The 56,397-nt window shown below is 64.8% G+C and carries 51 protein-coding genes (2 of these 51 running past the window's edge); 17 read left to right on the top strand and 34 right to left on the bottom strand.

All coding sequences use genetic code 11. The features are described from left to right. Both ACWKV7_RS06890 and ACWKV7_RS06885 read left to right on the top strand, forming a co-directional pair. Positions 1–27: the 3' portion of a phasin family protein gene (locus ACWKV7_RS06890; protein ID WP_483856912.1), read on the top strand. The gene continues 408 nt to the left of window position 1, outside the view; 27 of the gene's 435 nt are visible here — the last part of the coding sequence; its start codon lies off the left edge, out of view; it ends in the stop codon at positions 25–27. Between the two features lie 11 nt (positions 28–38). Continuing rightward, positions 39–806, top strand: a complete 768-nt coding sequence (locus tag ACWKV7_RS06885; protein ID WP_483856911.1) for a phasin family protein — start codon at positions 39–41, stop codon at positions 804–806. A 61-nt stretch (positions 807–867) separates the two neighbouring features. On the opposite strand, the gene ACWKV7_RS06880 is transcribed toward ACWKV7_RS06885, so the two are convergent. From ACWKV7_RS06880 to ACWKV7_RS06835, 10 genes are all read right to left on the bottom strand, one after another. Next, positions 868–1,482, bottom strand: coding sequence for a TetR/AcrR family transcriptional regulator (locus tag ACWKV7_RS06880; protein ID WP_483856910.1), 615 nt, complete (start codon positions 1,480–1,482; stop codon positions 868–870). A 74-nt stretch (positions 1,483–1,556) separates the two neighbouring features. Next, a complete protein-coding gene (gene phaC / locus ACWKV7_RS06875; protein WP_483856909.1) occupies positions 1,557–3,239 on the bottom strand; it encodes a class II poly(R)-hydroxyalkanoic acid synthase in 1,683 nt (560 codons plus the stop codon). A gap of 156 nt (positions 3,240–3,395) precedes the next feature. Continuing rightward, positions 3,396–4,256, bottom strand: a complete 861-nt coding sequence (gene phaZ, locus ACWKV7_RS06870; protein ID WP_483856908.1) for a poly(3-hydroxyalkanoate) depolymerase — start codon at positions 4,254–4,256, stop codon at positions 3,396–3,398. A 144-nt stretch (positions 4,257–4,400) separates the two neighbouring features. Next, the gene (gene phaC / locus ACWKV7_RS06865; protein ID WP_483856907.1) at positions 4,401–6,080 is read right to left on the bottom strand and encodes a class II poly(R)-hydroxyalkanoic acid synthase; all 1,680 of its coding nucleotides are present in this window, start codon (positions 6,078–6,080) and stop codon (positions 4,401–4,403) included. A gap of 336 nt (positions 6,081–6,416) precedes the next feature. Next, positions 6,417–6,791 (bottom strand): gamma-butyrobetaine hydroxylase family protein, encoded by a 375-nt coding sequence (locus ACWKV7_RS06860; RefSeq protein ID WP_483856906.1) that lies wholly within the window; start codon positions 6,789–6,791, stop codon positions 6,417–6,419. An 81-nt stretch (positions 6,792–6,872) separates the two neighbouring features. Beyond that, the gene (gene hslU / locus ACWKV7_RS06855; protein WP_483856905.1) at positions 6,873–8,216 is read right to left on the bottom strand and encodes an ATP-dependent protease ATPase subunit HslU; all 1,344 of its coding nucleotides are present in this window, start codon (positions 8,214–8,216) and stop codon (positions 6,873–6,875) included. A 29-nt stretch (positions 8,217–8,245) separates the two neighbouring features. Next, entirely contained in the window at positions 8,246–8,782 is a 537-nt protein-coding gene (hslV, locus tag ACWKV7_RS06850; RefSeq protein WP_483856904.1) for an ATP-dependent protease subunit HslV, read from the bottom strand. 129 nt (positions 8,783–8,911) lie between these two features. Next, complete coding sequence (locus tag ACWKV7_RS06845) at positions 8,912–9,589, bottom strand: SPOR domain-containing protein (protein ID WP_483856903.1); 678 nt, start codon at positions 9,587–9,589, stop codon at positions 8,912–8,914. Next, positions 9,590–11,329, bottom strand: a complete 1,740-nt coding sequence (argS, locus tag ACWKV7_RS06840) for an arginine--tRNA ligase (protein WP_483856902.1) — start codon at positions 11,327–11,329, stop codon at positions 9,590–9,592. 123 nt (positions 11,330–11,452) lie between these two features. After that, entirely contained in the window at positions 11,453–13,672 is a 2,220-nt protein-coding gene (locus tag ACWKV7_RS06835; protein WP_483856901.1) for a primosomal protein N', read from the bottom strand. 177 nt (positions 13,673–13,849) lie between these two features. Here ACWKV7_RS06835 and rpmE point away from each other — a divergent pair, with 177 nt between their 5' ends. The 4 genes from rpmE (at position 13,850) to ACWKV7_RS06815 (ending at position 17,687) form a co-directional block, all read left to right on the top strand. Next, positions 13,850–14,062 carry a 50S ribosomal protein L31 gene (gene rpmE, locus ACWKV7_RS06830; RefSeq protein WP_483856900.1) on the top strand — a complete coding sequence of 71 codons (213 nt, stop codon included), beginning with the start codon at positions 13,850–13,852 and terminating at the stop codon, positions 14,060–14,062. A gap of 26 nt (positions 14,063–14,088) precedes the next feature. Further along, entirely contained in the window at positions 14,089–14,889 is an 801-nt protein-coding gene (locus ACWKV7_RS06825; protein ID WP_483856899.1) for a thermonuclease family protein, read from the top strand. Next, positions 14,886–16,316, top strand: a complete 1,431-nt coding sequence (locus ACWKV7_RS06820; RefSeq protein WP_483856898.1) for a M48 family metalloprotease — start codon at positions 14,886–14,888, stop codon at positions 16,314–16,316. The genes ACWKV7_RS06825 and ACWKV7_RS06820 overlap by 4 nt, the downstream gene beginning before the upstream one ends. Positions 16,317–16,418: 102 nt before the next feature. After that, positions 16,419–17,687: a malic enzyme-like NAD(P)-binding protein gene (locus ACWKV7_RS06815; protein WP_483856897.1), complete on the top strand. Its 1,269-nt coding sequence runs from the start codon at positions 16,419–16,421 to the stop codon at positions 17,685–17,687. A gap of 65 nt (positions 17,688–17,752) precedes the next feature. Here the strand turns inward: ACWKV7_RS06815 and ACWKV7_RS06810 are convergent, their stop codons facing one another. Next, on the bottom strand, positions 17,753–19,984 hold the full coding sequence (locus ACWKV7_RS06810) for a penicillin-binding protein 1A (RefSeq protein ID WP_487249196.1): 2,232 nt from the start codon (positions 19,982–19,984) through the stop codon (positions 17,753–17,755). Between the two features lie 373 nt (positions 19,985–20,357). On the opposite strand from ACWKV7_RS06810, the gene ACWKV7_RS06805 reads away from it, so the two are divergent. The 11 genes from ACWKV7_RS06805 to hemE all read left to right on the top strand — a co-directional run bounded on the left by ACWKV7_RS06805 (position 20,358) and on the right by hemE (position 35,914). After that, on the top strand, positions 20,358–21,422 hold the full coding sequence (locus ACWKV7_RS06805; protein ID WP_483856895.1) for a pilus assembly protein PilM: 1,065 nt from the start codon (positions 20,358–20,360) through the stop codon (positions 21,420–21,422). After that, positions 21,422–22,000, top strand: a complete 579-nt coding sequence (locus ACWKV7_RS06800) for a PilN domain-containing protein (protein ID WP_483856894.1) — start codon at positions 21,422–21,424, stop codon at positions 21,998–22,000. Before ACWKV7_RS06805 ends, ACWKV7_RS06800 begins: the two co-directional genes overlap by 1 nt. Then, entirely contained in the window at positions 21,997–22,614 is a 618-nt protein-coding gene (gene pilO, locus ACWKV7_RS06795; protein WP_483856893.1) for a type 4a pilus biogenesis protein PilO, read from the top strand. The genes ACWKV7_RS06800 and pilO overlap by 4 nt, the downstream gene beginning before the upstream one ends. Then, complete coding sequence (gene pilP / locus ACWKV7_RS06790; protein ID WP_483856892.1) at positions 22,611–23,138, top strand: type 4a pilus biogenesis lipoprotein PilP; 528 nt, start codon at positions 22,611–22,613, stop codon at positions 23,136–23,138. The genes pilO and pilP overlap by 4 nt, the downstream gene beginning before the upstream one ends. 53 nt (positions 23,139–23,191) lie before the next feature. Beyond that, a complete protein-coding gene (locus ACWKV7_RS06785; RefSeq protein WP_483856891.1) occupies positions 23,192–25,312 on the top strand; it encodes a type IV pilus secretin PilQ in 2,121 nt (706 codons plus the stop codon). Positions 25,313–25,316: 4 nt separating this feature from the next. Further along, the gene (gene aroK, locus ACWKV7_RS06780) at positions 25,317–25,835 is read left to right on the top strand and encodes a shikimate kinase AroK (protein ID WP_483856890.1); all 519 of its coding nucleotides are present in this window, start codon (positions 25,317–25,319) and stop codon (positions 25,833–25,835) included. Between the two features lie 50 nt (positions 25,836–25,885). Then, entirely contained in the window at positions 25,886–26,986 is a 1,101-nt protein-coding gene (gene aroB / locus ACWKV7_RS06775; protein ID WP_483856889.1) for a 3-dehydroquinate synthase, read from the top strand. Positions 26,987–26,998: 12 nt separating this feature from the next. After that, a complete protein-coding gene (locus tag ACWKV7_RS06770) occupies positions 26,999–28,567 on the top strand; it encodes an SPOR domain-containing protein (protein ID WP_483856888.1) in 1,569 nt (522 codons plus the stop codon). Positions 28,568–28,786: 219 nt separating this feature from the next. Further along, complete coding sequence (gene gltB / locus ACWKV7_RS06765; RefSeq protein WP_483856887.1) at positions 28,787–33,232, top strand: glutamate synthase large subunit; 4,446 nt, start codon at positions 28,787–28,789, stop codon at positions 33,230–33,232. Positions 33,233–33,258: 26 nt separating this feature from the next. Further along, positions 33,259–34,677, top strand: coding sequence for an FAD-dependent oxidoreductase (locus ACWKV7_RS06760; RefSeq protein WP_483856886.1), 1,419 nt, complete (start codon positions 33,259–33,261; stop codon positions 34,675–34,677). Between the two features lie 169 nt (positions 34,678–34,846). Further along, positions 34,847–35,914, top strand: coding sequence for a uroporphyrinogen decarboxylase (gene hemE, locus ACWKV7_RS06755; RefSeq protein WP_483856885.1), 1,068 nt, complete (start codon positions 34,847–34,849; stop codon positions 35,912–35,914). 1,132 nt (positions 35,915–37,046) lie between these two features. Here hemE and ACWKV7_RS06750 read toward each other — a convergent pair. The 23 genes from ACWKV7_RS06750 to ACWKV7_RS06640 form a co-directional block, all read right to left on the bottom strand. Continuing rightward, positions 37,047–37,337: a hypothetical protein gene (locus ACWKV7_RS06750; protein WP_483856884.1), complete on the bottom strand. Its 291-nt coding sequence runs from the start codon at positions 37,335–37,337 to the stop codon at positions 37,047–37,049. A gap of 102 nt (positions 37,338–37,439) precedes the next feature. Beyond that, positions 37,440–37,766, bottom strand: coding sequence for a c-type cytochrome (locus tag ACWKV7_RS06745; RefSeq protein ID WP_483856883.1), 327 nt, complete (start codon positions 37,764–37,766; stop codon positions 37,440–37,442). Continuing rightward, the gene (locus tag ACWKV7_RS06740) at positions 37,756–38,199 is read right to left on the bottom strand and encodes an excinuclease (protein WP_483856882.1); all 444 of its coding nucleotides are present in this window, start codon (positions 38,197–38,199) and stop codon (positions 37,756–37,758) included. Before ACWKV7_RS06740 ends, ACWKV7_RS06745 begins: the two co-directional genes overlap by 11 nt. Positions 38,200–38,280: 81 nt before the next feature. Further along, positions 38,281–39,507 carry a beta-ketoacyl-ACP synthase gene (locus ACWKV7_RS06735; protein WP_483856881.1) on the bottom strand — a complete coding sequence of 409 codons (1,227 nt, stop codon included), beginning with the start codon at positions 39,505–39,507 and terminating at the stop codon, positions 38,281–38,283. Further along, positions 39,507–40,235 carry a 3-oxoacyl-ACP reductase FabG gene (fabG, locus tag ACWKV7_RS06730; protein WP_483856880.1) on the bottom strand — a complete coding sequence of 243 codons (729 nt, stop codon included), beginning with the start codon at positions 40,233–40,235 and terminating at the stop codon, positions 39,507–39,509. The genes ACWKV7_RS06735 and fabG overlap by 1 nt, the downstream gene beginning before the upstream one ends. Continuing rightward, the gene (locus ACWKV7_RS06725) at positions 40,232–40,684 is read right to left on the bottom strand and encodes a hotdog family protein (protein WP_483856879.1); all 453 of its coding nucleotides are present in this window, start codon (positions 40,682–40,684) and stop codon (positions 40,232–40,234) included. The genes fabG and ACWKV7_RS06725 overlap by 4 nt, the downstream gene beginning before the upstream one ends. Next, positions 40,681–41,883, bottom strand: a complete 1,203-nt coding sequence (locus ACWKV7_RS06720) for a beta-ketoacyl-[acyl-carrier-protein] synthase family protein (protein WP_483856878.1) — start codon at positions 41,881–41,883, stop codon at positions 40,681–40,683. Before ACWKV7_RS06720 ends, ACWKV7_RS06725 begins: the two co-directional genes overlap by 4 nt. Next, positions 41,880–42,392 (bottom strand): DUF3261 domain-containing protein, encoded by a 513-nt coding sequence (locus tag ACWKV7_RS06715; RefSeq protein WP_483856877.1) that lies wholly within the window; start codon positions 42,390–42,392, stop codon positions 41,880–41,882. The genes ACWKV7_RS06720 and ACWKV7_RS06715 overlap by 4 nt, the downstream gene beginning before the upstream one ends. Beyond that, positions 42,389–43,108: a class I SAM-dependent methyltransferase gene (locus tag ACWKV7_RS06710; RefSeq protein WP_483856876.1), complete on the bottom strand. Its 720-nt coding sequence runs from the start codon at positions 43,106–43,108 to the stop codon at positions 42,389–42,391. Before ACWKV7_RS06710 ends, ACWKV7_RS06715 begins: the two co-directional genes overlap by 4 nt. Positions 43,109–43,116: 8 nt before the next feature. After that, positions 43,117–44,376, bottom strand: a complete 1,260-nt coding sequence (locus tag ACWKV7_RS06705; protein ID WP_483856875.1) for an NAD(P)/FAD-dependent oxidoreductase — start codon at positions 44,374–44,376, stop codon at positions 43,117–43,119. Further along, positions 44,363–45,514, bottom strand: a complete 1,152-nt coding sequence (locus ACWKV7_RS06700; protein ID WP_483856874.1) for a sodium:proton antiporter — start codon at positions 45,512–45,514, stop codon at positions 44,363–44,365. The genes ACWKV7_RS06705 and ACWKV7_RS06700 overlap by 14 nt, the downstream gene beginning before the upstream one ends. Beyond that, a complete protein-coding gene (locus tag ACWKV7_RS06695) occupies positions 45,511–47,838 on the bottom strand; it encodes an MMPL family transporter (protein ID WP_483856953.1) in 2,328 nt (775 codons plus the stop codon). Before ACWKV7_RS06695 ends, ACWKV7_RS06700 begins: the two co-directional genes overlap by 4 nt. 4 nt (positions 47,839–47,842) lie before the next feature. Beyond that, positions 47,843–48,409 (bottom strand): outer membrane lipoprotein carrier protein LolA, encoded by a 567-nt coding sequence (locus ACWKV7_RS06690; protein ID WP_483856952.1) that lies wholly within the window; start codon positions 48,407–48,409, stop codon positions 47,843–47,845. Positions 48,410–48,678: 269 nt separating this feature from the next. Beyond that, positions 48,679–49,104 (bottom strand): acyl-CoA thioesterase, encoded by a 426-nt coding sequence (locus ACWKV7_RS06685; RefSeq protein ID WP_483856873.1) that lies wholly within the window; start codon positions 49,102–49,104, stop codon positions 48,679–48,681. 131 nt (positions 49,105–49,235) lie between these two features. Continuing rightward, positions 49,236–50,771, bottom strand: a complete 1,536-nt coding sequence (locus tag ACWKV7_RS06680) for an HAL/PAL/TAL family ammonia-lyase (RefSeq protein ID WP_483856872.1) — start codon at positions 50,769–50,771, stop codon at positions 49,236–49,238. Then, the gene (locus ACWKV7_RS06675; RefSeq protein WP_483856871.1) at positions 50,761–51,687 is read right to left on the bottom strand and encodes an LpxL/LpxP family acyltransferase; all 927 of its coding nucleotides are present in this window, start codon (positions 51,685–51,687) and stop codon (positions 50,761–50,763) included. Before ACWKV7_RS06675 ends, ACWKV7_RS06680 begins: the two co-directional genes overlap by 11 nt. Further along, a complete protein-coding gene (locus ACWKV7_RS06670) occupies positions 51,684–52,412 on the bottom strand; it encodes a glycosyltransferase family 2 protein (protein ID WP_483856951.1) in 729 nt (242 codons plus the stop codon). Before ACWKV7_RS06670 ends, ACWKV7_RS06675 begins: the two co-directional genes overlap by 4 nt. Before the next feature lie 127 nt (positions 52,413–52,539). After that, the gene (locus ACWKV7_RS06665; RefSeq protein WP_483856870.1) at positions 52,540–54,222 is read right to left on the bottom strand and encodes an ApeI family dehydratase; all 1,683 of its coding nucleotides are present in this window, start codon (positions 54,220–54,222) and stop codon (positions 52,540–52,542) included. Further along, positions 54,219–54,764 carry a COG4648 family protein gene (locus ACWKV7_RS06660; RefSeq protein WP_483856869.1) on the bottom strand — a complete coding sequence of 182 codons (546 nt, stop codon included), beginning with the start codon at positions 54,762–54,764 and terminating at the stop codon, positions 54,219–54,221. Before ACWKV7_RS06660 ends, ACWKV7_RS06665 begins: the two co-directional genes overlap by 4 nt. Next, positions 54,761–55,012 carry an acyl carrier protein gene (locus tag ACWKV7_RS06655; RefSeq protein WP_483856868.1) on the bottom strand — a complete coding sequence of 84 codons (252 nt, stop codon included), beginning with the start codon at positions 55,010–55,012 and terminating at the stop codon, positions 54,761–54,763. Before ACWKV7_RS06655 ends, ACWKV7_RS06660 begins: the two co-directional genes overlap by 4 nt. 12 nt (positions 55,013–55,024) lie before the next feature. Beyond that, positions 55,025–55,285, bottom strand: coding sequence for a phosphopantetheine-binding protein (locus ACWKV7_RS06650; RefSeq protein WP_483856867.1), 261 nt, complete (start codon positions 55,283–55,285; stop codon positions 55,025–55,027). After that, on the bottom strand, positions 55,266–56,075 hold the full coding sequence (locus ACWKV7_RS06645; RefSeq protein ID WP_483856866.1) for a lysophospholipid acyltransferase family protein: 810 nt from the start codon (positions 56,073–56,075) through the stop codon (positions 55,266–55,268). Before ACWKV7_RS06645 ends, ACWKV7_RS06650 begins: the two co-directional genes overlap by 20 nt. Continuing rightward, a protein-coding gene (locus ACWKV7_RS06640) for a beta-ketoacyl synthase chain length factor (RefSeq protein WP_483856865.1) crosses the window boundary here: on the bottom strand, positions 56,051–56,397 show its 3' portion. Its footprint extends 373 nt past the window's final position; only the last 347 of its 720 coding nucleotides appear in the window; its start codon lies off the right edge, out of view — the gene reads right to left on this strand; its stop codon occupies positions 56,051–56,053. The genes ACWKV7_RS06645 and ACWKV7_RS06640 overlap by 25 nt, the downstream gene beginning before the upstream one ends.

Here is a 56,397-nt window from a genome sequence, read left to right as displayed (position 1 = left end):
GAAGAGCGTGTCGCACGAACTCAATAAAGGAGATCAGGATGGCAGGCAAAAAGAAGGTCGAGAAAGAAGGTAGTTCTTGGATGAGCGAGATGGAAAAGTACTCTCGCCAAATCTGGCTGGCCGGTCTCGGCGCCTATTCCAAGGTCAGCAAGGACGGCAGCAAGCTGTTCGATACCCTGGTCAAGGATGGCGAAAAGGCTGAAAAGCTGGCCAAGGATGAAGTCGGCAAACAAGTCGATGCGGTCAAGACCTCAGCCCTGTCGGCCAGGTCCCGGGTTGAAGAAGTCAAAGGCAAAGCCTTGGGTAAATGGGGTGAGCTGGAGGAGGCTTTCGACAAGCGTCTGAACAGTGCCATTTCGCGTCTCGGTGTACCGAGCCGCAACGAAGTGAAGATGCTGAACGAGAAGGTCGACAGCTTGACGCGGCAGATCGAAAAGCTCACCGGTCGCACGGTGAAGTCTGCCTCGTCAGCGCCGAAGCCCGCAGCGAAGGCAGCTGCGAAGCCGGCCGCCAGCAAGGCCGCAGCCAAGCCGGCGGCCAAGGCAGCGGCGAAACCCGCAGCCAAGGCGGCGGCTAAGCCTGCCGCCAAGGCGCCGGCAAAGGCGGCGTCCAAGCCCGCCGCAACGGCGAAGCCGGCTGCCGCAGCAGCCAAACCGGCAGCGAAGAAGCCGGCAGCGAAAAAGGCTGCCGCGCCCAAGCCCGCCGCGGCGAAACCGGCGAGCCCCGCTCCGGCGCCTTCGGCACCGGCTGCGACGCCGGCTCCTACGCCAGCCGCTGCACCGACTGCTCCCAGCGCTCAGTCCTGAGTTCTGCTTCGGTCCACAAACGCCCGGCCTCGTGCCGGGCGTTTGCGTTTGGGGTCTCCAGTCAGGCCTCCAGGTAGCGCTGGGCGAGCTGCTCCGCGGCGTAGCGGGAGCCCGGCTGCAGGTGCGGCGCGACCAGCATCATCACCTGATAGACCACCAGGCGGACTTCGCCGGTGCTGCCGATGATGCGCTGATAGTCCAGGGAGAACAGCAGCGTCAGGGTGATCTGTTCCACCAACTGGCCGAGGGACTGGGTATCGCTGAGCAATTGCCCATCGCTCTTCAGGCGTGCGAGCAGGGTGGCGAGGGTGCGCTTCAGGGCATTCAGCCATTGGCGAATGCCGCGCGCCAGTTTTGGCAGGCGTCCGGCGAGGTTGGAGAGATCCTGGAACAGGAAGCGGTAATGGGCCAGGCGCTCGACGATGAGGTGCAGGAACAGCCAATAGTCCTCCACGTCCAGTTGGGCGTCCTCGGGTGGGTCGAGCAATGGCGCCAGTTCGCTCTGGAAACGCTCGAACAGCGCCAGGATCAGTGGTTCCTTGCCATGAAAGTGGTAATAGAGATTGCCTGGGCTGATGCCCATCTCGTTGGCGATCTCCAGGGTCGAGACATTCGGTTCGCCTTCCTGATTGAACAGCATCAGGGCGCATTCGAGGATACGGTCGCGGGTTTTCATCCAGTCTTCTTATGGTTGGTCGGGAATGCGGCGTGCGGCCGGGTAGTCCCCCTCCCGGCCGCCGTCGCGCCAGTTCAGCGGATGTGCACGTAAGTGCCGGGCGCGGCCTCCATCGGCGGATGGTTCTGGTCGCCGAGCGCGGTCAGCGTCTCGCGCTGCTCGCCGGAGCGTTCCTGCAGCCAGCGCAGCCATTCTGGCCACCAGCTGCCCTGGGTTTGCTTGGCGTCGTGCTGCCAGGCTCTCGGGTCGGCGCTGAAACGGTCGCTTTCGAAATACTTGGCCTTCGGGTTGCTGGGCGGGTTGAGAATGGCCTGGATGTGCCCGCTGTTGGACAGCACGAAGCGGCGGTTGCCGCCGACCAGCAGGCTGGAGCGATAGACCGCCGCCCAGGGCGTGATGTGGTCGTTGATCCCGGCGACATTGAAGCTGTCCACGTTGACCTTCTGCAGATCGATGGGCGTGCCGCAGACTTCCAGGCCACCGGGGCGGGTCAGCGGGTTGTGCTTGAAGAAGTCGATGAAGTCGCCGTGCAGGGCCGCCGGCAGCCGCGTGCTGTCGTTGTTCCAGTAGAGGATGTCGAAGGCGGGGGGCTGGCGGCCGAGCAGGTAGTTGTTGACCCAGTAGTTCCAGATCAGATCGTTCGGCCGCATCCAGGCGAACACCCGCGCCATGTCGCGGCCGTCGAGCACGCCGGACTGGTAGGAACGGCGCTTGGCGGCCTCGAGGGTCTTCTCGTCGGCGAACAAGGCGGCGGGACTGTCCACCTGGCTGTCCAGCAGGCTGACCATGTAGGTCGAGCTGTGCACCTTGCGCAACTGGCGCTTGGCCTGCAGGTGTCCCTGCAGCGCGGCGATGGTGAGCCCGCCCGAGCAGGCTCCGGCGAGATTGACGTCGCGGCTGCCGGTGATCGCCCGGCAGGCCTCCAGGGCATCCTCCACTGCCTTCACGTAGGTCGACAGGCCCCATTCTCGGTGCCGGGCATCAGGGTTGCGCCAACTGACGATAAAGGTCTGGATGCCGTTCTTCAGGCAATACTGGACGAAGCTCTTCTCCGGGCTGAGGTCGTAGATGTAGAACTTGTTGATCTGCGGCGGCACGATCAGCAGCGGCCGCAGGTACTGCTTCTCGCTCATCGGCTTGTACTGGATCAGCTCCAGCAGGTCGTTGCGATACACCACGGCACCGGGCGTGGTTGCCAGGTTGCGACCTACCTCGAACGCCTGCTTGTTGACCTGGCTGGGCAGGCCATGATTCTGCAGCAGGTCCTCGCACAGATGGCTGATACCCCTGAACAGGCTGGCGCCGCCGGTGTTGAACAGCTCCTTGACCGCCAGCGGGTTGAGCGGGCTGTTGGAGGGCGACAGGGCATCGTTGAGCAGGGCGAGCACGAAGCGGGCGCGGGCGCGGTCATCGGCTGGCAGGTTGCTCTGGTCGACCCACTGGACCAGCTGATGCTGCCAGGCCAGGTAGATCTGCAGGGCGCGGCGATACAACGGGTTGAAGCGCCAGGTCGGATCGACGAAGCGGGCATCCTGCGGGTTGGGCTGGTAGGGGGAGTCGCCGATCAGTACGCGACCCAACTGGCTGCCGAAGGCGAGCAAGTGGCGCGTGCTGTGGATCGGCTGGCGCAGCCCGTGGAGAGCCAGGTTGCGCAGCGTGGAGAGCAGGTCGCGACCGCGGAGACCGACCATGGCGCTTTGCGCATTCATGTAGGCGGCAGGGGCGGGCAACAAGCCCGGTGCTGGTTTTTCTCGCATTGGGGCAACACTCCGTCGTCAATCCGTCAATAGCAGAACAGCAAGGCGTGTACCAAGGCGGCTGGATCCTCTCCAGGCAGCCGCGTTTCGCTCGATCAGATACCCCAAGCCCCCCGATGGTTCACGCAGACGTCATGGTGCTTTCGGATGGCGCAGTCAATGGCTGCGTACTGCTGGTGTCGGCTGTGGATGCATCACTGCACGTTGCCGCTCTTCCTGGAGGAACTTCATGATGATGGGTGCGACCGCCTCGGCTCGCGTCACTAGGAACAAGTGACCATCATCTATGACGTGCAGTTCCGCATTCGGAATGCGCCAAGCCAGCAGGCGCATATTGACCAGCGGGATCAGCGGGTCGTCGTCGCCAGCCAGTACCAGCGTAGGCTGCTTGATCCGGTGCAGCCAGTGGATGCTGGTCCAGCCGAGGCCGGCGAACAGCTGCCAGTAGTAGCCGAGCTTTCCGGACGAACGGACCTTGCTGGAGTGCGCCAGCGCCAGGCCGGGATCGCGGCGGAAGGCGCCGCCGTAGATCAGCGGGGCGATGTGCACACCGTAGGAGGGCTGGATGTAGCGACGCGGGCTGGCCATGCACCACAGCACTTCGAGCTTGCCGGGCACCATCACGGCGCCGGCAGAGGTGGCGGCGAGCACCAGCTTCTTGCAGCGCTCCGGGAAATCATGGGCGAACTGCTGCGCCAGCGCGCCGCCCCAGGACACGCCAATGGCGTTGACCTGGCCGTAGTCCAGGTAGTCGAGCATGCGTGCCGCCAGCTTGGCCAGGCCGGGAAAGCGATAGGGCGTGCTCGGCGTGGACGAGCCGCCGACGCCGGGAATATCGAAGGCAATGACCTCCAGATCCGGATCCAGTGCGTGGACGAACGGAAATACCAGTTCCAGGTTGGCGCCGATGCCGTTGAAGATCAGCAGCGGCGTCATGTGGGACTTGCCGGGGCGAACGGCGGTGCGAATGGTCTGGCCATTCAGGTCGATAGTGCGAAAGATGAACGATGACGGCATTGCGAAGCCCTATGCGTTAAAACCGCTGGGAGAAATCATCCAGCGCTTCCCCCAGTATGACGAAGCGGGGCCTCGTTGACACCCGCGTGCCGACAGCACGCGTCAAACGCGCGGCGCCATGTGGACGCCGCGCCCCTCTGTCGATCAGCGCTCATGCACGTAGGTGCCGGGCGCCGCCTCCGCCGCAGGGAAGGCCTTGTTGCCGAGTTTGCTCGGGGCCTTCTTCAGTTCGCCGGAGCGCTCGGCCTGCCAGGCCTGCCAGTGCAGCCACCAGGAGTCGGCATGCTTGGTGGCGTTGGCTTGCCAGGTCTTCGGTTCGGGCGGCAGCTCCTCGTTGGTCATGAAGCGCGCCTTGGGGTTGCCCGGCGGGTTGAGAATGCTCTGGATGTGTCCGCTGTTGGACAGCACGAACTGGCAGTTGCCGCCGAACAACAGCAGCGACTTGTAGCAGGCTTCCCACGGGGTGATGTGGTCGGTGGTGCCGGCGACGCAAAAAATGTCGGTGGTGACCTTCTTCAGGTCGATCGGGGTGCCGCAAACCTCCAGCGCGCCAGGCCGCCGCAGCGGGTTGGTCTTGAACATCTCGATCAGGTCGCCGTGCAGCGCGGCCGGCAGGCGGGTGGTGTCGTTGTTCCAGTAGAGGATGTCGAACACCGGCGGCTCGTTGCCGAGCAGGTAGTTGTTGACCCAGTAGTTCCAGATCAGGTCGTTGGGACGCATCCAGGCGAACACTTTGGCCATGTCCCGGCCTTCCAGCACGCCGGACTGGTAGGAGCGGCGCTTGGCAAGCTCCAGGGTCTGCTCGTCGACGAACAGCGAGACCTGGGTGTCCAGCTTGGTATCCAGCACGCTGACCAGCAGGGTCAGGGCGTTGACCTTGGTTTCCCCGGTGGCCGCGTAGTGGCCCAGCAGCGACGCGGTGGTGATGCCGCCCGAGCAGGCGCCGAGCATGTTCAGGTCCTTGCAGCCGGTGATCGCCAGGGTCGCGTCGATGGCCTCCTTGAGCGCCTCGATATAGGTCGACAGGCCCCACTCGCGCTGGGCCTTGGTCGGGTTGCGCCAGCTGACGATGAAGGTCTGCAGGCCATTGCGCAGGCAGAAGCGCGCCAGGCTCTTTTCCTGCGACAGGTCGAATACATAGAACTTGTTGATCTGCGGCGGTACCACCAGCAACGGGCGCTCGTGCACCTGCTCGGTGGTCGGTTTGTACTGGATCAGCTCCAGCAGGTCGTTGCGAAAGACCACCGCGCCTTCGGTGGTGGCGAGGTTCTTGCCGACCTCGAAGGCGCTCATGTTCACCTGGCTCGGCATGCCGCCGTTGTTGACGATGTCCTTGGCCAGGTGGGAGAGGCCGTCGAGCAGGCTCTTGCCGCCGGTCTCGAAGAAGCGCTTGACCGCGGCCGGGTTGGCCAGGCCGTTGGTGGGCGCCATCGCCTCGGTCAGCAGGTTGACCACGAAGTGGCCGCGGCTGGTGTCCTGCTCGGACAGGCTGCTGTCCTCGACCCAGTCGTGCAATTCCTTGCGCCAGGCGAGGTAGGCCTGCATGTAGCGCCGGTAGAGCGGATTCTGGCTCCAGGCTGGATCGTTGAAGCGACGATCGTCAGGCTCCGGCCGCAGCTCGGACTGGCCGAACAGTACATGGCGAAGTTCCAGAACGAGATGAGCTGCATGCTTGGTGGTATGAATGGGTTGCTTGATCGCCTGGGTGAGCACCATGCGAGCAGACGTCAGAAGATCCTTGCCACGCAAGCCAATCACCGGATTCAGATTCAGGGTGTTCTCCGAGGCTTGGTGCTGCAGGTCTTCATTATTCTTTTGAGTCATCTACGACGCTCCATTGTCCTGGCGAATATCAGCGTGCTGCCGTGCGCGGCCACAGGGCGAAGGGCTGATATCGCTCGGGTTACCGGGTGCGGAGTGGGCTCCGCGTCTTCATTGCAGCTGGCGTTGCCGAATGCATGGAACCTGCCAGTTCCTTGGTTACCCGACTTTGTGAATTTGCGCAAGTTTGGCCATGGCCCGCTCGCGAGCGCGGGAGAGTATGTCGAGGCGGATTAGAAAAATCGCCCTAACCTCGGGTGGGCTCTGCCCGCGGTCGGTTCATGCGGTCGGCGCGCAAGCAGCCAGCAGCTCTGCTCAGGCAATCGTAGAAGGAAAAAGTTACAGCAACAGTTTGACGATCGACTCGTCGGGGTCGCGGGATTTGCCGCCCATGGCCAACGCTTCCAGGTAGTCGGCCCAGAGTCGGTCCCGGTCCTGGGCCAGGCGATACAGGTAGTCCCAGGTGTACAGGCCGCTGTCATGGCCGTCGTCGAAGCACAGTTTCAGTGCATAGCGCCCAGCCGGCTCGATGCGTTCGAGCGCGACGTTCTGCTTGCCGTACTGCAATATCGGCCGACCGTGGCCCTGCACTTCGGCCGAAGGCGAGTGTACGCGGAGGAACTCCGCAGGCAGCTCGTAGCACTCGTCCGGCCCGTATCTCAGGGTCAGGGTCCTCGAAGCCTTGTGCAGTTCGATGGCACTGGGAATTCGCATCGGAGGTTCCAAGTCGCAAGCGTCAAGCGGCAAGTCGAAGCAGGATGCTTGCGGCTTGCAGCCTGTCGCTCGGCGCTGCTCTTAGAGGATATAGCGCGACAGGTCTTCGTCCTGCGCCAGTTCGCCGAGGTGGCTGTTGACGTAGCCGGCGTCGATGCGGATCGGCTTCTCGCTATGCTCGCTGGCCAGGTCGGCGGCGCTGAAGGAAACCTCTTCCAGCAGACGCTCGAGCAGCGTGTGCAGGCGCCGGGCGCCGATGTTCTCGGTCTTTTCGTTGACCTGCCAGGCGATCTGGGCGAGGCGCTTGATGCCGTCTTCGGCGAATTCGATGGCCAGCCCCTCGGTCTTCAGCAGCTCGCGATACTGCTCGGTGAGCGATGCATGCGGCTCGGTGAGGATGCGCTCGAAGTCTTCCGGGGTCAGCGCCTTGAGTTCGACGCGGATCGGCAGGCGGCCTTGCAGCTCGGGCACCAGGTCGCTCGGCTTGCTCAGGTGGAAAGCACCGGAGGCGATGAACAGGATGTGGTCGGTCTTGACCATGCCCAGCTTGGTGTTCACCGTGCAGCCTTCGATCAGCGGCAGCAGGTCGCGCTGCACGCCCTCGCGGGAGACGTCGGCGCCGCCGACATTGCCGCGCTTGGCGACCTTGTCGATCTCGTCGATGAAGACGATGCCGTTCTGTTCCACCGCTTCCAGGGCGCGGGTCTTGAGTTCCTCCTCGTTGACCAGGCGCGCGGCTTCCTCGTCGCGGACCAGCTTGAGCGCGTCCTTGACCTTGAGCTTGCGGCTCTTCTTCTTGCCCTTGCCCATGTTGGAGAACAGGCTCTGCAACTGGTTGGTCATCTCTTCCATGCCGGGCGGGGCCATGATCTCGACCCCGGCCGGAGTGTCGGCGACCTCGATGTCGATTTCCTTGTCGTCCAGTTGGCCTTCGCGCAGACGCTTGCGGAACAGCTGGCGGGTGTTGGAGTCCTCGCTGCGCACCGGTTCGTCGCTGAAGCCGACCGGCCGCGCCGGCGGCAGCAAGGCATCGAGGATGCGTTCCTCGGCGGCGTCCTCGGCGCGGTGGCGGACTTTGATCATCTCCTGTTCACGCAGCATCTTCACCGCCGCGTCGGCGAGATCGCGGATGATCGATTCGACGTCGCGACCGACGTAGCCGACCTCGGTGAACTTGGTGGCTTCCACCTTGAGGAAGGGGGCGTTGGCCAGCTTCGCCAGGCGCCGGGCGATCTCGGTCTTGCCGACGCCGGTGGGGCCGATCATCAGGATGTTCTTCGGCGTGACTTCCTGGCGCAGCTCGGTCGGCAGCTGCATGCGCCGCCAGCGGTTGCGCAGGGCGATGGCGACCGCGCGCTTGGCGTCTTCCTGGCCGATGATGTGGCGGTTGAGTTCGTGCACGATCTCACGGGGCGTCATGGACATTGTTCGCTACTCCGGGGCTGGACGGCGGCTCAGACCGCGCTGTCCAGCTCCTCGATGGTCAGGTTCTGGTTGGTGAAGACGCAAATGCTGCCGGCGATGGTCAGCGCGGTCTCGGCGATTTCCTGGGCAGACATGTCGTCGCCGCCCTTCTGCAGCAGGGCCAGGGCAGCGGCCTGGGCGAAGCCACCGCCGGAGCCCATGGCGATGAGGTCGTGTTCGGGCTGGACCACGTCGCCGTTGCCGGTGATGATCAGCGAGGCGTCCTTGTTGGCCACCGCCAGCATGGCTTCCAGACGGCTCAGCGAGCGGTCGGTGCGCCAGTCCTTGGCCAGCTCGACGGCGGCACGCACCAGATGGCCCTGGTGTTTCTCCAACTGGCCTTCGAAGCGCTCGAACAGGGTGAAGGCGTCCGCGGTGGCACCGGCGAAGCCGGCCAGTACCTGGCCGTGGTAGAGGCGGCGGACTTTTTTCGCGTTGCCTTTCATGACGGTGTTGCCGAGGGAAACCTGGCCGTCGCCGCCCATGACGACTTTGCCATTGCGGCGAACTGAAACGATGGTGGTCAAGGGGTGGGTCTCCACGCAGCGGGGCCGATTGCCCGAATGAAGACCTATATGGGGACTAGGTGCCCGGCTTCAAGCCATGGCCGGCAGACGAGGCGCACTTGTCGCCCCGGACTGCGGCCCGCCTGGCATTCAGCGGCTTTGCCGCTGCTGTAACAAGAGATTGCCGAAGCCATTGGCCGCCAGTTGCTTCTGGGCGCGGTTGAGCTGCTCGCGGCTGGCGTAGGGGCCGACCAGCACGCGGTACCAGGTTTCCTCGCGCACGGTGCCGGCTTCGACCCGTACTTCCTCGCCAAGCAGGATGATCTGCGCGCGCACGCCTTCGGCGTCGTCCTTGCGGCGGAACGAGCCGGCCTGGAGAAAGAACTGGGTGGTGACCGGTGCCTTGGCGATCACCGGCGGCGGTGGCGGCACCTCGCCGTTGAGTGCGGCCTGGGCGCGGGCAGCGTCGATCTTCGCCGCCTCTTCCGGGCTGACCGGCTTCTGTTCTGGTTGCGCCGGCTTGCTTTCCGGCACGGCCTCGGGCGGCACTATGACCTCGGACTCCGGCAGCAGGGTATAGAAGTCGTACTTGGGCTTGGTCGGCTGATTGGTCGTTGGCTTTTTCGCTGGCTGGCCGGCGCTCGGCCGGTTCTCTGGCTTGTCGCGCTTGACCTCGTTGCGGCCCGGCTCCAGCTTCATCAGCAGCATCAGGAAGGCACCGACAGCCAGGCCGCAGAGCAGCCAGACCCAGCCAGGCACCGGCTTCTTCGCCGGTGCCTGGTAGCGGCTGGCGCCGCGCTTCGCCGCAGGCTTCTTCTTCGCCGCCACTTACATGCGCTCCAGGGTTTCCAGGCCGAGCAGTTGCAGGCCCTGCTTGAGGGTGCGCCCGGTGAGCGCGGCCAGGCGCAGGCGGCTCTGCTGCTGCTCGGGGGTATTGGCGCCGAGGATCGGGCAGTTCTCATAGAAGCTGGAGAACAGCCCGGCGATGTCGTAGAGGTAGCTGCAGAGCACGTGGGGCGTGCCTTTTTCGGCGACGCTGTTGAGCACTTCGCCGAACTGCGCCAGCTTGGCGGCGAGGGCCTGTTCCTGTTCGGCTTCGACGGCAATCTGGCCGCCGATCTCGGCGATGTCCTTGCCCAGCTTGCGGAACACGCTGGCGACGCGGGTATAGGCGTAGAGCAGGTAGGGCGCGGTGTTGCCCTCGAAGCTGAGCATCTGCTCGAAGTTGAAGCTGTAGTCGCTGGTGCGGTGCTTGGACAGGTCGGCGTACTTCACCGCCCCGATGCCGACCGCGCGGGCGATCTGGCGCAGCTCGGTTTCGTCCAGCTCCGGGTTCTTGCCCTTGACCAGGGCGTAGGCGCGCTCTTCGGCCTCGTCGAGCAGGTCGATCAGCTTCACCGTGCCGCCGTCGCGGGTCTTGAACGGGCGGCCGTCCGGGCCGTTCATGGTGCCGAAGCCCATGTGCTCCAGGTGCATGCCGTCGTGTACGAAACCGGCGCGGCGGGCGGCGGCGAAGACCATCTGGAAGTGCAAGGCCTGGCGCTGGTCAACGAAGTACAGCGCGCGGTCAGCCTTGAGCACATTGCTGCGGAAGCGGGTGGCGGCCAGGTCGGTGGTGGCATAGAGGTAGCCGCCGCCGGCCTTCTGCACGATCAGCGGCAGCGGGTTGCCCTCGGCGTTCTTGAATTCGTCGAGGAACACGCACTGGGCGCCCTGGTCCTCGGTCAGCAGGCCCTTGGCCTTGAGGTCGGCGATCACATGCGGCAGGTCGTCGTTATAGGCGCTCTCGCCCTTGACGTCGGCCATGCCCAGCTTGACGCCGAGACGGTCGTAGACCTGCTGGCAGTGGGACAGGGAGATGTCGTTGAAGCGATGCCAGAGGCGCAGGCACTCGGCGTCGCCGGCCTGCAGCTTGACCACCAGCTCGCGGGCGCGGTCGGCGAACTCGGCGGATTCGTCGAAGCGCTTCTTGGCAGCGCGGTAGAAGGCTTCCAAGTCGGCCAGCTCGGCGTCGCTGCCCACCGGCTGCTCCTGCATGTAGGCCAGCAGCATGCCGAACTGCGTGCCCCAGTCACCGACGTGGTTCTGGCGGATCACCTCGTCGCCGAGGAACTCCAGCACCCGGCCGACACCGTCGCCGATGATGGTGGAGCGCAGGTGGCCGACGTGCATCTCCTTGGCCAGGTTCGGCGCCGACAGGTCGATCACCACACGCTGCTTGGTGCCAACCTTGCGCACGGCAAGCCGCTCGTCGGCCAATGCCGCTTCGAGGCGCTGGGCCAGGGCGGCGCTGTTCTGGAAGAAGTTGAGGAAGCCGGGGCCGGCGATTTCCACCTTGCTGACGCTGTCGTCGGCCGGCAGCGCGGCGATCAGCTTCTCGGCCAGGTCGCGCGGCTTCATGCCGGCCGGCTTGGCCAGCATCATGGCGATGTTGCTGGCGAAATCGCCGTGGCTCTTGTCCTTGGTGTTCTCCACCTGGATCGCCGGGGTCAGGCCTTCGGGCAGCACGCCGTCGGTCACGAGGCGGGCGAGGGCTTGCTGGATCAGGTGGCGAATGCTGTCTTTCATGGTCTGCTCGGGCGGCCGGGGAGATTGGTCGAAAACTGGGCATTATAAAAGCAGCGGCGAGCTGCAAGCCACAAGCGGCAGGCAAGAGCCTCGCCACGCCTCGGGCGGTAACCGGAGGATTCGTTAGAAAAGGTCGATCGGATCGACATCCAGCGACCAGCGTACCGCGCGGCCGCTGGGCATCTGCTCGATCAGCGGCAGCAACTGGCCGAGCAGGCGATGCAAGGGGGCACGGGCATTGCCTTGCACCAGCAACTGCGCACGGTAGCGGCCGGCGCGGCGCTCCATGGGTGCCGGCACCGGGCCGAGCAGATCGATACCGCTCAGGCCGGTCTGCGCCAGCAGGTAGTCGGCCTGGGCGCAGACCTCGTCGAGGAATGTCTCCGCCTGGCCAGGCTTGTGCGCTTCGGCGCGCAGCAAGGCCAGATGGCTGAAGGGCGGCAGGCCGGATCCGCGGCGCTCGGCCAGCGCCTGTTCGGCGAAGGCGAAGTAGCCCTGCTCGGTCAATTGCACCAATAAAGGATGGTCGGCGAGATGGGTCTGGATGATCACCTTGCCCGGCTCCTCCGCCCGCCCGGCACGGCCGGCGACCTGCACGATCAGCTGGGCCATGCGCTCGCTGGCACGGAAGTCGGCGGAAAACAGGCCGCCGTCGGCATCGAGGATCGCCACCAGGGTCACCCGCGGAAAGTGATGGCCCTTGGCGAGCATCTGGGTGCCCACCAGCAGGCAGGGTTCGCCGCGGTTGATGGTGGCGAACAGCGCATCCATGGCGCCCTTGCGCGCGGTACTGTCGCGATCGATGCGCAGCACCGGATAGTTCGGGAAGAGAATCTCCAGGCGCTCCTCGGCGCGCTCGGTGCCTGCGCCCACCGGTCGCAGATCCACTCGTGAGCACGTCGGGCAGCGGCTCGGCTGACGCTCGACATGACCGCAGTGGTGGCAGCGCAGCTCATGGTGACGCTGGTGCAGCGTCATGCGCGCATCGCAGCGCGGACACTGGCTGATCCAGCCGCAATCGTGGCAGAGCAGGGTGGGCGCGAAGCCGCGGCGATTGAGGAATACCAGCACCTGCTGGCCGGCGGCCAGGGTCTGGGCCATGGCCTGCTGCAGCGGGCCGGAAATACCCGAGTCGAGCGGTCGGCTCTTCACATCCAGGCGCAGGAAGCGCGGCTGGCTGGCGCCGCCGGCGCGACGGGTCAGCCTGAGCAGGGCGAAACGACCGCTGTGGGCGTTATGCAGGCTTTCCAGCGACGGTGTGGCGGAGCCGAGCAGGATCGGTACGTTCTCCTGGCGGGCGCGCACCAGGGCCAGGTCGCGGGCGTGGTAGCGCAGGCCTTCCTGCTGTTTATAGGAGGCGTCGTGTTCCTCGTCGACGATGATCAGGCCCGGATTCTTCATCGGCGTAAACAGGGCCGAGCGGGTGCCGATGACGATATCCGCCTCGCCATCGCGCGCGGCCAGCCAGGCGTCCAGCCGTTCTCGATCATTGACGTTGGAGTGCAGCAGGGCGATGCGCGCATTGAACCGCCGAGCGAAGCGCTCGAAGGTCTGCGGGCCGAGGTTGATCTCCGGGATCAGTACCAGCGCCTGTTTGCCGGCCTCGAGCGTCTGGCGGATCAGCTGTAGGTAGACCTCGGTCTTGCCACTGCCGGTAACGCCGGCCAGCAGGTAGGCGGTGAAACTGCCGAAGCCGGCCTGCACCGCCTCCACCGCCGCGCGCTGCTCGACGTTCAACGGCAACTCCGGCTGAGCCAGCCAGTTGCCCTGGCGTGGCGGCGGCTCATGGCGACGCACCTCGATGCGCACCAGGCCCTTTTCTCGCAAAAGCTCCAGGCTGTCCTTGTTCAGTTGCAGGGTGCCGAGCAGGGCATGGGGCACGCCGTGGGGGTGCTGGGCGAGGGTATTCAGGGCTTCACGCTGGCGCGGTGCGCGTGCCAGGCGCGGGTCGTCGAGGCGGGCGCCTTCCGCGGCATGCCAGAAGCGCTCCTGGCGTGTCTCGGCTGGTTCGCCCTGGCGCAGCAAGACCGGCAGCGCCCAGCTCAGCGTGTCGCCGAGGCTATGCTGGTAGTAGCGTGCCGTCCACTGGCACAGCTCGAACAGCGCAGGCGGCAGCGGCGGGCGCCGGTCGAGCAGCTCCAGGGCCGGTTTCAACTTGTCCGCCGGCACCTCGCTGTGCTCGGCAACGTCGACCAGCACGCCGATCATCTCGCGTCGGCCGAAGGGCACACGCAGGCGCATGCCCGGCTGCAGGGCGGCACGCGGCACACCGGCCGGTGCCCGATAATCGAACAGGCGGCGCAGGGGCGAGGGCAGGGCGAGGCGCAGGATGATCTCGGGCACGCGGGACTCCAAAGCTGAACGGGCGATCTTAACAGGAGGGCCGGGACAACGTTGATCGGCTCGCCAGGCACCTGGCTTGCAGCCCGCGGCCTGCGGCTATATCATTCGCCCCCTATTTCCGTGCGGTGCCTGACATAGGGTTGGGTGGCGGCACGCAAGACCCCCGAGGAATGCATCATGAAAGCCGATATCCACCCGACTTACGAAGCCATCGAAGCCACTTGCAGCTGCGGCAACGTCATCAAGACCCGCTCCACGCTGGCCAAGAACATCAGCCTGGACGTGTGCTCCGAGTGCCACCCGTTCTACACCGGCAAGCAGAAGGTGCTGGACACCGGCGGCCGTATCGATCGCTTCAAGCAGCGTTTCGGCGTGTTCGGCGCCAAGTAAGCGCTCGCACTGCCACGGAAAGCCCCATGGGGTTTACCGAGCTGTTGAAAAAGGCGTCCCTCGCGGGCGCCTTTTTCGTTTCTGCCGCCTCCGCCTCCTTGGCCCAGGCGTTCTGTCCGGCTCCACCGGGGTTGCCGACGGTCGAGGTGGTGCAGGTGGTGGATGGCGATACCGTGCGCCTGGCCGATGGTCGCCGGGTGCGCCTGATCGGTGTCAACGCGCCGGAGTTGGGACGCCAGGGGCGTGCCGCCGAAGCCTACGCGCTGGCCGCCCGCAAACGCCTGCAGGCGCTGGTGACGGCCAGCGCTGGTGAGGTGTCGCTGCAGGTCGGTAGCCAGGCACGCGATCGCTATGGGCGAACGCTGGCCCATATGTACGATCGCCGGGGGCGCAATCTGGAAGCGCAACTGCTCGCCGAGGGCCTGGCGTATTCTGTGGCGGTGGCGCCGAACCTGATGCTGCTGGATTGCCAGCGGAAGGCCGAGCGCTCAGCTCGGGCAGGTTCCCGGGGACTATGGCGCAAGGCGCCGTGGCGAACGGCGCAAGACGTGCGGCGTAGTGGTTTTGCACTGTTGCGCGGGCGAGTGACGGCGGTGGAGCGTAATCGCGGCGGAGTCTGGCTGCAGCTCGATGGCCCGCTGGTGGTGCGTATCGCGCCGGATCGACTCGCGCACTTCGATTCTCCGGCGCTGTCCGCATTGGCTGGTCGCCGCGTGGAGGTGCGCGGCTGGGTCGTCGACCGACAGGGGAATGCCTCCCGTCGCGACGGCCAGGCGCGCTGGCTGCTGCCGCTCACCCATCCGTCGATGCTGGAGGTGTTGCCATGAGGCTGTATCTGATCGCGGCGCTGCTGTTGGCGCTGACCGGCTGTGCGGTGAATCCGGTTACCGGCAAGCATGACTTCGTGATGATGAGCGAGCAGCAGGAGCTGGCGCTGGGTAGTCGTTACCACCAGGAAATCCTCCAGCAATACCCACGCTATGCCGATGAGAAGCTGCAGGCCTACGTGCAGCAGGTGGGTGAGCGGGTGGCGCAACACAGCCATCGCAGCAGCCTCGACTACCGCTTCACCGTGCTCGACACGCCGGACATCAATGCCTTTGCGCTGCCCGGCGGCTACATCTACATTCACCGCGGCTTGCTCGCCTACCTCAATTCCGAGGCCGAACTGGCTGCCGTGCTCGGTCATGAAGTCGGCCACGTTACCGCGCGTCATAGTGTACGCCAGCACGGTCAGTCGACCGCCTGGGGCCTGCTCGGGCAGGCGGTGGCGATCGGTACCGGGGTGGGGGCGGCCGGCGACCTGACCGGCTTGCTGGGCAGCGCCTTCGTGCGCGGCTATGGTCGCGACATGGAGCTGGAGGCGGACGGCCTCGGTGCCGAGTATCTGGCGCGCGGCAACTATGACCCCCAGGCGATGATCGAGGTGGTGCGGCTGCTGAAGAACCAGGATGAGTTCTCCCGCGCCCAGGCCGACCAGCGCGGAGAGCCGCAACAGGCCGGCTACCATGGGGTGTTCGCCACCCACCCGGATAACGATCGGCGCCTGCAGCAGGTGCTGGGGCCGGCGCGGGCCCTGGCCACTGGTCGCCAGGAGGTCAACCGATCAGGCTTTCTCCGCCACCTGGAAGGGTTGCCGTTCGGCGACTCCGCGGATAGTGGCGTGCGCCGCGGTGAACGCTTCTACCATGGCCCGCTGGATTTCTTCCTGGGCTTTCCGTCGGGCTGGGAGATTCTCAACCAGGCCAATGTGCTGGTCGGCCAGCGGCGCGATGGCCAGGCCTTCATTGCCATGACCCTGGAGACGCCGACCGCAGGCACCACCCCGGCCGAATTCCTGCGCCAGCGGGTCGGTGGGCAGCGCTTGGTGGCCGAGGAGCCGTTGCGCCTGGGCGAACTTGCCGGGCATACGGGGGTGATTCCCGGGCGTCCGGCCCGGCGGGTGGCGGTAGTCTACAAGGGCGGGCGCGCCTATCTGTTCGTGGCTGCGGTCAAGGGCAATGCCGGGCTGGATGCCGAGGATGCCCGCTTCATGCAAACCATTCGTAGCTTCCGGCCTCTGCGGCGCGCCGAGCGGAAGCTGGCCGAACCGCTTCGCCTGCATCTCGTCCAGCTCGCAGCCGGGCAGACCCTCGCCACGCTGGCCAGGCAGAGCCCGTTGACCGATGACCCGGAAGCCCGCTTGCGCCTTCTCAATAACCACTATCCGCATGGCGAGCCACATTCTGGCGATTGGCTCAAAGTCGTACGCTAGAAGCCTTGACAGCAGGGCGCTCGCGGTCTTGTGGGGGCTCGGCATCTTGCGTATGCTCGGCCGCCAGTCTGGTTCAACAGCCAAAAAAGCGGAAATGCCAACATGTCTGACCTGAAAACCGCCGCTCTCGAGTATCACGCTCAGCCCCGTCCCGGGAAGCTGAGCGTCGAGCTGACCAAGCCCACGGCCACCGCCCGCGACCTGTCGCTGGCCTACAGCCCGGGCGTAGCCGAACCGGTACGCGAGATTGCCCGCGATCCGGAGCTGGCCTACCAGTACACCGGCAAAGGCAATCTGGTGGCGGTGATTTCCGACGGCACGGCGATTCTCGGTCTGGGCAACCTCGGCCCGCTGGCCTCCAAGCCGGTCATGGAAGGCAAGGGCGTGCTGTTCAAGCGCTTCGCCGGCATCGACGTGTTCGATATCGAAGTCGACGCGGAAAGCCCCCAGGCCTTCATCGACACCGTCAAGCGCATTTCCATTACCTTCGGCGGCATCAACCTGGAAGACATCAAGGCGCCCGAGTGCTTCGAGATCGAGCGCGCGCTGATCGAACAGTGCGACATCCCGGTCTTTCATGACGATCAGCACGGTACCGCCATCGTTACCGCCGCCGGCATGCTCAATGCCCTGGAAATCGCCGGCAAGACCCTGGAGCAGGCGAAGATCGTCTGCCTGGGCGCCGGTGCCGCGGCGATCTCCTGCATGAAGCTACTGGTCAGCATGGGCGCCAAGGTCGAGAACATCTTCATGATCGATCGCAAGGGCGTGATTCATGCCGGCCGCGATGACCTTAACCAGTACAAGGCCGTCTTCGCCCATGAAACCGACAAGCGCACCCTGGCTGACGCCCTCGATGGCGCGGACGTGTTCGTCGGCCTGTCCGGTGCCAACCTGCTGAGCCCGGAAGACCTCAAGCGCATGGCGGCCAATCCGATCGTCTTCGCCTGCTCCAACCCGGACCCGGAAATCAAGCCGGAGCTGGCCCATGCAACCCGCAGCGATGTGATCATGGCCACCGGTCGTTCGGATTATCCGAACCAGGTGAACAACGTGCTCGGCTTCCCCTTCATCTTTCGCGGCGCCCTCGACGTTCGCGCCACGCGCATCAACGAGGAAATGAAGATCGCCGCGGCACTGGCCCTGCGCGACCTGGCCAAGCTCCCGGTGCCGCAGGAAGTCTGCGACGCCTACGGCGGCATCAAGTTGGAGTTCGGTCGGGAGTACATCATTCCGAAGCCGATGGATGTACGTCTGATCACTGTGGTTTGCGATGCCGTGGCCAAGGCGGCCATCGAGACTGGCGTGGCGACCCGGCCCTATCCGTCGCATTACCCGCTGAAGTCGGTGGACGAAGTGTTCAACGGCTGAGCCGGCTGCAAAAAGAAAACCCCGCTTCGGCGGGGTTTCTTTTTGGGGTTGGGAAAGATGCGCCGTCAGAACAAATCGATCGGCGCCATCTCGTCGGCGGGCAGCGGGCTGCCGGGAGCGGCGAATCCGGGATCGAGTTCGCTCATCGGCGGCGGGGAATCTTCGCTCTTGAACAGTTCGAAGTAGGCATCCGGGGCGCCCGGTGCAGCGACACGACCGCTGAACGGGTCGATGCGCAGGCTGAGCAGCCCCTCCGGCTCGGCCGGCGGATGCTCGGGCTTGTCCTTCAGTGCAGCGCCCATGTAGCGCATCCAGATCGGCAGGGCGACGGTGCCGCCATACTCGTTGCGGCCGAGGCTCTCCGGTTGGTCGAAGCCGGCCCAGGCGGTAGTCACGTAGTCGGCGTTGTAGCCGGAGAACCAGCTGTCCTTGGACTCGTTGGTGGTGCCGGTCTTGCCGGCCAGGTCGCTGCGCCCGAGCGCCAGGGCGCGGCGTCCGGTGCCGCGCCGGATCACATCCTGCAGCATGCTGGTCATGATGTAGGCGGTACGTTCGTCGATGATGCGCTCGGCAACTTGCGGCTCCTGCTGGACGACCGGCTGGCTGGCTTCGCTGGCCGCCTGCTCGTCGGCGGGTTGCGCCGACGGTTGTCCGCGGCCCGGAACCCGGGGCGGATTGGCGATGAACAGCGGCTCGCCTTCGCGACTGTCGATGCGCTCGATCAGGTAGGGCTGAATGCGGTAGCCGCCATTGGCGAAGGCGCTCCAGCCGGTGGCGATCTCCAGCGGCGTCAGCGTGGCGGTGCCCAGGGAGAGCGAGAGGTTGCGCGGCAGCTCGTCCCGGTTGAAACCGAAGCGGCTGACATAGTTCAGCGCATAGTCGATGCCGATGCTCTGCAGCAGGCGGATCGACACCAGGTTGCGCGAGCGATACAGCGCCTCGCGCAACCGGATCGGCCCGAGGAAGGTGTTGTTGTCGTTCTTCGGTCGCCAGACCTTGTCCACGGACTCGTCGACGAAGACGATCGGTGCGTCGTTGACCAGGGTTGCGGCGGTATAGCCGCTATCCAGCGCGGCACTGTAGATGAAGGGTTTGAAGCTTGAGCCGGGCTGGCGTTTCGCTTGCACGGCACGGTTGTAATTGCTCTGCTCGAAGGAAAAGCCGCCGACCAGCGCGCGGATTGCGCCGCTGTTCGGGTCCAGTGAAACCAGGGCGCTCTGCGCGGCCGGACGCTGGCTGAACAGCAGGGTGCCATCCGGCTGGCGCTTGACCCGGATGAGGTCGCCGACCTGTGCAACATCGCTCGGTTGCTGGGGGCGCGGTCCCATGCTGTTGGTATTGAGGTAGGGGCGGGCCCACTTCATGCTATCCCAGGCGATCGCCTCTTCCTGTCCGTCCCGGGTGAGGGCCATGACGCCGCTTTTTTCCACCTGAGTGACGATCGCCGGCTCCAGGCCGCCCAGTGACTTGTGGCGTGCCAGTTCTTGCAGCCAGGCGTCGCGGGTCAGCCCCGGAAAACTCGCTTCCGGCCCCCGATAGCCGTGCCGCTGGTCGTACTCGATGAGCCCTTCCCGTATCGCCGCATTGGCCGCTTCCTGCAGGTCGCTGGGCACCGTGGTGGTCACTCGGAAACCTTCGGTGTAGGCGTCGCTGCCGTAGCGGCCGACCATCTCTGCCCGGACCATCTCGGCGATGTACGGCGCATTGAGTTCCGGCTTGGGCACGTGGTAACTGGCATCGATCGGTTCGTCCAGGGCGGCCTGATAGCGCGCCTGGTCGATCTTGCCCAGGCGATACATGCGCCCCAGGATCCAGTCGCGGCGCTCCTTGCTGCGGGCCGGGTTGACCAGCGGGTTGAAGGTCGACGGCGCCTTCGGCAGACCGGCTATCATCGCCATCTGCGCAAGGCTCAAGTCTCGGATGGATTTGCCGTAATAGACTTGAGCGGCAGCTTCGATGCCATAGGCGCGGTTGCCAAGGTAGATCTTGTTGACGTACAGCTCGAGGATCTCGTCCTTGCTCAGCTCCCGCTCGATCTGCAGGGCCAGCAGGATTTCATTGGCCTTGCGCGCGAAGCTGCGCTCGCTGGTGAGGAAGAAATTCTTCGCCACCTGCATGGTGATGGTGCTGCCGCCGGACTGGATATGGCCGCCGCTTTTCAATAATTGCGTGGCAGCACGCAACAGGCTGCTCGGGTCGACGCCATAATGGTTAGCGAAATTGTCGTCTTCCGCTGCCAGCAGCGCATGGATGAAGTCCTGGGGGATGTCGGCGAAGCGGATAGGGCTGCGCCGCATCTCCCCGAATTCGGCGATCAGCTTGGCGTCGCTGCTGTAGACCCGGAGGGGGATTTGCAGCTGAACGCTGCGCAGCGACTCGACGGATGGAAGGCTCGGACTAAGATAGAGGTAGGCCCCGCTGAAACTGAGCAACAGCCCACAAAAAACAGCGACACCGGTCCAGCAGAAAAACTTCAGCAAGCGCATCAAGGGATTCGGATTTCCAGATAAAAGAATGAGTTAAGCGGAAGCGAAAGCTAAAAGATAAAAACTGTTCACATTATAAGCGCTTTTTTTGCCGGGTAGCCATTTGCGCTTCTGTCAAGACTGTTATTTAATGTGAAAAAACATAAATAGTCCGTAAGTCTCGGATGCAGATAGGAAATCGGTCGTGCTAGGGCTCTTCAATAAGAAAGCGAATACGCTGCTGGGGATCGATATCAGTTCGACCTCGGTCAAGCTCCTCGAATTGAGTCGCTCGGGAAGCCGCTACAAGGTAGAGGCCTACGCTGTCGAGCCGCTCCCACCAAACGCTGTGGTCGAAAAGAACATCACCGAACTCGAAGGTGTTGGTCAGGCGCTGTCGCGGGTCGTGGCCAAGGCCAAGACGGGCGTGAAAACCGTCGCCGTCGCGGTGGCGGGCTCGGCGGTCATTACCAAGACCATCGAAATGGAGGCCGGGCTGTCGGACGACGAACTGGAAAACCAGCTCAAGATCGAAGCCGACCAGTACATCCCTTACCCGCTCGAAGAAGTCGCGATCGACTTCGAGGTGCAGGGGCCGTCCGAGCGTAACTCTGAACGTGTCGAGGTCCTGCTGGCCGCTTGCCGCAAGGAAAACGTCGAGGTCCGCGAGGCCGCCCTTGCCCTGGCGGGTTTGACCGCCAAGGTCGTCGATGTCGAGGCCTACGCTCTTGAGCGCGCCTACGGCCTGCTGGCTACTCAGTTGGGTAGCGGCCACGACGAGCTGACCGTTGCGGTCGTGGATATCGGTGCCACCATGACCACCCTGAGCGTGCTTCATAACGGTCGTACCATCTATACCCGCGAGCAGCTATTCGGCGGCAGGCAACTGACCGAAGAGGTCCAGCGCCGCTATGGGTTGTCCGTGGAAGAAGCTGGTCTGGCCAAGAAGCAAGGTGGACTTCCGGATGACTACGAAAGCGAGGTGCTCCAGCCCTTCAAGGAGGCTGTGGTGCAGCAGGTGTCTCGTTCGCTGCAGTTCTTCTTCGCGGCCGGCCAGTTCAATGAAGTCGATTACATCCTGCTGGCGGGCGGCACCGCTTCGATCCCGGATCTTGATCGGCTGATCCAGCAGAAGATCGGCACGCCGACCTTGGTGGCAAACCCCTTCGCCGACATGGTCCTGGGCGGCAAAGTCAATGCGGGTGCTCTGGCGAGCGATGCTCCAGCGTTGATGATTGCTTGTGGCCTGGCGATGAGGAGTTTTGACTGATGGCGCGTATTAACCTTCTCCCTTGGCGCGAGCAGCTGCGCGAAGAGCGCAAGCAACGCTTCCTGGCTACCTTGGTCATGGTGTTGGTAGTTGGTGGCGGTGTCGTGTTTCTAGGCGATCAATATCTGAATTCGGCAATTGAAAACCAGAATGCGCGCAATGAATTCATCAAGAAAGAAATTGCCGTTCTCGATGCACGTATCAAGGAAATCAGCGAGCTGAAGAAGCGCCGGCAGGAGTTGCTCGAGCGCATGAAGATCATCCAGGACCTGCAGGGCAATCGCCCGATCATTGGGCGGGTCTTTGATCAGCTGGTTCGTACGTTGCCGGATGGTGTCTATTTCACCGGACTTAAGATGGCTGGGAAGACCATATCCATCGTTGGTGCCGCTGAATCTAATAGTCGTGTTTCAAACCTGATGCGCAATCTCGATGCTTCGGAGTGGCTGACCGCCCCTAATTTGACGGAGGTGAAAGCGGTCACTGCGGGTGCCGTCGACCAAGCGAATGTGTTTCAGTTGACGGTTCAGCAAACGCAGCCGGGTGCAGAAGAAGCGGTTGAAGGAGCCAAGAAATGAGTTTGGCAGAATCTATCGAGAGCCTGCGTAGAGTTGAATTATCTGAGCTCGACTTGAATAATTTGGGCTCTTGGCCTGGGCCGGTAAAGGCTATTGCTTGTGTTCTTTTGTTCATTGCTATATTGGCGCTTGGGTATAATTTTCATCTTAAAGACTTGCAAGGGAATCTAGAGCAGCAGGTGGCTGCGGAGGAAGCCTTGAAGCAGCAGTTTTCCAGCAAGGCCTTTCAAGCAGCCAATTTGGAGGCCTATAAGCAACAAATGGCTGAGATGGAAGAGTCATTTGGTGTGCTGCTTAGGCAGCTCCCAAGTGATACCGAAGTGCCTGGATTACTAGAAGATATCACTCGTACCGGACTTGGTAGTGGGTTGGAGTTCGAGCAGATCAAGCTGCAGCCAGAGGTGGCGCAACAGTTTTACATAGAACTTCCTATACAGATCAGTGTTGTTGGAACCTATCATGATCTGGCTACGTTCGTCAGTGGTGTGTCCAGTTTGCCGCGGATTGTTACGTTGCATGATTTTGAGATTAAGCCTCTGGAAACTGATAGTAAATTGCGGATGAGTATTGTCGCCAAGACCTATCGATACAACGAGAAGGGGCTGCAGAAATGAAGCTTGCCCGTCTGGCTTTTTGTGGATTGGTTGCTATTTCGGCTGCGGGTTGTGGGGCGGGTGGCGATTTCAGCGATTTGCGCGCGTACATGGATGAAGTGCGAGCGAGGCCAAAAGGCTCCATTGAGCCATTGCCCAAGTTTCAACCATATGAGGCCTTTACCTACGGAGCAGCCTCACTGCGTAGCCCGTTTCAGCCGCCGGTGAAAATCGATCTGGCTCGTCAGCAGAAAGGCTCCAAGGATATTAAGCCGGACGAGACTCGTGTTAAGCAGTTTCTTGAAGGTTTCAATATAGAAGACTTCGAGATGGTGGGCATTCTTTCCAATGAGAGCGGAATGTTCGCTTTGGTGAAAGGGGCTGGAGGTGTTCATCGGGTTAAGCTTGGTGATTATCTCGGTCGCAATCATGGGCGAATTGTATCGATTGATGAGGCAAAGCTGGATGTCGTTGAAATAGTTCCAGATGGCGACGGTGGCTGGCTAGAACGCCCGCGTACTTTAACTCTCAAAGAGCGCTCTTAAGGGCGAGACATATTATGAAAAATAAAGACCGGTCTGCACAACGGAATCTCACAATGAACGGCACCCTTTCTCGATTGAGTATTTCGCTACTTTTTGCGCTCGTTTCCCCGGCGTTGTTGGCAGCTGAGCTACAGAGTCTCGATGTTGCTGCTTTGCCTGGAGGGCGGGTCGAGCTTAAGCTTGGCTTTGATGAGCCTGTCGATGCGCCGCGTGGCTATACCATTGACCAGCCCGCCCGTATTGCATTAGACCTGCCGGGTGTGACTAGTAAGTTGGGTGTAAAGAATCGCGAATTGGGTGCTGGCAATGCTCGTAGCCTTACAGTTGTAGAGGCTAAGGATCGCACTCGCCTGATTGTAAATCTGACGACTCTGGCACCTTATAGTACGCGAGTAGAGGGGAACCAACTGTATGTGCTGGTGGGCGAGGGCGTTGCGCCTTCCGCTACCGCAACGGCTCCATCGCAGCCGGTCCAAGCTCCGAAGCTCAAGGCGGCTTCCGAAAGAGCTATTAGCGGGATAGATTTCCAGCGAGGGGAGCAGGGGGCGGGGAATGTGGTCATCCAGCTTTCCGATCCTTCTATTAGCCCTGACATCCAGGAGCAAGGTGGGAAAATTCGCTTGGACTTCTCCAAGACCCAGTTGCCGGAGTCTCTGCGCGTACGTCTGGATGTGAAGGATTTCGCCACGCCGGTGCAGTTCGTAAGTGCTACCGGGAAGTCTGATGGCGCTGCTATCGTTATTGAGCCTACAGGCTTTTACGAATATCTGGCTTACCAGGCGGATGACAAGCTAACCATTAGTGTCAAGCCATTGGCCAAGGACGAAATGGAGAAGCGCAAGGCGGAGCGCTTCGCTTATTCTGGGGAAAAGCTCTCCTTGAATTTCCAGGATATCGACGTTCGGTCGGTGCTTCAGTTGATTGCTGACTTTACTGATCTCAATTTGGTTGCCAGTGACACTGTTAAGGGCAATATTACCCTGAGGCTGCAGAACGTTCCTTGGGATCAAGCGCTTGATCTCGTCCTGAAGACCAAGGGCTTGGATAAGCGCAAGGTCGGCAATGTATTGATGGTGGCTCCTGCTGATGAAATCGCCGCTCGTGAGCGGCAGGAGTTGGAGGCTAAGAAGCAGGTCGCTGAACTAGCGCCCTTGCTGAAAGATGTGATTCGTCTCAATTACGCCAAAGCTTCTGATATCGCCAAGTTGTATGAAGATAAGGGAGATAAAGGTACGCTCAAAGAGGACATGCGTGGGTCCGTCATTTTTGATGACAGGACAAATACACTTATCGTGACTTTAACTCAAGAGCGTATTGATGAGTTGCGCAGAATTGTTACCCAGCTAGATATCCCGGTTCGGCAGGTTATGATTGAAGCGAGGATAGTCGAAGCTAGTGTGGGTTACGATAAGAGCCTTGGTGTTCGCTGGGGCGGGACTTTTGGGGCTGACCAATGGAGAGGGTTTGGGCAGCGCGGGAACGTTGGCGTGGAAGATGAGGACGGGTTTTCTTGTGGGCCATTTGCCGGTCGTTGCACGCTGCCTACAGAAAAAATAGGCGGTGCCGAGAGTGGGTCGCCGACGCCTTTTGTTGATCTTGGATTGACTAACGCCTCCTCCGGGTTTGGTATTGGCTTGGTAACGAATCGAGCTATATTGGATTTGCAGTTGTCCGCAATGGAGAAGACTGGTAACGGGGAAATTGTTTCCCAGCCAAAAGTTGTGACTTCGGACAAGGAAACGGCGAAGATCTTGAAAGGCACCAAGATTCCCTATGAGGAGGCATCTTCTAGTGGAGCGACCTCTACTGCGTTTGCTGTTGCTGCATTGTCGCTGGAGGTTACCCCGCAGATTACTCCTGGGAATCAGATTATTATGGAAGTTAAGGTGACCAAGGACGAGGCTGACTTTAGTCGCCAGGTTCGGAGTGTGCCGTCCATTCAGAATAACGAGGTGAATGCTAAGATTTTGGTTGGGGATGGGGAAACCATAGTCATTGGTGGCGTCTATTCTAACGTTCAGCAGACGTCAGTCGATAAGGTCCCTTTCTTAGGCGATCTGCCGTTTATTGGGCGTGTTTTTCGTAAGGATATCGTCCGAGATGAAAAGAATGAGCTTCTGATCTTCCTCACCCCGCGCATCCTGAACAATCAGGCCATTGCCGTGAGCCGTTGATTAGGTGCGCAATCTGATCCTCGTGGGCCCGATGGGTGCTGGTAAAAGCACCATCGGGCGTTTGCTTGCCAAGGAGTTGCGCTTTCCTTTCAAAGATTCTGACAAGGAAATCGAGCAGCGGACCGGGGCCGATATTCCTTGGATCTTCGATGTTGAGGGTGAGCAGGGGTTTCGGGATCGTGAGCAGGCGATGATTGCCGAGCTCTGCGAGCTTGATGGTGTGGTGTTAGCTACTGGAGGTGGCGCTGTGCTGCGCCCCGAGAACCGGCTGGCGTTGCGTGCTGGTGGTCGGGTTGTCTACTTGCATACCTCTGTCGAGCAGCAGCTCGAGCGCACCTCGCGTGACCGCAACCGGCCTCTTCTGCGCACAGCCGAGCCTGGACGGGTGCTTAGTGAGCTAATGGCCATCCGTGATCCGCTGTATCGAGAGATTGCCGATCTGCTGGTGGAAACCGATGAGCGCCCGCCGCGTCTGGTGGTGCAGGAAATTCTAGAGCGCCTGCAGGCGCTACCTCCCCGTTAAAGCGCACCCGGAACTGCGCTATCCTAGTGCCCTTTTTCATTGGGGGCTTTATGCGGACTCTACAGGTCGATCTCGGCGAACGTAGCTATCCCATCTATATCGGCGCTGGCCTGCTGGAGCGGCAACTGCTTGCACCTCATATCGCTGGTCGGCAAGTCGCGGTGGTGAGCAATGAAACGGTCGCGCCGCTTTATTTTGAGCAATTAAGTCGTAGTCTGGTTGGTTTTGACGTGACCTCTGTCGTCCTGCCGGACGGTGAGTCGTATAAGAACTGGGAAACCCTGCAGCAGATATTCGATGGCCTGCTGTCCGCGAGGCTGGACCGCCGTGCCACCATCGTCGCGCTAGGCGGTGGGGTAATTGGTGACATGGCCGGATTTGCCGCTGCCTGCTACCAGCGCGGCATCGATTTCATCCAGGTACCCACGACCCTGCTCTCCCAGGTCGACTCCTCGGTTGGGGGCAAGACAGGCATCAACCATCCGCTGGGCAAGAACATGGTGGGGGCGTTCTATCAGCCGAAGGCGGTGATCATCGACACCAATACCCTGGCGACGTTGCCTTCCCGGGAGTTGTCCGCCGGGTTGGCGGAAGTGATCAAGTACGGTCTGATCTGCGACGAGCCCTTTCTCGCTTGGCTGGAGCAGCACATCGATGCGCTGCGCGCGTTGGATACCGAGGCGCTGACTACCGCAATCGAGCGCTCCTGCGTGACCAAGGCGCGGGTAGTGGCCGCTGACGAGCGCGAGTCCGGCCTGCGCGCAACACTCAATTTAGGGCATACCTTCGGGCATGCGATCGAAACGCACATGGGCTACGGTGCGTGGCTGCATGGCGAAGCGGTTTCCGCTGGCACTGTCATGGCATTGGAGATGTCCAATCGTCTGGGTTGGATTTCGCCGCAGGAGCGTGATCGAGGTGTTCGCCTGCTGCGTCGAGCCGGCTTGCCGGTCATTCCGCCCGAGGAGATGCGCCCAGATGACTTCCTCGAACATATGGCGGTAGACAAAAAGGTTCTCGACGGCCGTCTGCGGCTGGTCTTGCTGCGGCGATTGGGTGAGGCCGTGGTAACCGACGATTTTCCCTTTGAGATTTTGCATGCCACTCTGGGCGCGGATTTCCGTGCGCTGGTGGATCAGCTTACCGACTAGATAGAGAGTTTCATGACCAGCTTGCATGCCGATGAGGCCTATCTCGGCCACTATCAGTTCAGCCATGATCCATTCGCGCCGCGTGTGCCGGGCTTCAAGTTCTTTCCGGCGCAGCGCAAGCCCGTACTGGGCCAGTTGCACCACCTGGCCCGCTACAGCCAACTCTTGCTGTTGGTCTGCGGCCAACGTGGGAGCGGCAAGACGCTGCTGCGCCAGGCGTTGGTTGCCAGCACCAACAAGCAGACCGTGCAGAGCGTGGTCGCATCGCCCCGTGCCGCTGCCGGCGGCGTGCTGCAGCAGGTGGCGGAAGGCTTGGGCCTGTCCCAGGCCGGGGTGCCGGCGGTTCTCGCGCAGGTCGGGCAATTGTCCCTGGTCGGGCAGGAAGTCTATTTGCTGATCGACGATGCCGAGCAGTTGGATGATGCAGCCCTCGAAACGCTGTTGGCGCTCGCTGCCGGCAACGCCGAAGGGCGTCCGCATGTATTTCTGTTCGGCGAAGCTTCGCTGATTCCTCGGCTCGAGCGCCTGAGCGACGGGGTCGAGCGCTTCCATGCCATCGAGTTGCAGCCGTATTCCGTGGAGGAAACCCGCGATTATCTCGCCCAGCGTCTCGAAGGCGCAGGTAGGGATATTGACGTGCTTTCGCCTGAGCAGATCGACGAAATCCATGAGCAATCGGGTGGTTGGCCCGGCATGGTCAATCAGGTTGCCCGTGAGGTGCTGGTCGAAAACATGCTCGCCAGTCAGGGGGCGGCGCGCAAGGGCGGTTTTTCCTTCGCCGGCCTGCCACGCAAGCACATGCTCGCGTTGCTGTTGGTGGCTGCCGGTGTCGGAGGGGCCTGGCTGATGCAGGGGGAGCGGGGAGCGGTCGCCCCGGTCGCTGCCCAGTTGCCCATGGATGTCGTTGCACCGGCATCATCGGAGGGTGGGAAAGAGCCTGCGATCGAGTTCGATGGCGCTGCTCAACCGCTGCCTTTGCCGTTGGTGGGAGAGGCTCAGCCGGTCATTCGCCAGCCTCTGGCCGAGGCGGCCGGGCTGGATGAGGAAGAGGGGGGCGATGCCGCCGCGGTCACGCCTGCGCCAACTACGCTGCCCCTGGAGCCGTCTCCGGCTGTCGTGACGCCTGAACCTTCACCGGTGCCCGCGCCTGCGATGGCAGCACCGCCGGTGGTGGCTTCTGTCGCGCCGGCTCCGGTGGCTGCGCCAGTTGCCTCGCCAGCGCCGGCCGAGGTGGTGAAGTCGGCAACGGTACCGCAGCCCGCGGCCGCCAAGCCTGCGGCGACGGCTTCCAGGGCCGGTGACTGGTATCGCTCGCAGGCTGCCAGCAGCTATGCCTTGCAGGTATTCGGGTCGCGCTCCGAAAGCAACGCGCAGGCCTTCGTTCGCGAACTCGGGGGCGAGTATCGCTATTTCAAGAAGATGCACCAAGGCCAGCCGCTATATGTCGTCACCTATGGCAGCTTCGCCAATCGCGCAGCGGCCCAGGCGGCGATCAAGACCTTGCCGGCCAAGGTGCAGGCGGGCAAGCCCTGGCCGCGCACCTTCGCCAGCATCCAGCAGGAAGCGCTGTCCCCGCGCTGAGGCCTGCGCCCTGCGCTGACCGGGTGGTCGTTAGCACGACTGCCTGGTCTCATCCCTTCGTCCAGGCGACAAAAACTTTCACTGAATCGACGTGAAAATTTGTGACCCCCTGGGGTGATGTGTACAATGACCTCCCTTTTGCCTGCGCAAAGCTGGCGCCTCGACCTGCGCGTTTGGTAAGTGTTTGAAATAGTTAGAAGTTTCCTGGTGAGAGTCCCTATGAAAGCAGGTTTGTATCGTCCTGATGAGTTCAAGGATAACTGCGGCTTCGGCTTGATCGCCCACATGCAGGGCGAGGCGAGCCACCACCTGCTGCAGACCGCCATTGAAGCCCTTACCTGCATGACCCACCGTGGCGGCATCAACGCCGACGGCAAGACCGGCGACGGCTGTGGTCTGCTCATCCAGAAGCCGGATCGTTTCCTGCGCGCCAAGGCCCAGGAGCACTTTGGCGTCGAGTTGCCCAAGCAATATGCGGTGGGCATGGTGTTCCTCAACCAGGACGCCGCACGTGCCGACGCTGCCCGCGAGAACATGAATCGCGAGATTCTCGCTGCCGGTCTGCAACTGGTCGGCTGGCGCAAGGTGCCGGTGGATGCCAGCGTGCTCGGCCAACTGGCGCTGGACCGCCTGCCGCAGATCGAGCAGGTGTTCATTGGTGGCGAAGGTCTGTCCGACCAGGATTTCGCGGTCAAGTTGTTCAGCGCCCGGCGGCGCTCCTCGGTGGCCAACGCCGAGGACAGCGACCACTACATCTGCAGCTTTTCGCACAAGACCATCATTTATAAAGGCCTGATGATGCCGGCCGACCTCGCCCAGTTCTATCCGGACCTGGGCGACGAGCGCCTGGAAACCGCGATCTGCGTGTTTCACCAGCGTTTCTCCACCAACACGCTGCCGAAGTGGCCGCTGGCGCAGCCGTTCCGCTTTCTCGCCCATAACGGCGAGATCAACACCATCACCGGCAACCGCAATTGGGCCCAGGCCCGGCGTACCAAGTTCGCCACCGAGACCATTCCGGCGCTGGAGGAACTCGGCCCGCTGGTCAACCGTGTCGGCTCCGACTCGTCGAGCATGGACAACATGCTCGAGCTTCTGGCTACCGGTGGCATGGACCTGTTCCGCGGCCTGCGCATGATCATTCCGCCGGCCTGGCAGAACGTCGAGACCATGGACGCCGATCTGCGCGCCTTCTACGAATACAACTCCATGCACATGGAGCCGTGGGACGGTCCGGCCGGCGTGGTGCTGACCGACGGTCGCTACGCCGTCTGCCTGCTCGACCGCAACGGGCTGCGCCCGGCGCGCTGGGTCACTACCAGCAACGGCTACATCACCCTGGCCTCGGAAATCGGTGTCTGGGATTACCAGCCCGAAGAGGTGATCGCCAAGGGCCGTGTCGGCCCGGGGCAGATTCTCGCCGTCGATACCGAGACCGGTCAGGTGCTGTCCACTGCGGATATCGACAGCCGCCTGAAGTCGCGCCACCCCTACAAGCAGTGGCTGCGCAAGAATGCCCTGCGCATCCAGGCGACCCTGGATGACGACCACGGTGTGGCCAGCTACGACGGTGACCAACTCAAGCAATACATGAAGATGTTCCAGGTCACCTTCGAAGAGCGTGACCAGGTGCTGCGCCCGCTCGCCGAACAGGGCCAGGAAGCGGTCGGCTCGATGGGCGACGATACCCCGATGGCGGTGCTGTCCAAGCGGGTGCGCTCGACCTACGACTACTTCCGCCAGCAGTTCGCCCAGGTCACCAACCCGCCGATCGACCCGCTGCGCGAAGCCATCGTCATGTCGCTGGAGACCTGCCTCGGGGCCGAGCGCAATGTCTTCGAAGAGACCGCCGATCACGCCAACCGCGCGATCCTCAGCAGCCCTGTGATTTCCCCGGCCAAGTGGCGGACGATCATGACCCTGGATCGTCCCGGGTTCGAGCGCCATATCATCGACCTCAACTACGAGGAGTCGATGGGCCTCGAGGCGGCGGTGCGCAACATCGCCGACCAGGCCGAGGAAGCGGTACGCAGCGGCAAGGTGCTGCTGGTGCTGACCGACCGCCACATTGCTCCCGGCAAGCTGCCGGTGCACGCCTCCCTGGCCGTTGGCGCGGTGCACCACCGCCTGACCGAGAAGGGCCTGCGCTGCGACTGCAACATCCTGGTGGAAACCGCCACCGCCCGCGATCCGCACCATTACGCGGTGCTGCTGGGCTTCGGTGCCACCGCGGTCTACCCGTTCCTGGCCTATGAAGTGCTGGCCGACCTGATCCGTACCGGCGAGGTGCTGGGCGATCTGTTCGAAGTGTTCAAGCACTACCGCAAGGGCATCTCCAAAGGCCTGCTGAAGATCCTGTCGAAGATGGGCATCTCCACCGTGGCTTCCTACCGCGGCGCACAACTGTTCGAAGCCGTCGGCCTGTCCGACGAAGTGGTCGAGCTGAGCTTCCGCGGCGTGGCCAGCCGCATCAAGGGCGCGCGTTTCGTCGATATCGAGGCCGAGCAGAAGGCCTTGGCCTTCGAGGCCTGGAACAACCGCAAGCCGATCCAGCCGGGCGGCCTGCTGAAGTTTGTCTACGGTGGCGAATACCACGCCTACAACCCGGATGTAGTGAACACCCTGCAGGCGGCCGTGCAGCAGGGTAGCTACGAGAAATTCAAGGAATACACCGCACTGGTGGATCAGCGGCCGGTGGCGATGCTGCGCGACCTGCTCAAACTCAAGACCAGCGAGACCCCGCTGGCGCTGGACGAGGTCGAGCCGCTGGAGTCGATCCTCAAGCGCTTCGATTCCGCCGGCATTTCCCTCGGTGCACTGTCGCCGGAGGCCCACGAGGCGCTGGCCGCGGCGATGAACCGTCTCGGCGCGCGCTCCAACTCTGGCGAGGGTGGCGAAGATCCGGCCCGCTATGGCACCGAGCGCAGCTCGAAGATCAAGCAGGTGGCCACCGGCCGTTTCGGCGTGACTCCGGAATACCTGGTCAATGCCGAGGTGCTGCAGATCAAGGTGGCCCAGGGCGCCAAGCCCGGCGAGGGCGGCCAGCTGCCGGGCGGCAAGGTCAACGGACTGATCGCTCGTCTGCGCTACGCGGTACCCGGCGTGACCCTGATCTCGCCGCCGCCGCACCATGACATCTATTCCATCGAAGACCTGGCCCAGCTGATCTTCGACCTCAAGCAGGTCAACCCGAAGGCGCTGGTGTCGGTGAAGCTGGTGGCCGAGCCGGGCGTCGGCACCATCGCCGCCGGCGTGGCCAAGGCTTACGCGGACCTGATCACCATCTCCGGCTACGACGGCGGTACCGGCGCGTCGCCGATCACCTCCATCAAGTACGCCGGCAGCCCCTGGGAGCTGGGCCTGGCGGAAACCCACCAGACCCTGCGTGGCAACGACCTGCGCGGCAAGGTGCGGGTGCAGACCGATGGCGGTCTGAAGACCGGTCTCGATGTGATCAAGGCAGCGATTCTCGGCGCCGAAAGCTTCGGCTTCGGTACTGCGCCGATGATCGCGCTGGGCTGCAAGTACCTGCGTATCTGCCACTTGAACAACTGCGCCACCGGCGTCGCCACCCAGAACGACAAGCTGCGCAAGGACCACTTCATCGGTACCGTCGACATGGTGGTGAACTTCTTCACCTACGTCGCCGAAGAGACCCGCGAGTGGTTGGCCCGACTGGGCGTGCGCAGCCTTGGCGAGCTGATCGGCCGCACCGACCTGCTGGAAATCCTGCCGGGCGAGACCGAGAAGCAGCAGCACCTGGATCTGACCCCGTTGCTGGGCAGCGACCACGTGCCGGCGGACAAGCCGCAGTTCTGCCAGGTCGAGAAAAACCCGCCGTTCGACCAAGGCCTGCTGGCCGAGAAGATGGTCGAACTGGCCAAGGGCGCCATTGCCGAGAAGAGCGGCGGCGAGTTCGAGCTGGATATCTGCAACTGCGACCGCTCCATCGGCGCGCGGGTTTCCGGCGAAATCGCCAAAGCCCACGGCAACCAAGGCATGGCCAAGGCGCCGATCACCTTCCGTTTCAAGGGTACCGCTGGTCAGAGCTTCGGCGTGTGGAACGCCGGTGGCCTCAACCTGTACCTGGAAGGCGATGCCAACGACTACGTGGGCAAGGGCATGACCGGCGGCAAGCTGGTGATCACCCCGCCGAAAGGCAGCCCGTTCAAGTCCGAGGAGTCGGCGATCATCGGCAATACCTGCCTGTATGGCGCCACCGGCGGCAAGCTGTTTGCCGCGGGCACGGCCGGCGAGCGCTTCGGCGTGCGCAACTCCGGTGCCCATGCGGTGGTGGAAGGCACTGGCGACCATTGCTGCGAATACATGACCGGCGGTTTCGTCTGCGTCCTGGGCAAGACCGGCTACAACTTCGGCTCGGGCATGACCGGCGGTTTCGCCTATGTGCTCGACCTGGACAACAGCTTCGTCGACCAGGTCAACCATGAGCTGGTGGAGATCCAGCGCATCAACAACGAATCGATGGAGGCCTACCGGAGCCACCTGCAACGCGTGCTCGTCGAGTACGTGCAGGAGACCGGCAGCGAGTGGGGGCGCAATCTGTCCGAGAACCTGGACGATTACTTGCGCAAGTTCTGGCTGGTCAAGCCCAAGGCTGCGAGCCTGGCTTCGCTGTTGTCCACCACCCGTGCGAATCCGCAGTAATCGCGCCTGAAGTTTGAGGTTTTGAAATGACTGAACGTCTGAACAACGACTTCCAGTTCATCGAAGTCGGGCGCAAGGACCCGAAGAAGAAGCTCCTGCGGCAGCGCAAGAAGGAGTTCGTGGAAATCTACGAACCCTTCAAGCCGGCCCAGGCCGCCGACCAGGCGCATCGCTGCCTGGGCTGCGGCAACCCGTATTGCGAATGGAAGTGCCCGGTGCACAACTACATTCCGAACTGGCTGAAGCTGGTCTCGGAGGGCAACATCCTGGCGGCCGCCGAACTCAGCCACCAGACCAATACGCTGCCGGAAGTCTGCGGCCGGGTGTGCCCGCAGGATCGCCTGTGCGAAGGCGCCTGCACGCTGAACGACGGCTTCGGCGCGGTGACCATCGGCTCGGTGGAGAAGTACATCACCGATACCGCCTTCGCCATGGGCTGGCGTCCGGACATGTCCAAGGTCAAGCCGACCGGCAGGAAGGTCGCCATCATCGGCGCCGGCCCGGCGGGCCTGGGCTGTGCTGACGTGCTGGTGCGCAACGGCGTGACCCCGGTGGTGTTCGACAAGAACCCGGAAATCGGCGGCCTGCTGACCTTCGGCATTCCCGAGTTCAAGCTGGAAAAGACTGTGATGAGCCGTCGCCGCGAGGTGTTCGCCGGCATGGGCATCGAGTTCCGGCTGAACACCGAAGTGGGCAAGGACGTGACCATGGAGCAACTGCTCGATGAGTACGATGCCGTGTTCATGGGCATGGGTACCTACACCTACATGAAAGGCGGCTTCCCTGGCGAGGACCTGCCGGGCGTCTACGATGCGCTGGACTTCCTGATCGCCAACGTCAACCGCAACCTCGGCTTCGAGAAGTCTCCCGAGGACTTCATCGACATGAAGGGCAAGAAGGTCGTGGTGCTCGGCGGTGGCGACACCGCGATGGACTGCAACCGTACCTCGATCCGCCAGGGTGCCAAGAGCGTGACCTGCGCCTATCGCCGCGACGAAGAAAACATGCCGGGTTCGCGCAAGGAAGTGAAGAACGCCAAGGAAGAGGGCGTGAAGTTCCTCTTCAACCGCCAGCCCATCGCCATTGTCGGCGAGGACAAGGTGGAAGGCGTGAAGGTGGTCGAGACCCGTCTCGGCGAGCCCGACGCCCGTGGTCGCCGCAGCCCGGAGCCGATCCCCGGTTCCGAGGAAATCCTGCCGGCCGATGCGGTGGTGATCGCCTTCGGTTTCCGTCCGAGCCCGGCGCCGTGGTTCGAGCAGTTCGAGATCAAGACCGACAACCAGGGCCGCGTCGTGGCACCGGAGCAGGGCCAGTTCAAGCACCAGACCAGCAACCCGAAGATCTTCGCCGGTGGCGACATGGTGCGCGGTTCCGATCTGGTGGTGACGGCGATCTTCGAAGGGCGCCAGGCGGCCGAGGGCATTCTCGACTACCTCGGCGTCTGATCACGCAGCGAGAAGCTGCAAGCTACACGCGGCGAGTGGACGCGTTCTCTCTCAGCTTGTAGCTTGCCAAGCGCGACAAATTGACTCGCTGGACAAAAGGCACGGCACCCGCCGTGCCTTTTGCGTTGCGGTTTGCGAAAATGCCGGCACTTTTCTGTTGGACAATGCCATGACCGCCCTGAAGAACGACCGCTTCCTCCGAGCCTTGCTCAAGCAACCCGTCGATGTGACCCCGGTGTGGATGATGCGCCAGGCCGGTCGTTACCTGCCGGAGTATCGGGCGAGCCGGGCCAAGGCCGGCGACTTCATGAGCCTGATGCAGAACCCAGCGTTCGCCTGCGAGGTCACCTTGCAGCCGCTGGACCGCTACCCGCAGCTCGATGCGGCGATCCTGTTCTCCGACATCCTCACCATTCCCGACGCCATGGGCCAGGGCCTGTACTTCGAGACCGGCGAGGGCCCGCGCTTCAAGAAGGTGATCGCCAGCGCCGCCGACATCGAGGCGCTGCCGATTCCCGATCCGGAACAGGACCTTGGCTATGTGATGGACGCCGTGCGCACCATTCGCCGCGAGCTGGACGGCCGCGTGCCGCTGATCGGCTTCTCCGGCAGCCCCTGGACCCTGGCCACCTACATGGTCGAGGGCGGCTCGTCGAAGGACTTTCGCAAGTCCAAGGCGATGCTCTACGACAACCCGCAGGCCATGCATGCGCTGCTCGACAAGCTGGCGCGCTCGGTGACTGCCTATCTCAACGGGCAGATCCTTGCCGGTGCCCAGGCGGTGCAGATCTTCGATACCTGGGGCGGCAACCTGTCGTCGGCAGCCTACCTGGAGTTCTCCCTGGCCTATATGAAGCAGATCGTCGCCGGACTGATCCGCGAGCACGACGGTCGCCAGATCCCGGTGATCCTGTTCACCAAGAACGGCGGGCTCTGGCTGGAAACCCTGGCCGAGGCCGGTGCCGATGCGCTCGGCCTGGACTGGACCTGCGATATCGGCGAGGCTCGTCGCCGCGTCGGCGCCAGGGTCGCCTTGCAGGGCAACATGGACCCGACCGTGCTTTATGCCAAGCCGCAGGCGATCCGCGCGGAAGTCGCGCGCATCCTCGCCAGCTACGGTCAGGGCTCGGGGCATGTGTTCAATCTCGGCCATGGCATCACCCCGGAAGTCGATCCGGCTCATGCCGGCGCCTTCCTCGAGGCGGTGCACGAACTTTCCGCTCAGTACCATCACTGATCGTTGCCGGTTGCCGGATGCTTCTGCGTTGCCTATACCCCGATTACCGACCTGCGTCGGTAGGACGGGCTTGAGGGACATTGAAGGGCTATCACTCTTGCGCTGCCTGAGGGTTCCGGCCCATGCGAGCAGCATGGATCATGCCTTGCCAAGGGGGCATCGGCTTGGGCAGGCAGCGCAGATCGCTTTTCTCACTCGGCCTTTCATACCCGTCTCCCCGGCGAAGGCCGGGGTCCAGAGGAGGGTGGGTGTCTCCTGACCATTGCGCGGGCTTCAATCCAGTAGGGCCAATGACTTCGATGCTGCCTGCTCCTGGATACCGACCTCCGTCGGTATGACGGGCTTGGAGGACAGCGCGGGGCTATCACTCTTGCGCTGCCTGAGGACACCGGCCCATGCGCGCAGCATGGATCATCCCTTGCCAAGGGGGTATCGGCTTGGGCTGGCAGCGCAGATTGTTTTTCTCACTCGGTCTTTCATACCCGTCTCCCCGGCGAAGGCCGGGGTCCAGAGGCGGGCGAGTGTTTCCTGGCCATTCCTCGGATTTCAGTCCAGTAGGGCCAATGACTTCGATGCTGCCTGTTCCTGGATACCGGCCTGCGTCGGTATGACGGGCTTGGAGGACAGCTCAGGGCTATCACGCTTGCGCCGCCTGAGGGCACCGGCCCATGTGAGCAGCATGGATCAAGGGAGTATCGGCTTGGGCAGGCAGCGCAGATCGCTTTTCTCACTCGGCCTTTCATACCCGTCTCCCCGGCGAAGGCCGGGGGCCAGAGGCGGGCGGCTGGGTGTTTCCCAGCCATCCCTCGGACTTCAGCCCAGTAGGCCAATGACTTCGATGCTGCCTGTTCCTGGATACCGACCTGCGTCGGTATGACGGGCTTGGAGGACAGCGCAGGGCTATCACGCTTGCGCCGCCTGAGGGCACCGGCCCATGCGAGCAGTGCGGATCATGCCTTGCCAGGGGGTGGCGGCTTGGGCAGGCAGCACAGGTCGCTTTTCTCACTCGACCTTTCATACCCGTCTCCCCGGCGAACGCCGGAGGCGGGTAGGTGTTTCCCGCCATCCGCCAGGGCTTTCGACCCCGGCGAGCGCGTTCCTCTCGAGCTTCTTCAAGCGAAATGGCGGGCTTTCAAGGCTGTTGATAGTGCCCAGGCGAGGTGCCTTCCTTGTGCCCGTGTATCAGCCTGGTCACGCGGATACCGCTGATGCCGAGCACCTCCGCCTGTTCCAGCAGTTCTTCTTCGGTGGCGTCGGCGCTGGGCATGACCAGGCTGTTCTCGGCGTCCGCATGGTGCAGTTCGATCAGGTAGCGGGCGGCCTGGCCATGGGGGTAGCGCTCCCGCTCCGCCTCGACGATCTGCACGCGCGGCTCGTTGCGATAGAGATAGTTGATCTCGAATTTATGCGGGTGGTCGAGCATCGGAGTCCCTCGCGGGTGGATGACTCTTCTGTCGACTGGTTGGCGGCCGCGATCGTTCCCGGCACGCAACGCGCGTACCCGGACGGGTACGCGCGTTTGCCGTCACGGCTGGCGCAGCGTGCGGACGTGGGCAAGCACGGCCTGTTGCTCGGCCTCGCTCAGCGTGTCCGCATAGGCCGGCATGATGCCGGGTCCCTTGCGGATGGCCTTGAGAATGCCTTTGTCGCTTTCGCGGTCCTGCCAGCTCGCCTTGCTCAGGTTCTTGGCGAAATACAGGTAGCCGCGCCAGGTGTTGGCCCGGCCCTGTTCGCCGTGGCACTTGGCGCAGTGCTGGCCGTACAGCGCCGCGCCGTCCGTTTCGGCCAGGGCCGAGGGGCTAAGCGACAGCAGGCCGGCCAGCAGGACGATTGCCGGCAGCTTATTTGACATTGGCCAACTGCCCCTTGAGCGCAACGCCCGCCATCAGGGCGCCGGCGTGGCACTCGTAGCGTTCGGCGTCCTTGTACTCGTTGTTCTTGTAGTTGCTGGCGATGTTCACCACGGCATTGGCGCCGGCGGACTTGGCGGCCTGTTGCAGGCGGATCAGCGCCGACTGCAGGGCCCAGCGGCAGGCGACCTCGTCGCTCTTGTTGAAGGCATTGGTCTTCTGGCTGGTGGTGATGTTCGGGTTGATCACCGTCACCTTGCCGGCCGGCTGCTTGCCGGCCAGGTAGAACTTGACGCTGCCATCCAGGCGGCCGGCCTGGGTGGCTTCGGCCACCACGCTGTCGAACGGCAGGTAGTGGGTGGTATCGCGGGCCTGGCTGATGCCGGGCAGGGTGCTCAGACAAAACGCAGCGATGATCCAGTTCTTGTTTTTCATTGTTGTCTCCTTGTTTGAGGTGTACTGCGGGATGGTGCTAAGACGGTGCTCGACACGGGCCTGGCTCTGCTGGCGCGTCGTTCAGCGCCAGCGGCGGAAGATCAACGAGGTGTTGACGCCGCCGAAGGCGAAGTTGTTGTTCATCACGTATTCGTGGCTCATGGCGCGCGGCTCGCCGACCAGGTAGTCCAGCTCGCCGCAGCGCGGATCGACCTGCGCCAGGTTGAGGGTATGGATGTACTGGTCGCGGTTCATCATCTCGATGCTGAACCAGGACTCCAGCGCACCGCAGGCGCCGAGGGTATGGCCGAGAAAGCTCTTTTGCGAGCTGATCGGCATGCGGTTGCCGAACAGCTCCTGGGTCGCCAGGGTCTCGGCGATATCGCCCTGCTCGGTGGCGGTGCCGTGTCCGTTGACGTAGCCGATGGCGGCCGGCGGCAGGCCGGCGTCATCCAGGGCCAGTTGCATGGCGCCGCGCATGGTCGCCTGTTCCGGCTTGGTGATGTGCTGGCCGTCGGCGTTGCTGCCGAAACCGACCAGCTCGGCATGGATGCGCGCGCCGCGGGCCAGGGCATGCTCCAGTTCCTCGAGCACCAGCATGCCGGCGCCCTCGCCGATCACCAGGCCGTCGCGGCCCTGGTCGTAGGGGCGCGGCGAGGTGTGCGGGGCGTCGTTCTTCAGGCTGGTGGCGTAGAGCGCGTCGAACACCATGGCCTCGGTGGGACAGAGCTCCTCGGCGCCGCCGGCCAGCATCAGCGGCAGACGGCCGAACTTGATCGCTTCGTAGGCATAGCCGATGCCCTGGCTGCCGCTGGTGCAGGCGCTGGAGGTGGGGATCAGCCGGCCCTTGAGGCCGAAGAAAATGCTGATATTGGCCGCTGTGGTGTGCGGCATCATGCGCACGTAGGAGTTGGCGTTGAGGCCGTCGGCCACCGAGTTCATCAGCATGTTGCCGAAGGCCTTGATCTCGTCGGTGCTGCCGGTGGAGGAGCCGCAGGCCACGCCCATGCGGCCATCCTGGATGCTGGTGTCGCCGAGCAGACCGGCATCTTCCAGGGCACGTTCGGCGGCGGCCACCGACAGCCGGGAGACTCGGCCCATGCTGCGCAGCTGCTTGCGGGTCCAGTGGGCGGGTACGGCGAAGTCGTCCACCGGACCGCCGAGGCGGGTGTTCAACTCGGTGAAGCGATCCCATTCCTGCATGTAGCGAATGCCGCTGCGGTTGGCGCGGAAGTTAGCCTCGATGCTGGCCCAGTCGCTGCCCAGCGAGGTGATGCCGGCCATGCCGGTGACCACGACGCGCTTCATCAGCACAACCCCCCATTCACGGCGAGGACCTGGCGGGTGATATATGCCGCCTCCTCGGACATCAGAAAATTCACTGCCCCGGCGACTTCTTCCGGTGTGCCCATGCGGCCGGCCGGGATCATCTTGAGAATCTCTTCCAGGGGCACATGTTCGTCGAGCATATCGGTGTCGATCAGTCCCGGTGCCACGCAGTTGACGGTGATCCTGCGCTTGCCCAGCTCGATCGCCAGCGCCTTGGCGGCGCCGATCACACCGGCTTTGGAGGCGCTGTAATTGACCTGGCCGCGGTTGCCGATCAGCCCGGAGACCGAGGTGATGCAGACGATGCGCCCTGGCTTGCGCCGCCGGATCATCGGCATGCACAGCGGGTGCAGCACATTGTAGAAGCCGTCCAGGTTGGTGCGCAGCACCTGGTCCCAATCTTCGTCGGTCAGCGCCGGAAAGGCGCCGTCGCGGGTCAGCCCGGCATTGCAGACCACCCCGTAGTAGGCGCCGTGTTGCTCGACGTCGGTTTCCAGCGTGGTGCGGCAAGCGTCGCGGTCGGATACGTCGAATTGCAGGATGCGCGCCTGTCGGCCCAGTTCGGCGATCTGCGCCTGCACGGCCTCGGCCTCGTCACGCCGCGAACGGCAGTGCAGCACGATGTCGAAGCCGGCGCGGGCCAGGCGCAGGGCAATGGCGCGGCCGATGCCACGGCTCGATCCGGTGACCAGAATCGGGTCGTTCATAGTTCGGGTTCCTGTAGATAGCTGGCCACTTCCGGCGGGCGGAAGACATTGAGGCGGGCCTCGGCATGGATGCCGGGGCCGTCGAGATGGCATTCGAAGACGCCCATGCCGTTGTCGTCCTGCAGCGAGCGCAGGGCATGGATGCGCAGTTCGGCGCCGGCCGGAAAGGCTTCGACGTTGCACTGGAAGCTGCGGGTGCCGAGCAGAAAGCCCAGCTCCACCGGTTGTCCGTGCAGGCGCGCCTGGCAGCCGGCATAGGCGGCGATGCTCTGCGCCATCAGCTCGACGCCGACCCAGGCCGGCAGGCTGCCGTCGGCGCGGTTGAACAGGCCGCCGGGGCGTATGGTGAGGCGGGTGCGCACCTCCTCGTCGGCGAAGCTGTCGACGCCGTCGAGCAGGATCATGTCGCCGGCATGGGGCAAGAGTTCGGCGATCGGCCAATCGATCATGGTGTGTCCCCGAGAATCAGGCTGAAATTGTTGCCGCCGAAGGCGAAGGAGTTGCTCATCAGCCGGCGCGGGCGCCGATCCCCCAGGCGCTGGCCGGCGGTGGCCAGGCGCAGCGCCGGCAACTGCGGGTCGGCGACCCCATCCCACAGATGCGGCGGCAGCTGGCCGTCGCGGTTGTACTCGCTCAGGCACAGCCAGCAGAACGCCGCCTCCAGTGCTCCGGCGGCACCAAGGGTGTGGCCGGTCAGCGGTTTGGTCGAGGAGCAAGCCACGCCGTCCGGGAACAGCGCGTGCACCGCCTGGCTTTCCATGGCGTCGTTGTGCACGGTGGCGGTACCGTGCAGGTTCAGGTAGTCGATCTGCGCCGCCGTTAGGCCGGCTTCGGTAAGTGCCTTGCGCATCGCTTCCTGGGCGCCGAGCCCTTGTGGCTGCGGCGCGGAGATGTGGTGGGCGTCGGAGCTGGCGCCGCAGCCGAGCAGGGCGATGGGGGCCGGCTCGCGGGACGTTGGCTCCTTGGTCATGAGAAAGAGCGCGGCGGCCTCTCCGATATTGATGCCGTTGCGGTTGGCGGAAAACGGATTGCAGCGCTCGGCGGAGACCGCCTCCAGCGAGCCGAAGCCTTGCAGGGTCAGGCTGCACAGGGAATCCACCCCGCCGCACAGCACCGCGTCGCAGATGCCCAGGTCGAGCAGCCGGCGCGCGCTGAGCAGGGCGCGGGCGCTGGAGGTGCAGGCGGTGGAAATGGCATAGGCCGGGCCGCTCAGTTGCAGCCAGTCGGCGAGAAAAGCGGCCGGCGCGGCCAGTTCCTGCTGGCGGTAGCGGTAGTCGCTGGGGAACCGGCCCTCGGCCAGATAGCGGGCGATGCCGCCGGTGGCCTCGTGGATGCCCGAGGTGCTGGTGCCGAGCACCACGGCGATGCGCTCGGCGCCGTAGCGCGCGATGGCCTGGCGAATGTCGGCGTCGATTTCCAGGGCGGCAGCCAGCAGGAGCTGGTTGTTGCGCGTCGAATGGTCCTCCAGGCCTGCAGGGATCGCCGGCAGCGGCGCGTCGACGGCGCCCACCAGCATCGGGCCGCAAGGGCTCCAGCCCTGCTGCGGGCGCATGCCCGCGGCATCGCCGGCGAATAACCCGGCCGCCACCTCGGCCTTGCCCTGGCCGAGGGCGCAGGTCAGCCCGAGGGCGTTGAGATAGACAGTCATGGTGCGGTTCCTCGCTCATGCGCGGGAAGCGCAGTGACGCGGTAGTTCAGGCCGCCGGCGGCCGTCAGGTTGAAATCCAGCGGCCCATGGTAGCGGACCTGCCAGCGGGTATGACCGCCGTCCAGCAGCTGCCGCTGGGCCGGTGTCGCCTGCAAATGGGCATCGGGATAGCGCTGCGCCAGTTCCGCCGCCGGGGTCAGGGCGAACAGCAGGGCGGCGAATAGCTCGCGGGCCTCCGGGTTCGGCGGCAGCAGGCCGTCGTTGTGCCAGGCCTGCCATTCCAGGCTCTGGCGGGCCAGGGGAATGCCCAGCGGATCGAACAGCGACCAGCGCAGCGCGCCGGCTTCCGCCTGCACCACCAGCAGCCAGTCCTGGCGCTGCTCGCCCTGCTGGCGCTGCACATGCAGTTGCAGCGGCCAGGCCAGCGTCGGCGCGGCGGTGGGCAGCGGCGCGCGCGCGGCACAGCCGGCGAGCAGCAGGGCGAGCAGCAGCAGGGCTTGACGCATCACGGCTCCAGCGGCTTGCGCGCGGCGGCGTTGATCAGGGTTTCCTCGCGCTGGCCGAACGGTTTCGGCTGGCGAATGCCCCAGCGCTCCAGCAGGCCGAAGTCCTTCGAGCGGCTCCACCACAGATACGGATAGGAAACGTTGCGCTCGGCGAACTGAAAGCCCTGTCCGCGCAACATGGCCAGGTATTCGTCGGCGCTTTTCTGCACGTGCATCGGATGGCGGAACAGCCAGCGGATCACCCAGGTATCGATATAGGCCTTGGTCGATTCGGCGAACAGCAGCCAGCCGCCGGGCTTGAGCACGCGCCAGAACTCCGCCAGGGCCTTTTCCTGCTCGACCAGATGATGGAAGGTCTGGTGGCAGAACAGCAGGTCGACACTGGCGTCGGGCAGCTCGATGCGGGCGCAGTCGCTGGCGATCAGCTCGACATCCAGGCCCAGGCGCGAGGCTTCCGCCCGCGAGCAGTCGAGGCTGTGGGGATCGGCATCCAGGCCGATCAGCCGTGCCGGGGAGAAGGCCTCGTGCAGCAGGCGAAACGACTTGCCCTGGCCGCAGCCGGCATCGAGCAGCACCGCCTGTTCCGGCAGCGGGGCGTCGATCAGGCGCTGCAGGTCGTTGATCGCCACCCGCAGCACGTGGTGCTGCCAGGTATGGCTTTGCAGGAACCAGAAGCCGAAACGGGTTTCTTCGACGTAGGTGGGGGCGGCGCGGTCCATGGCTGTCCTTATCGTACGGTGGCGGCGCGCTCGCACAGCTCGGCGAGCACGCGCAGGCGCCGCTTGGGCTCGGCAACATAGGGGTTGCGCTGGTCCCAGGCGTAGCCGGCGAGGATCGAGCTGATCATGCCGCGAATGTCCGCCGAGGCATTGGGATGGAAGATCACGTTTTGGAAGCTGCCATCGTACCAACCCTCGACATAGGCGCGGAACGTATCCACGCCGCGTTTGAGCGGTACGGCGAAGTCCTGCTGCCAGTCCACCGGCTCGCCCTGCAACTGCCGGTGCAACAGGCCGGCGGCCATGCTCGCCGAGCGCATGGCAATGGTTACCCCGGAGGAGAACACCGGGTCGAGGAATTCGGCGGCGTTGCCGAGCAGCGCGAAACCGGGCCCGTGCAGGCTCTTGACGTTGGCCGAGTAGCCGCCGAGGCTGCGTGCCGGGGTGTCCCACACGGCGTTGCGCAGCAGGCCGGACAGGCTCGGCGTTTCTGCGACGAACTGCTGCAGGCAGGCGTCGAGATCCTGGGGACGGCCCTGGTAGTGGCTGGCGTCGGCCACCACGCCCAGCGAGCAGCGTCCGTCGCTGAACGGAATGGTCCAGAACCACACATCACGATGCTCGGGGTGGGTGGTGACCAGGATTTTCTCGCGGTCGAAGTGCAGGCCGGTGCTGTCGATGCGGTCTTCGATATGGGTGAACACCGCTTGGCGCACCGGGAACGCCGAGGGCGCTTCCAGGTCCAGCAGGCGCGGCAGCACTCGGCCGTAGCCACTGGCGTCGAGCACGAAGGCGCACTCCAGCGCGTATTCGCTGCCGTCCAGGCGGCGCACGGTCAGCCGCGGGCAGGTGCCGGAGAAATCGGCGGCGACGATTTCTTCTTCGTAGCGGATCTCCACCCCCTGGCGCGCGGCCTCGTCGGCCAGGATCTGATCGAAGCGGGCACGTTGCACCTGGAAGGTCCAGCTCTGGCCCTCGGTGAATTTTTCGCGGAAATCGAAGTTGGTGTAGTGCTCGCCCCAGGCGAAGGCGGCGCCGTTTTTCGGCTGGAAGCCGGCGGCTTCCACCGCCTGAAGCATGCCGGCCTCGGCGACGAAGTCCAGGCAATGGGAGAGCAGGCTCTCGCCAATGGAAAAACGCGGGAAGCGTTGGCGCTCGAGCACCAGCACGTCGTGTCCCTGCCGCTTCAACAGCGCGCTGGCGATGGCCCCGGACGGGCCTGCTCCGATCACTACGACTTGTCTTTGTTGCAGATCAAACGGCGCCATAGGGACTCCTGGCTTGTTGTTGTTCTACGGGGTGGCGGATGCCGAGCAGGATGGGCAGCAGGGTGGCGACCAGGCTCATCAGCAGCAGGCCGAGGTACACCGGGGCAGCGATCAAGCCCTGTTGCAGCAGCAGATTGAGGAAGACGATCTCGGTCAGCCCGCGGATATTCAGCAGCAGGCTGTCGCGCCATTTCGCCGCGGCGCATGCCTGGCGGTCGGCCCAGTGCAGACCGAGCCAGCTGCCGGCCACTTTGCTTGCCATCGGCAGGAGCAGCAATGCGCCCAAGTGCAGCCAGGACGCGCCTTGCCAGGCCGCGCCGAGGTCCACCTGCAACACGCCGCAGGTCAGGATCAGCGGCACGGCCAGCCCGTTGAGCAGCCAGGCCCAGTGGCGCGGCGCCAGGGGCAGGCGCAAGGGCTGGCGCAGCGCGGCCAGGCACAGCAGGTAGGCGATGCCGAACAGCAGGGCGTTGAGCTGCAATTGATGGAACAGCAGCATAAGGGCGAAGAACGGCAGGCTGTAGGCGAGCCCGTGGCGCAGGCGCAGGGCCCGCAGCAACAGCGGCAGGCCCGCCGCCAGCAGCGGCCAGAGCAGGTGCTGTGGTTGCGCGCCGCCCTGGGCCAGGGCGAACAGGCTCCAGCAGGCCAGGTCCATCAGGATCGCCGCCTGCAGCAGACGCTTGGTTGCGGCCGGCGGGTAGCCGATGTTCTGCAGGTAGAGGTACAGCACCGGGATGGCGGTGATGGAAAACAGCAGGCCGAGGCCCAAGGCACCCAGCCAGCCGCCATCCGGCAACAGCCAGGCGGCGCAGGCCAGGCCGCAAGCCAGCGGCAGCAGAAAGCTCGGCAGGGCGATCTTCAGGCTCTGCGAGTCGAACTGCAGATCGACCACGTCGCTGAGGATATAGCCCAGCAGCAGGGCGAAGCTCAGCCCGTAGAGCCCTTGCAGCCAGGCGGGTGCCAGCAGCGCGTCGGCCTGCAGCGACCAGTGCGGCCCGACGCCGGCGAGCAGCAGCGGAATGCCCAGGCCGGCCAGCAGCAACTGGCTGACGATGGGCGCGACGCCCAGGCGCTTGCCGAGGGCCAGGGCGGCGGCATACAGGGCCAGGGCCGACAGCCAGAAGCCGACGACCGTCATGGTGCGGTCTCGCTCGGCGCAGCCTGGCGAGTGCCGGCCCAGGGCGCGAGCAGGAAGCTGAACAGCAGGCCCAGGCCGATGGCCAGGCCGAAGTTGCTCACCGCCGGGGTGCTGGACAATGCCAACAGGCCGAATGCCAGCCAGGTGGTGAGTGCCGCCAGCGCATTGCCGAGCAGGCTGACCGCCGCGCCACCGACCCGCTCGCGCATCAGGATCGCGTAGTCGACACCGATGGCGCTGACCAGCAGCAGACCGAACAGGCTGAACAGGGTCAGCGGCTGGCCCAGCCAGCCGAGGCAGGCGAGGCTCGCCAGGGCCGCCAGCAGCGGCAGGGCCATTACCCGCAACGCGCCCTTGAGCCCGAAAGGCAGCACCAGCAGCACGACGATCAGCGAGCAGGACAGCAGTTTCAGCTCCGTGGCCTTCCACTGGGCGGCGGCGAAGGCGCCGTTCAACTGGCCGATGCGGTCGACCAGTTGCACGCCTTCCAGGCCCTCGGCCTGCTGCGCCAGCAGCTCGGCAGCGGTCACGCCGCGCAGGCTCACCAGAGCAGCCACGCCGTTGCCGTCAGCGCCGAGCCACAGCGGCCGCCAGGCTTCGCCGAGCGGGCCGGCCAGCGTCGTGGGGATATCCACTGGCGGCAGTGTCTGCAGCTCTTCCAGCTCCCGCTCCAGGGCCGCCGCCGGCACGCCGAGGTCGAGCAGTGGTTGCCAGTGCGCTCGCAGGTTGCCCAGCGCCTGGCGCATGCGGAATTGCGCGGCTGGTGCGGCGAGCAACTGGCTGAGGGCGCTGTAGCCTTGCAATTGCTGCTTGGCGACCAGCCGGTCCAGGCGCTCGCCGAGACGGGCCTGGCGCTCCAGCAACTGCTGCGGCTCGGCGCCACGCACCAGGTAGAACTGGCTGGTGGGCTGGAAGCCGGTGATGCGGGCGATGCGCTGGGCCTGCTCCAGCAACTGCGGCGGGGTGCCGACCCACTGGCGCAGGTCGTTGCGCACCTCCAGGCGGGACAGACCGCCGGCGCAGAAGGCCAGCAGCAGGAATAACAGCAGCGGCGAGCCGATACGTTGCAGCAATGCCAGGCGCACTCGCCAGGCGCGCTCGGCCAGTGCCAGCAGCAATGGCCAGGGCCGCAGTTGTGCGCCAGCGAGCAGCGCCGGCAACAGGCACAGTACGCAGAGGTAGGCGGCCAGCAGCCCGGCGACCGAGAAGGCGGCGATCTGCGTCAGTGCCGGGAACGGGGTGAAGGCCAGGGCCAAGTAGCCGATCAGGTTGGTCGCCAGGCTCAGGCTGAGGCCGGGCAGGGTGGCGCGCAGTGCGTTCCAGCTGTGCCAGGGTCGCAGCGCCCAGCTCTTGCTCAGGTAGTGCAGCGGGTAGTCCATGGCCACGCCGACCAGGCTGCTGCCGAGCACCAGGGTGATCACATGGACCTTGCCGAACAGCGCGACGCAGGACACCAAGCCGGCCAGCAGCCCGCAGACGACCGGCAGGAAGGCCACCAGCACCCGCGCGCGCCGGAACGCCAGCACCAGCAACAGCAGCGCACCGAGCGCAGCGCCGCCGCCGACCCAGGTCATTTCGCGACTGGCCTGTTGCTGGCCAGCCGCCGCGTGCAGCAGGCCGCTGGTGGCAAGCAATTGGGTGTCGGCCGGCAGATCCTTGCGAGCTTGCTCGATGAGTTCCGCCACGCGCAGCGGCAGGTTCAGGTCGAAGGCATCGGCGCGGGTGCGAGCCCGCAGCAGCGCCCAGTGAAGGCCATCGGCCTCGGCCAGCAATGCGCCGCTGGCCAGGTCGGCCTGCACCGCGCCGTTCTGTTGCTGCAGACGGGCGGCGGCGCGCTCGGCCAGGCCCAGCCAGTCCTGTTCGGCGGGTACCAGGGCGACGCCGGCGAAGGGATCGAACAGGCGCTGCACGCGCTGCTCGAGGAATGCCTGCGGCTGCCCGATCAGCAACTGGCGGTCGGCGGCGCCGAGCAATGCCAGGCGGCCCTGCAGCAGTTGTTGGCGCACGCCCGGCAGGTCGGCGCGCAGGCTCCATTGCACCGTCTCGAACAGCCCGCTGGCCTGCCAGCGCTCGCCCAGGCGACGGGCCTCGGCAATCGCCGCGTCGCGGTCGGCCTGGCCGATCAATACCAGCAGCTCGCGGTTGAGTGGGTCCTGCATGCGCTGTTCGGCCTGCTGTTGCAGGCCGTCGCGGGCGGCACCGGGCACCAGTTCCATCAGGTCGGTGGACAGCGGCGGGCCGTTGCGCCATTGCCAGGCGGCCAGCGCCAGCAGGGCGATCAGGCCGATCAGGAACAGGCGCGGCAGCAGGCGCTCGCTCGGCAGGCGATCAGGGCGCAAAGGCAGCGCGCTCCGCATCGTTCAAGGGGGCGCCGGCTTCGCTCTGCGGGAGCCGCACCAGGGTGCGGTCGCCCTGGGTTTCGAACAGTTCGATGCGCTCGACCAGCGCGCCGCCGGCAATGTCGATATGGCTGAAGATCTGCCTAAGCAATGCCGAGCGCGGGGTGAGCACCAGTTGCCAGTCGTCGGCGCTGCCGCTCAGGGCCAGCTCGAAGTCCCGTTGCAGGCCGCTGCTGTCGCCGCGCAGCACGGCGAGGAACAGGCGATTCTGCTGGGCCGCGGCGCCCTGTTGCGGCAGCGGTTGCCAAGTGTCGCCGTCGCGGCGGGCGATGCCCTGGTCGTCGATGCGGTAGTCCTGTTGCAGCGGGCTTTGCAGCAGCCAGAGCAGGCCGTGGTCCCTGGCCAGGACGAACCGGCCCTGGCTGGTCAGGGGCTGGGGCAGGGCACGCAGGTGTTTTTCCTGTACGAACGGACCGCGGATGACCTCCGGCGCCGATAGCTGGGCATTCAACTGGGGCAGGTCGAAGGCCTGCGCCAGCGGGCTGATGCTGGCCATCGCCAGCAACAACAGGCTGGTGCGCAGTAGCTGGCGAAATGGCGTGTTGAGCAGGCTTGGCGAGCGGGCTGCGCGCCCGAGCGGTGCGGGGGCTGGACAGCGATGTTGAGCTTCGTCGCTGCGCGTCTCAACCCAACCTACGGGGGCGTCGCGAAGGGGTAGGTTGGCGTTGAGCGCAGCGAAGCCCAACAAGGGCGCGTGGCGCCCCTGGGGAGTTGCTCTCTTGCGTTGGGCTTCAAGCCAACCGGCCAAACGTTGCCACAGAGTCATCAACCCAGCACCCTCTCCACCGCCTCGACGAACACCCTGGGCGAGGCCAGCAGCATTTCGCGCGTGGCGATTTCCACCGCCACTTGCACCGAACTGCCACGGGTCAGGCGTTCGCCGGTCTCGGCGTCGCTGATCAGGTAATTGATCTTCAGGCGGTTCTCCCACTCCACCAGGTCGGCGCGCACGATCAGTCGCTGGCCGAACCTGGCCCCGCGGATGTAGCGCAGTTGCAGGTCGATGATCGGCCAGGCGTAGCCGGCGTCGCGCATTTGCGTGTAGTTGTGGCCGAGCGCGTCGAGCAGCGCGCAGCGGGCGACCTCCAGGTACTTGACGTAGTGGCCGTGCCAGACCACTTCCATCATGTCCACGTCGAAGAACGGTACGAGAATCTCCGTCTCGACCTGCAGCACGCCGGCCTTACGCATGGGCGGCTCCTTGCAGGGGCGAATTCATTCGCCAACCGCTGCCTTGCCAGGCGAATAAATTCGCCCCTACAGGTGCAGGCCGGTACCCGCAGGAGCGACTGGCGGGTTGCACCCGCCCTACGCAAGAGACGTTACGCATAGAGGCTCCAGTGGCGGCTGCGGATACGCTCCAGGCACAGGCGCAGTTCGCCTTCCAGGGCGCGGTCTTCGATCAGCGGTGGGAAGTCCTCGGCCAGCTCGGTGTGCATGGCGGCCAGGGCCGGTGGCAGCGGACGGGCGTCTTCACTGCGTTCGCGCAGCCAGACGCCCTGCTGGGCAGCGAGCAGGGTGGCGGCGGCGACCTGCTCGGTCAGTTCCAGGCTGCGCAGGGCGTCGCGGGCGGCGATGGTGCCCATGCTCACCTTGTCCTGGTTATGGCATTCGGTGGAGCGCGAGAACACGCTGGCCGGCAGGGTGTTCTTCAGCGCCTCGGCGGTCCAGGCACTGGCGCCGATCTGCACGGCCTTGAAGCCGTGGTTGATCATCGCGGTCTCTGCCGGCGCGCCGGACAGGTTGCTCGGCAGGCCGTGGTTGTAGCGCACGTCCACCAGCAGGGCGAGCTGGCGGTCGAGCAGGTCGGCGACGTTGGCCACCAGGTTCTTCAGGCTGTCCATGGCGAAGGCGATGTGGCCGCCGTAGAAGTGCCCGCCATGCAGTACGCGCTCGGCCTCGGCATCGATGATCGGATTGTCGTTGGCGCTGTTCAGTTCGACCTCGATGAACTGCCGCAGCCAGCCCAGGCTGTCGGCCAGCACGCCGAGCACATGGGGCGCGCAGCGCAGCGAGTAGCGGTCCTGCAGGCGATGCAGCGGCGCGGTGGGCGCGTCGATGGCCAGGTCCTGGCGCAGCCAGGCGGCGACCTGGGTCTGGCCCGGATGCGGCTTGGCGGCGAACAGGCGTTCGTCGAAGTGCTCCGGGTTGCCCTGCAGGGCGATGACGTTGAGCGCGGTGATGCGCGTGGCCAGTTGCAGCAGGTAGTCGGCGCGGGCGTAGGCCAGGCAGGCCAGGCCGGTCATCACCGCGGTGCCGTTCATCAGCGCCAGGGCCTCTTTCGGCCGCAGAGTCAGCGGCGTCCAGCCCAGCGCACGATGTACCTCGGCAGAGCTGCGCACGTCGCCGCGCCAGAGCACGTCGCGTTCGCCAGCGAGGGTGGCGGCGACGTAGGACAGCGGGGTCAGGTCGCCGCTGGCGCCGACCGAACCTTCTTCCGGGATCAGCGGCAGGATGTCGTGCTCGAGAAAGCCCTGCAGGCGTTCCAGCAACTCGATGCGCACGCCGGACACGCCGTGGGACAGCGAACGCAGGCGCGCGGCGAGCACGGCGCGGGTGGCCTCGGCGTCGAGCAGCTTGCCCAGGCCGCAGCCGTGGAAGGTGTAGAGATGGCGCGGCAGCGCCTCGACGTGGTGCAGCGGCACGGCGACTACGCAGGAGTCGCCGTAGCCGGTGGTCACACCATAGATCACGCCTTCCTTGTCCAGCAGGGTGTCGAGGAATTGCGCGCCCTTGGCGATGCGCTGGCGGAACGCCTCATCGGCCTGCAACACGGCCGGCGCGCGGCGCTGGGCCACGGCGACCACCGCTTCGATGGAAAGATGGCCTTCGCCGAATACCACGGGATCAGTCGTCATGCTGTTTCCAGAACGGGTAGAAGTTGAACCATTGCAGCGGTGCGTCCAGGCAGCGCTGGCCGAGGCGGTCGGCGTAGCGCTGGGCCCAGTTGCGGATAACCTGTTCGCGGTCGCTGCGCCGCCACTGGATGCGCTCGGCGAACGGCTCCAGGTGCACGCGATAACGGCCGTCCTGCTTCAGGCAGAACATCAGGTTGAGCGGGCATTGCAGCAGCCCGGCCAGCAGCCAGGGGCCCTGCGGCAAGGCGGCAGGATGGCCGAGGAAGTCGACCGTCACCCGGCGGCCGCCATGCAGCGGCACGCGGTCGCCGGCGATCGCCAGCCATTCGCCGCGATCCAGGCGCTGGGATAGCTGCAGCATGATCGCCGGGTCCAGCTCGCTGACCTGGATCAGCCGCAGGTGGCTGGCCCCGGCCTCGCCGAGCAGGCGGTTGAAGCGCTCGGCGTGCTTGGTATGCACCAGCACGTTCATCTGCACCTTCTCGCCGATCTCGGCCAGGGCCCGGCAGACTTCCAGGTTGCCCAGGTGCGCGCCAACCAGCATCTGCCCGCGCTCGCCGCGCAGCCGCGAGCGCAGGCCGGCGGGGTCGTTCAGTTCGATCCGGTCCAGGCCGAGGCGGCCGTTCCACACGTCGAGCTTGTCCAGCAGGCTGTCGGCGAAGCTCATGAACTGGCCGAACACCGAGCGCAGGGTCGGCTTCGACTGCGTGCGGCCGCTGGCCTCGGCCAGGTACCGTTGGTACTGCCAGGCGCTCTGGCGCGCGGTGCGACCGAACAGGAAGAAGTAGAAAACGATCAGGTACAGCAGCGGCGCCAGGGCGCGGCGGCCGAGGCCGCGGGCGATCCAGGCGGTGAACCTCATCAGCAGGAAGCTGCCGCGCTCTTGTTCCGCGGCCCAGTGGCGGCTGTCGCTCATCGGCACCACCGGCGGTAGAGGATCGCGGGGGCACGCAGCAACATGCCGAAGAACAGCTTGGCGTGCATCTTCGAGATCAGGGCGTTGTCCAGCCACAGACGGAAATGCGAGAGGCCGTCCTGCGGGTAGTGCACCCGGGTCGGCAGCCAGTGCATCGGCTGGTTGCGCCAGGCCAGGCGTACGAGGATCTCGGTGTCGAAATCCATGCGCCGGCCGATGTGCACGCTGTCGATCAGCGCCAGGGTCGGCGCCAGCGGATAGACGCGAAAGCCGCACATGGAGTCGCGAATGCCCAGCGACAGGGTGTTGATCCACACCCACACATGGGTCAGGTAGCGGGCGTACAGGCGCCCCTTGGGCACGCTGGCGTCGTAGCGCGGGTAGCCACAGATCAGCGTGTCCGGCGCCTGGCACGAGGCATCGAGAAAGCTGCCTACGTCATCGAGGTCGTGCTGGCCGTCGGCGTCCACCTGCAGGGCATGGCTGAAGCCCAGGCGCCGCGCCTCGCGCAGCCCGGCCATCACCGCGCCGCCCTTGCCCTGGTTGTGCGGCAGGCGCAGCAGGTGCACCGTCTCCTGTTCGGCCAGACGGTCCATCGCTGCGGCGCAGGCCGGGCTGGAGGCGTCGTCCACCAGCACGCACGGCAAACCCTGGGCGAGCAGGCGCTCGACCACGCCGGGCAGCGGGCCTTCGTGGTTGTAGACCGGGATGACGGCGCAGGGGATGAATCCCCCCTCTCCTGTCGGGAGAGTGGCCGGGGGAGAGGGGGACTCGCTGCTCGTTCGAGCCCCGCGGTTTCCCTCATCCGGCGCTGCGCGCCACCTTCTCCCGGCGGGAGAAGGAATGCCGGGCTCAAGCATCCGCACCCCCCAACACTATCCGCCCGGACGAGCAGGCCTTGTCGCCGTGGTGGTAGGCAAAGTGCAGCTTGCTGCGTTCGGCGTCGAAACGCAGGGTCAGTCGCAGGCGGTCGCCGGGGCGCGCCAGTTGCTGGAACTTGAGCACTTCCATGCCGGCGAAGCGCGGCGGCAACGCCATCAGTTCGCGGGCGATGGCCAGGGCCCAGTCGATCTGTACCACGCCGGGCAGCACCGGGGTCTGTGGGAAGTGGCCGGTGAAGTGCGCCAGGTCCAGCGGTACTTCCAGTTCCAGCAGCCACTGGTCGTCGTCCTGCCGTTGGCTCAGGCGCTCCGGCTGCAGGGTGCGGGCGGCCTGCAACAGGGCGTCGATCTGCGCCTGCGGCAGCTTGCCCTGGGCATTGCTCGGCAGTTGCCGCAGCAGCCGCCAACGGCGTGGCAGGGCCAGCGCTTCGCAGTGCCCGGCCAGGTGTTGGCGCAGGGCGTTGGTCAGGGTCTTGCGGCCGCGATTGCGCAGGGCGTGCAGCCCGGCGTCGTTCAGGGCGACCAGGGCGCCGAGGTAGGCGCGGTTGTCGTGGATCACGCCGAGGCGGGCTTCGGCGACCCATTCATGGGCGGCCAGCGCCTGCTCCAGCATGGGCAGGGAGATGCGCTTCTCTTCCAGCTTGACGATGCGGTCGAGGCGACCGAGCAGCTCGAAGCGGCCGTCGTCGGTGAAGCGCACGGCGTCGGCGGTCTGCTCCACATGCCCCGTCGGCAGGAACGGCGAGCGCACCCGCAGGGCGCTGTCGGCGTCCGCGTCGAGCTCGACGCCGGGCAGCGCCTGCCAGGGCTGGTCGCCCTGGCGCCAGGCGATGCCGCCGGTTTCCGAGCTGCCGAAGATTTCCGTCGGCCACTGGCCCAGTTGCTCTTCCAGGTTTTGCGCTGCCTCGAAGGGCAGCGCGCCGCCGGAGGAGAACACGCGCCTGACCCGGCGCAGCGCCGGCCAATCCAGGTTTTCGCCCATGCGCTTGAGCAGCGCCGGGCTGGCGACCCAGGCGAAATCGCCGGCAGCCGGAAGCTCCAGGCTGGCGCGCTGCAGGTCTTCGGGGAACGGCTGGGCGCGCCGCAGGAAGGGCCGGCCGGCACACAACGGCCAGAGCACGCGGAACAGCAGGCCATAGATGTGCTGGGCAGCGACGCTGCCGACCACGGTGGCACCGTGCAGGTCGCTGCCCCACAGCTGTTCGAGGGCTTCGACTTCGTTGGCCAGTTGGCCCAGGTGCTTGTCGATCAGCTTGGGCTCGCCGCTGGAGCCGGAGGTGCTGAGGGTCAGCCGGCAGCGCTCCAGGTCCAGGGGCGCGGCGGGCAGTGGCGGGGCGGTCAGGTTGGCGGGGCGCAGGTCAGCCGGCTGATCGCTCAGCCACAGGTCGACCCGCTCGGCCAGGCGCTGGCGGCTGTGGGGTTGCAAATCGGCCGGCAGGATCACTTCGACCCCGGCGCGCCAGGCGCCGAGCAGGGCGACGGCCAGTTCGGCCGCATCCTCCAGGTGTACCGCCAGGCAGCGCACGCCGCGCTGCTGCAGACCGGCGGCCAGGCCGAGGGCCTGGTTGCGCAAGTCGGCGAAACCCAGCTCGGGTGTCACCGCGCGGGTGTCGGCTGCGTCGAGCAGCAGCCGGTCGAGACAAATCCAGCTCATCCTTGGGCCCTTACCCGTTGGCGAATCAACCATTCGCCGGCGAACAACAGCCCCATCAGGCCGTAGGAAATCAATCCGGTGTACAGCGTCCACCAGGCCAGCGGTGCCCACAGGGTGAGGGCGGCGGCGATCAGCCCGTTGGCGAGGAAGAACAGCGCCCACACCTGGGTGACCTGGCGGGTATAGCGTACCGCGTGCTCCGGCAGCAGCGGCTCGCGCAGGCGCGCCAGGCGCTCCACCAGCGGCGGGCCGTACTTCAGGCTGAGGCCGAACAGGCCGAGCAGCAGCAGGCTGAGCAGCACCGGATACCAGCGCAGCAGGGCGGGTGTGTCGGCCAGCCACAGCAACAGGCAGAAGGCTAGTGCGGCGCCCGCCATCCAGCGGCTGCCGGGGCGTTGGCGCGCGGTGAGCGCGCGGGCCAGCCAGAGCCCGCCTAGCAGCAGGGCGAAGACCCGCGGCGGCAGATGCTCGATGCCGAAGTACACGGCGAACGGGTAGGCCAGGCCGGCCAGCACCAGTATCAGGCCGACCAGTCGACTCATGCGGCGGCGACCATCCGGTGCACGGCCTCGACTACATCGCTGACGGTACGCACGGACTTGAAGTCTTCGGCGGCGATCTTCTTGCCGGTCTGCCGCTTGATGTGGTCGATCAGGTCGACGGCGTCGATGCTGTCGATCTCAAGGTCTTCGTACAGGTTGCTGTCCAGGCCGATGCTGTCGGCGTCGAGTTCGAACAGCTCGACCAGGGCGTCGCGCAGAGTGGCGAAGATTTCTTCACGGGTTTGCATGCTCGCGACTCCTCAGGCAGCTTGCTGGGCGGTGACGAACGCCGCCAGGCTGGCGACGTTGGCGAAGTGCTTGCGGGTGTCCTTGGCGTCGGCGTCGATCTTGATGCCGAAGCGCTTCTGGATCGCCAGGCCCAATTCCAGGGCGTCCACCGAGTCGAGACCCAGGCCGTCGCCGAACAGGGTCAGTTCGGCGCCGATTTCCTCGGGCGAGATGTCCTCCAGGCCGAGGGCATCGATGATCAGGTTTTTGATCTCAAGCTGCAGATCGCTCATCTTCGGCGAGCTCCTTTATGAAGTGCTGGTGCAGATAATCGTTGAGTTTGCGCGAGGCGATGGGCGCCGAGCCCTGGGCCGCGAAAGCCTGGGGGTCGATATCGTCGCCGACCCGCAGACGGAAATGGAAGCGCCGCGAGGGAATGCGATACCAGGGTTCGGCCTTGGTCAGCGTGGTGGGTGTGACGCTGATCACCACCGGCGTCACCACCTGCGCGCCGCGCAGGGCGATGGCCGCGGCGCCGCGATGGAATTCCGGGGCTTTGCCTGGCGTGGTGCGGGTGCCCTCGGGAAAGACGATCAGGGTCTGGCCGTCGCGCAGCGCGCCGGCGGCTTCGTCGAGCATGTCCATGCTGCCGCTGTTGCTGATGTAGCCGGCGGCGCGAATGGGGCCGCGCATGAACGGGTTGTGCCACAGGCTCTGCTTGACTACGCAGTTGGCATCGCGGATCTGGGCGATCAGCACCACCACGTCGATCAGCGACGGATGGTTGGCAATGATCAATTGGCCGGGTTTGCCGAGGCGCTCGGCGCCTTCGATCTCGTAGGTCAGCACGCCGCTGCGGTACATGAACTGAACGAAGCACCAGAACGTCCAACTGACCGTGGCGCGGGCGCGCAGGCGGCGGACCAGGGCATCGCCGGGCAGCAGGCTTTGCAGCGGGAATACCACCAGGCGCAGGAATAGCCCGCCGAGGCCGAAGATGCTGAAGCTGAGTGCGGTGGCGATCAGCCGCCAGGCATAGGGGGCGCTGCCGGGGCGGTTCAGTGGTTGCGTTGCCAGGTCCATATACGTCTCTTCCAGGGGTGCCGGCAGTGGCTGTCTTGGTTCAACAGGGCTTGTAGAAAGCCGAGGGCATGGGGCCAGGGCGCCGGCTCGGCGGGCTCGGCACTGCTGGCCAGGCTCAACTGCCAGTCCGTGCCGGGCTTGAGCAGCAGGCCCAGGGCGTAGGGAAAGGGCACATCGTCGACCCACTCGGCATAGGCGGCCGGCGGCTGCTCTTCGGCGATCACCAGCAGTACCGCCGGGGCGCCTTCGGCCAGCAGGGCGGCGGCTTCCAGGGCTGCATGCTCGAAACCGTCGCCTTCGGCGGCGAGAGCGGTCATCTCGC

The organism is Zestomonas ipomoeae, from assembly GCF_057128665.1.
This window is presented reverse-complemented; position numbering and strand designations above follow the sequence as displayed.

Coding starts and splice junctions, on each gene's coding strand:
- ACWKV7_RS06655 (WP_483856868.1), bottom strand. CDS start 55,012: ATGCAAACCCGTGAAGAAATCTTCGCCACTCTGCGCGACGCCCTGGTC.
- ACWKV7_RS06660 (WP_483856869.1), bottom strand. CDS start 54,764: ATGAGTCGACTGGTCGGCCTGATACTGGTGCTGGCCGGCCTGGCCTAC.
- ACWKV7_RS06650 (WP_483856867.1), bottom strand. CDS start 55,285: ATGAGCGATCTGCAGCTTGAGATCAAAAACCTGATCATCGATGCCCTC.
- ACWKV7_RS06690 (WP_483856952.1), bottom strand. CDS start 48,409: ATGGCCAGCATCAGCCCGCTGGCGCAGGCCTTCGACCTGCCCCAGTTG.
- gltB (WP_483856887.1), top strand. CDS start 28,787: ATGAAAGCAGGTTTGTATCGTCCTGATGAGTTCAAGGATAACTGCGGC.
- argS (WP_483856902.1), bottom strand. CDS start 11,329: ATGAAAGACAGCATTCGCCACCTGATCCAGCAAGCCCTCGCCCGCCTC.
- ACWKV7_RS06735 (WP_483856881.1), bottom strand. CDS start 39,507: ATGAAGCGCGTCGTGGTCACCGGCATGGCCGGCATCACCTCGCTGGGC.
- ACWKV7_RS06745 (WP_483856883.1), bottom strand. CDS start 37,766: ATGTCAAATAAGCTGCCGGCAATCGTCCTGCTGGCCGGCCTGCTGTCG.
- ACWKV7_RS06645 (WP_483856866.1), bottom strand. CDS start 56,075: ATGGACCTGGCAACGCAACCACTGAACCGCCCCGGCAGCGCCCCCTAT.
- ACWKV7_RS06740 (WP_483856882.1), bottom strand. CDS start 38,199: ATGAAAAACAAGAACTGGATCATCGCTGCGTTTTGTCTGAGCACCCTG.
- aroB (WP_483856889.1), top strand. CDS start 25,886: ATGCGGACTCTACAGGTCGATCTCGGCGAACGTAGCTATCCCATCTAT.
- ACWKV7_RS06725 (WP_483856879.1), bottom strand. CDS start 40,684: ATGATCGATTGGCCGATCGCCGAACTCTTGCCCCATGCCGGCGACATG.
- fabG (WP_483856880.1), bottom strand. CDS start 40,235: ATGAACGACCCGATTCTGGTCACCGGATCGAGCCGTGGCATCGGCCGC.
- ACWKV7_RS06800 (WP_483856894.1), top strand. CDS start 21,422: ATGGCGCGTATTAACCTTCTCCCTTGGCGCGAGCAGCTGCGCGAAGAG.
- ACWKV7_RS06810 (WP_487249196.1), bottom strand. CDS start 19,984: ATGCGGCGCAGCCCTATCCGCTTCGCCGACATCCCCCAGGACTTCATC.
- ACWKV7_RS06710 (WP_483856876.1), bottom strand. CDS start 43,108: ATGGACCGCGCCGCCCCCACCTACGTCGAAGAAACCCGTTTCGGCTTC.
- ACWKV7_RS06720 (WP_483856878.1), bottom strand. CDS start 41,883: ATGACTGTCTATCTCAACGCCCTCGGGCTGACCTGCGCCCTCGGCCAG.
- ACWKV7_RS06750 (WP_483856884.1), bottom strand. CDS start 37,337: ATGCTCGACCACCCGCATAAATTCGAGATCAACTATCTCTATCGCAAC.
- ACWKV7_RS06785 (WP_483856891.1), top strand. CDS start 23,192: ATGAACGGCACCCTTTCTCGATTGAGTATTTCGCTACTTTTTGCGCTC.
- hslU (WP_483856905.1), bottom strand. CDS start 8,216: ATGTCCATGACGCCCCGTGAGATCGTGCACGAACTCAACCGCCACATC.
- ACWKV7_RS06885 (WP_483856911.1), top strand. CDS start 39: ATGGCAGGCAAAAAGAAGGTCGAGAAAGAAGGTAGTTCTTGGATGAGC.
- ACWKV7_RS06860 (WP_483856906.1), bottom strand. CDS start 6,791: ATGCGAATTCCCAGTGCCATCGAACTGCACAAGGCTTCGAGGACCCTG.
- ACWKV7_RS06705 (WP_483856875.1), bottom strand. CDS start 44,376: ATGGCGCCGTTTGATCTGCAACAAAGACAAGTCGTAGTGATCGGAGCA.
- ACWKV7_RS06770 (WP_483856888.1), top strand. CDS start 26,999: ATGACCAGCTTGCATGCCGATGAGGCCTATCTCGGCCACTATCAGTTC.
- ACWKV7_RS06665 (WP_483856870.1), bottom strand. CDS start 54,222: ATGAGCTGGATTTGTCTCGACCGGCTGCTGCTCGACGCAGCCGACACC.
- pilP (WP_483856892.1), top strand. CDS start 22,611: ATGAAGCTTGCCCGTCTGGCTTTTTGTGGATTGGTTGCTATTTCGGCT.
- pilO (WP_483856893.1), top strand. CDS start 21,997: ATGAGTTTGGCAGAATCTATCGAGAGCCTGCGTAGAGTTGAATTATCT.
- ACWKV7_RS06880 (WP_483856910.1), bottom strand. CDS start 1,482: ATGAAAACCCGCGACCGTATCCTCGAATGCGCCCTGATGCTGTTCAAT.
- phaC (WP_483856909.1), bottom strand. CDS start 3,239: ATGCGAGAAAAACCAGCACCGGGCTTGTTGCCCGCCCCTGCCGCCTAC.
- ACWKV7_RS06825 (WP_483856899.1), top strand. CDS start 14,089: ATGGGGTTTACCGAGCTGTTGAAAAAGGCGTCCCTCGCGGGCGCCTTT.
- ACWKV7_RS06815 (WP_483856897.1), top strand. CDS start 16,419: ATGTCTGACCTGAAAACCGCCGCTCTCGAGTATCACGCTCAGCCCCGT.
- rpmE (WP_483856900.1), top strand. CDS start 13,850: ATGAAAGCCGATATCCACCCGACTTACGAAGCCATCGAAGCCACTTGC.
- phaC (WP_483856907.1), bottom strand. CDS start 6,080: ATGACTCAAAAGAATAATGAAGACCTGCAGCACCAAGCCTCGGAGAAC.
- ACWKV7_RS06700 (WP_483856874.1), bottom strand. CDS start 45,514: ATGACGGTCGTCGGCTTCTGGCTGTCGGCCCTGGCCCTGTATGCCGCC.
- phaZ (WP_483856908.1), bottom strand. CDS start 4,256: ATGCCGTCATCGTTCATCTTTCGCACTATCGACCTGAATGGCCAGACC.
- ACWKV7_RS06760 (WP_483856886.1), top strand. CDS start 33,259: ATGACTGAACGTCTGAACAACGACTTCCAGTTCATCGAAGTCGGGCGC.
- hemE (WP_483856885.1), top strand. CDS start 34,847: ATGACCGCCCTGAAGAACGACCGCTTCCTCCGAGCCTTGCTCAAGCAA.
- ACWKV7_RS06820 (WP_483856898.1), top strand. CDS start 14,886: ATGAGGCTGTATCTGATCGCGGCGCTGCTGTTGGCGCTGACCGGCTGT.
- ACWKV7_RS06680 (WP_483856872.1), bottom strand. CDS start 50,771: ATGACGACTGATCCCGTGGTATTCGGCGAAGGCCATCTTTCCATCGAA.
- ACWKV7_RS06685 (WP_483856873.1), bottom strand. CDS start 49,104: ATGCGTAAGGCCGGCGTGCTGCAGGTCGAGACGGAGATTCTCGTACCG.
- ACWKV7_RS06675 (WP_483856871.1), bottom strand. CDS start 51,687: ATGAGCGACAGCCGCCACTGGGCCGCGGAACAAGAGCGCGGCAGCTTC.